This is a genomic window from Candidatus Zixiibacteriota bacterium, from assembly GCA_029860345.1.
Taxonomy (GTDB): domain Bacteria; phylum Zixibacteria; class MSB-5A5; order GN15; family FEB-12; genus JAJRTA01.
The window spans coordinates 288,356-346,026 of sequence record JAOUBJ010000003.1 but is presented as its reverse complement, the minus strand read 5'-3'; the positions used below and the strand labels follow the sequence as shown (position 1 = coordinate 346,026).

The window sequence follows — 57,671 nt, the reverse complement described above, 5'->3', positions numbered from 1 at the left end:
GTTTACCAGACTTTGCAGTTCGGCGGCAACAAACGGCGACTGTTTACCCAGTTCGCTCAAGCGGTTCTTCAAACCGTTGCAGGAACTCTTGACATCCTGCTGAAGCGCCGCCATCTCACGCAACATGATCGACTGCGAGTTGATCAGGGCGGCTTCGTTACGCAGGTGTTCCTGGTTTTGCGAGAGCTGGTTGGCGTCGTCAAGAGCCGCTTGCATGGCTTTCTCCATCTCGTCGTTGTCGTCCCCTTTCATTGAGGCCAGTTGCTGCTGCATGGTGTCGATCATCGACAGAAGTTTAGACAGAGCTTTCTTCCCCTGTTCGGACGCATCGTCTTTCTTTTGCGACTTCAAAGCCTCGGACATGTCCGACATGTTTTCGTCGGCATCGGTTTTTTCAACGGCTTCGCTGAATTTTTGAAACTCCTCTCGCATGTCTGCTTTGGCTTGCTTGGCCAGATTCTGCAACTCGGCCGCCTTCTTTTTCAGTTCGTTCAATGACTGAAGGTTGGCGTCCTCGTCTTTGGATACCTGAGGAAGTTGGTCCTTGTCGGACGATTCGGTTTTTTCGTTGGTTGCTTCCTGCTTCTTGGCCAGTTCTTCGGCCTGTCGCACCAGCGCCTCCATGGCCTGCTCCAATTGCAGTTTCTTCAGCAGAGCCAGGGTCCGCTCCAGACGCTCAAGCATCTCCTGCTGGGTCAGCTCGAATTCCTCGATGGCCTTTTGCATCTCCTCCGGGTCCATGTTCTGAAGCGCCTCCATCAGCTTTTGCTGAGCCGCTTTCATCTCGGGCGTGGCAACTTCCTCGAACAGTTTTTGAATCTGCGCCAGCTTTTCCATTATTTCACGACTGAGGAAACTGTTTTCGGCCATCTTGTCGACAGACTCTTCCATCTGTTCGGCCGACTTTTCAATTTCTTTCAAGAGCTGGGCGTTCTTGTCAGCTACGCTGGAGATTTCCTTCTGATGTTGCCAGTCGGTTTTGCGAACGTCCTTTTGTTGTGCCTGAAGTTTGCGAGCCACGTTTTTCATCCGCTCGGCAATCTCCTTGCCCGTTTTCAGAAGATCTTCGGTGCGGCTGATTCGTTCGATACCGGCTGTCTCCGTTTGCGCGATGATTTCTTCCAACGAAGGGAGCCGGGCGACATACTGACGTGTGCTGGTCACTTTGGGGCCGGTCACTCGGTCGTTGTCGGCCAGTTCAAGATGATAGAGCACATAATCGCCGGGGTAGAGACTAAACTGATCCATATCCCAGTTGAAAGAAACATCCCCTTCCGTTTTGATGCGGTCGGAGAAGTGCAGCACGGCCACGTGCTCTTCAGACATTTGACGTTGCGAAAAAATAGAGTACTTCAAAACCAGCGATGAAAACCCGAAATCGTCGAAGATGCGCACCTTCAACGGCAGTATCATTTCGTCGCCGAGATTCACGTCGAAGCCGGGACTGAGCACGTCGATTGAAGGATATTCATCGGGGATCGCCGTCACGTAGTACTCGATCGGATCGGGGTTTTCTTCGCCCAGATGATCGGTCAGGCGGACATAGTAGGCGCGCGAGCTGTCAACTTTCAGCGCCGTCTCGGCTGCCTTGCCGGTAATCTTCATGGGACTTTTGCTGGAATCTTCGAAAACCAACATAGCCGATTCCACCGGCAGGTTGGTTTCGATTTGCATGTTGACACGACTGCCGACCACGGCTGAGAACGAGCCGTTGTTTTCATCGATTACCGACGGCGGCATCTCGGTGTATTCGGGGTAGAAGATCGACAGCTTGATACCCTCGACCCGCGGACGGTCGACCACGTCGACTTTCTGGATTTCAGTTTTCAACCGACCCGCCTCGACAAAGTAATCAAACGACTTGTTGATCTGGCGCAGCTTTGTCGACACCACCATTGAGTCGGCCTCCCCCCAGCCGGCACTGTTTATCCGGGCCAGTTCAACCTCGGTTTGCTGCCAGCCGCCGCCGACCAGGCGATAGTGTATCACCGCATCTTCGGGAAAACGGTCGCCATAGAGAACGCCGCCTATTTCGATATCACGATACTTGACCCACTCGACCGATCCGGGGAAGGGCGTCAGTCGATAGCCCAGCGGCGGGGCAATCTCCTCGGTCGGGTTGGAATAGACCTCATACGAATAGGTGAACAGCCCCGGCGCCAACACCAACATCGCTATTGCGACTACTGAAGCCACGGCCAGTACCCGGGCCGTCTTCATCACCGGGTAAAGACTGACCGCTTCGTTGAAATTCAATTTGCCTGATCTATCCAGCGCCTGTCGTTCGGTCATGGCGATCAGGTCGGACGAGAAGCCTCTTTTGTCTTTCATGCGGGCAAACTGGATGGCGGCTATTAATCGTCCCTTGAGATTCGGGTGCTTTTCTTCCAGCCGCACGGCCATGCTGTCGATATCGCCGCGCCACAGTCTGGCCAGCCCGTACTTCACGAACAAGTATCCAACCACTGCGACCATCAGCGACAAAAGCGACACTTTTAGCCAGACCGGTAGAACCATCACTCCGGCCAACAGCGACAGCAGGATCGACCCGGCAATCAGCGCCACCAAGGTGGCCACCAGTCCGCCGGTCAAGCCGACCAGTCTTTGTTTTGTGAGTGTCCCCTTCAGCCTGCTGATAAGCGTCGAGCTAGTTTCTTTGTCGCGCATGGCAGTTACCTCGAATCTATGTTTATTCGGCCGCGAGTCGGCGACCAGTGTTACTCAAATCAGACGCACCAACGGGGGAGACCGTTTGAGAGCCTTTGGCTGTCAATACAACAGCGCATAAGTCACTATATTTACACCCATCCGAAAGGCTTCCTCGCGCTTTTCGGGCGGGTCGTTGTGAACCTGGGCATCTTCCCATCCATCCCCTATATCGGACTCGACCAGGAAATACAAAACCACCCGTCCGTTCAAAATGATAGCGTAGCCACGAGCCGGGTTTTCGTCGTGCTCGTGGATTTTGGGTGGACCGTTGGGGAAATCGTGGAAACAGTGGTACAGCGGATGATCGAATGGAATCTCGACCACTTCGCGCTCCGGGAACAGTTCGGCCATCTCCTTACGGAACGACTGGTCCATACCGTAGGAGTCATTGACAAACAGGAACCCACCGGCGGCCAGATACTGCCTCAGCCTCTCTTTTTCCTCGGTGGAGAAATCGATCACACCGTGGCCGGTGGCAAAGAGGAACGGATAGCGATACAGGTCGGCGTCCATGATGGTGACTTCGTGCTCAAGCGTATCGATCGGGAAGGCGGTGTTGTCGCGCAGATACTTCAGAAAGTTCGGCAAAGCCGAGTTACCCCAGTACCAGTCACCCCCGCCTGAGTAATGCAGCCGGGCCACGCGCAACGCCGACGGATCGGGATTGATCCCTCTGGATGCTTCGACCCGCGCCCGATTGGGCATACGCCGACCTCTGGCTTGCCCGAAAGTCGTGGCTGCCAAGAGGAGCAGGCAGACCATACCGCCTGCAATAGCTATGGATACGCGGTATTGCATCTATATAATATACAGCCCAAATCCGGTTTTGGGTGAAAATAATGTTGGGGTGGGTGGGTGGGATATCGACGCGCTTTCCAGTGGCACATTTGTAAAACGCCACTCTCGCCACCAAGATAGGTATCTTGGAGCACCAGAGCCATCGCATGCGGATGTGATGGCCTGGTCAAAATTCCTGAGAAATTGCTTGATTTGGTCTCCGACAGGTGGTTTAATTCCCATCTTATGCCGATAAATATATAAAAGAGACTTTTTGAAAAGGAGCACGAAATGTCATTCGGGAACAGATTATTCAACCTCCTGCGCCCCAGTCGTCAAAAGTCCAACACCGACAAGAGCGATTCCTCAGTTCTGACCAAACACGCTACAGCTAAAGAAAGTGGGACAGGCCAGGGAACTGGTAAAAGAGCCGCTAAGAGATAGCTGACCTATCATCTCGTATCTGATGGGGGGAACCCTTTTTTCATAAAAGAAGGGCATTCTTGTAACGTTTTTGGGCTTGGGCGACCCTACTCCAAAAAGAGAGGAAATTCTAATGAGTCTTGATAAAGGTGTCCAATTCAGTCTTAACAGGATTACGAGGCGGGCACTAAAGAGATGCTTCCGAGATGGCTCTCTTAGTTATCTATCAGATAATGAGTTGAAAATCATTTTGGGGTACATCCGGGACAGAGTACCAAAAGGGAATAAAGACATCTCCGACGACGTTGCCAATCAAGTACTTATGGAAATTGAGATCGAGTTGCAAAGGGGTTATATAAAGCGCTCGGGAGCAACAGACGTACAGGTCCTCGGTAGTTTCATCAAAAACCGAGTACCGCAGACCGTGCGGGAAATCCTTGATGCTTCCGGAAAAAAGTACCAAGGCGTATTAGGGATGATCTTGACCAAGAAGAGAAAAAACGATAACAACGATCGTCCGGTCATTATCATAAAAACCATTTTTCAAGGCAGCGAGGCAGACAGAGCAGGGCTTAAGATAAACGACCGTATCATCGGAGTGGGATCTGAATCAGCCATAACAAAACGCCAAATATGGGATTTTCTAAAATCGATAGCTCCTGGCTCTAGTTCTAAGCTGATCATAACCAGAGAGGGAGAGACCAAGACCCTTACCGTCGACCCTCGCAATGTCGCATTCGATGCACATACTGAGGAAACCGAATTACTCGACGAACACATTTGGGCTCAGGCTGTCATTCCTGATACGCGAGTGCGACAGATTTTTCTTGACGTTGTCCGGGAGGCACTTCGAAGTATTGACAACCCTCGTGCCCGGGTTGTTTTGATGCTCACGATTCTCACTGAAATGCAACCAAGTGAGATTTACAACATTAGCGATTCCGACAAAGAACAACTACTTTTGAGCCTTGAGGAACAGATTGAATTGGAAACAGATGAGCGCGATCTCATTGGTGATCTTGACCCCAGTATTCTCAAGAGTATCTCAAACGTCAAAACTATGTTGCATCGCGCTAAGAGAGAATTTGTGAAAGCCGTAGTCCGCATAGTAAATGAAGCCCTGGCTGGTAATCTTATAGATGAGGATAAGCAAACGTACCATACTCTAAGGCGTTATGCGATAAAGTGCCAAAAAGAGCACCACCCAGCGGATCTTCCGACCCAACCATAATCCCCTCATAAGTAATATCACAAATGCTGCGCAAGCAGTTCCATATCGAGCCAGGGGCTTTGTCATTAATCTTGGCTCGATGCTCTACCCTTCAGCACCGTTAAACCAACGTATTCATGTCGGAATTCCGTTGAGTAGTTCATCTTGCTCAGGCCGCACTGTCGTATTTTCGCGCAGGTGACTTTTGGGAACTTCTCGTTTGGACGATTTTCTTTTTCGGCCGTGACCCTGTCACTTTTCGCTCTGAAATTCTTGGAGCGAAATTCTGGAAGAGCATAGCGACAAAACCTAGAATAATAGGTAAGCATATTATCAGAGCCGCCCAGGTAATTGCATCAGCTAGATTCATTTTCTGATCTCCAAGGTATAGAGTTTCGATGTTTCCTAAAAGAATAGGGGAGAACAAATCCCCAAAGTTACACTTGAAGCGGACGGACAGATGTTTCCCATTTTTTTTCAGAAATGTTGTAACGATTTAGGCTTTGCAAACCCTAGATAGATCGAAACGAAAATTGAGAAAGGAGATATGTGATGTCGAATCAGAAGAAAGGAGCCGGTAAGCAACGGCGGCGTAAGGACTCTTCAAGAGAGTCTGCCGCTAATCTTCATGGCGCATGTAGAGACGGAGCGACAAGAAACGAAGCCCGAACCATCCGCGAAAACGGTGACGGGCAAGACGAAAGTAAACACTAACAGACTCTTAAACCTGATTAGGCCAGCTCTAATCAAGAAGGAGAAGACATGAATTACCATGTACCCCCAGACGTATTAGCAGTTCCGGTGCGTAAGGACCCTTTTAATGGCGCAATGTACGATGCGAAACATCCGCACATGTTTCACCCCGTTCACGCAGGTCGCACGACGCATGCCGGAGGCGAGGTACCAAAGAAACACCGACGCTTCATTCACGCCCATGACTTTGCGTCTTTGATGCAACACCCGCATTCAGGAATTGAAGTGCATCAGTAGTCAACCCCAATAAGAGATAAGGAGAAGCAATGTTAACTCTAAACTGGAAAAAACTGAAAGCAGGTAGATCGTTGACTATAGCCATTTGCGTCGGAGTATTGGTTTTTGCAATGTATTCTAGCCCACTGAACGCAAAGTGTCCCGAAGGAATGGTCATGTCGATGGAGCGGTTGAACTCAGCAGAAGAGTTCTCCTTAGCTCCAGAGGCCAATCGCGTTGAACTTGATGACGGCATGATGGACATGCAGCTCGCTGACAGCCCGATGTATGATGCGATGGACTTTCGGATGAGTTTTTCCTCCAGGAACAGCGGCATGAACATGCTGCCGTTCTTGATGAGTGTTATGGAATCAGCCAAGTCCAATACTCTCGAGAGTACGGTGATGGTCGACGAAGTCATGGTAGTGATGTCAGACATGAATCGACCCATGATGACCGGCGAACGCGTGCGCTCAGGTATGGCAGGATGTAGCATGCCAAATGAAACCCCACTGCTTGAGGGAGATGTGATGCCTTTCGCAGGTGGTAATCTTATGGCCGAAGCAGTCGAAGGTCTCCCGATGCCGACGATGCCAAGTTAGCACGGTTGGTGAGTCTAATACATAGCAACATGAGATGCTGAGGATTTGCGTCCTTGGCATCTCATGTGTACATTGTGCTACCATCCATCCTTCGTGTGGCCGTCTAATTCTCAGTTTGGGGCGAGTCCAGTGTCAGGACCGCCAAGGGGTCCTGACCTACAAAGACTACTGCCCTACATGAAGCTACTTACCGGTTTCGATAATCGGAGAACGGGCGGTGGCGCGGTTGACACCGGGTGTTTTGCCGGGAGCAATTCCCGCCGGTGGATCGGACATCTGCCAATTGCGCGGATCGGCCGGATCACCACTGACATAAGTCATCCGCCAGTAGTATTCAAACGGGTAGAAACCCGACCAGTCCGGGGTCCAGTAATCGATCCCGCCGTAGATGTCGAAAACACCCTCCGAAGGATAGGTTACCTCGTTGATATAGACCGACAGATAGAAAATCCAGCCGTCGTCGATACCCAATTCGGCATTGATAGCATCGATCACCAATGCGTCTGAATAATACTGCAACGCAGTGTAAGCCAGCAGGGCAATTGGTTGAGCCTGCCCACCCCCGACCGTGTCGACGGTATAGGTGGTGTCATGAATCTGCTGGATAACTATGACCGTGTCGTGGATAATCGTCGTGTCATACACCGGATCGGTCTGGTAGATAGTGTCAACGATTGTCGTGGTATCGTAGTGGTTGACTACCGTGACGATCGTATCAATAACCACCACCGTGTCGTATACCGGATCAGTCTGGTAAACGGTGTCGACAATGGTCTCGGTGTGGTAATGATGCTCGACCGTCAGGACTGTGTCGACGATAACCAGTGTGTCATAAACATTGTTGGTAAGGTATAAAGTATCAACCAGGATAGTAGTATCCCAGTATGGTTCAGTTAGGGTGACGGTATCGTAGAGGGTCGTCGTATCATACAGGTAGCTGATCTGAACCAGTGTATCGATTATTGCTACCGTGTCCCAGTGGTGTTCAACGGTGGCCGTCGTGTCGTGAATGATTACGGTATCGGGCGGACTTTGGATATACTCGGTCTCCTGGATGTATTCCGTTGTTTGAACGATTTTCTCTTTGTCACAACCGGCTATAACGAACAGGATCGATAGGACTAAAATCGAGGCGCCGACAACAAAAGCTGGTCTCATAGGATACTCCAATAGAGTTTATTCTTCATCTGGGCCTTCCAATGCAAACGCCGAGCCGAACCGGCCCCTATCCGTCGACCACACGTAAGTAACAACAGCCCAGAACCTTAGGCGTTGTTTGGGGGTTGTAATTCTTGAACTAAGGGAGGTTGAAACTGCCAGTAATGTGCAAAGTCGCCGCGTCTAAAAGCGGACAGCCAGCACAATTCCACTGGTATTGCTGCCTGGATTGTATGTTGGAAATATTCCAAGCTCGGCAGGTGCCTGGCCGTTGTTGTACTTCTTGACCGAAGAGTCAATAGTGGCAAAGTCATACACGGCGCTGGCTATGCAGGCCGCGATTGCCAATTTGTAGACCAAACTAGTAGATTTGTGCTCGTATCTGGTGCGGTTCGTCTCCCTCATGACTGCGATATAGGCAAAAAGTGAAGTTCGTATCGTCAATCCCGTAAGGAATCGTTGACGTTGGTTGGCGTACCGGTGACCCATGCCGGGGCCGATACCGACGCCCACCCAAACCAGACCGGCTCCGAGATTCTGATTGCTACGATCATCGGAGTCCAAGAGAAACCCACCGATTGCCGCGGGGATCGCGAAGCATCCCAGGGACAGTAGCTGCCCGGTTCGCGTCGATTTCTCTTCGCTCGACAAGTCGCCGTTATCACTATCATTGGCAGCAGACGCAAGAGCCGGTAAAACGGCAAGCAACAACAGACACATCAGACTTCTTGAGCACAGTTGCATGGTATTGTCTCCTCCGGCTCTGTCACCGTGCAAAGATGGACTTCGATGTAATCAATGTACGGAGAATTAGTCGGCGGCGCAAGTTGTCAGGACCGCAAGGGGTCCTGACCTACAGGAGTCGCCGGGCCTTTTGGGCTTTGTCGAGGTAGTCGCGAAGAACAGGTTCGTCTGAGTCGGTGATCTGCTGTTTGAGAGACTCCAGTTCGGCGATGAGTTCCTCGATCAGTTCGCGGTCGTGGATGCTGTTGGTCAAAAACATGTCGAGCATCAACTCCACCGATGAAGCGGTCACGCGAGTAGCACTTTTGAAACTGCCGCCAATTGTCTTGAATGAACGATCATCGTCTGCCTGGTATTTCAAAGCAAGGTTCATCAGGGCCACGCCCAAGATATGCGGCAGATGCGAAGCCATCCCGACCAGGCGGTCATGTTTGTCCGGAGTCAGCATCAGTGGGTTTCCACCAAGACCTCCGATGAGTTCCATGATCGATTCCAGCCAGCCCGTGCCAAGTTTGGATGACGGCGTTATGGCAAGAGACGCTCCTTCGAACAGTCCATGCACGGCCGACTCAAGACCGATCCCTTCACTGCCGGCCATCGGATGCACACCGACAAAGTTGATCGGCTGTTCAAGCGACTCTACCGTTTGAAGTATACCTGTACGGATACCGGCAACATCAGCAACGCAGTTGCCTTCACTCAATGACTCCGCCAACGAGTTGATAACCTCAATAGTTTTGCGGATTGGAACGGCGAGAATGATAAGATCAGCCGCCTCTGCTGCTGCAATGGGATCCTCCACCGTCCGATGAACAGCGCGGCGTTCAACTGCTGATTCCCGAGTGGAATTGTCGATGTCGAACCCGATAACTTCGGCCACCAGCGTTCGTTCAACAAGATCGAGACCTATCGAGCCGCCGATCTGTCCGAGGCCGACAATCAAGACCCTCCACTCGGAGACTGGTTTCACATCTTTCTCCCGGTCGCTTCGACGATTCTGCGCAGTTGATCCATGAGCTTGGCGAAGTCGGCCGGATACAAAGATTGCGCGCCGTCGCAGAGCGCCTCATCCGGGTCGGGATGCACTTCGATAATGAGTCCATCGGCGCCGGCGGCTATTGCCGCCTTGGCCATCGGTTCGATCAACGACCGTTGACCGGTAGCGTGGCTGGGATCGATTATCACCGGCAGGTGGCTGAGGCTTTTGATCACCGGCACGGCCGATATGTCCAGCGTGTTGCGGGTGGCTGTTTCAAACGTGCGGATACCTCGCTCGCACAGGATGACGTTGGGGTTGCCGTTGGACAATATATACTCCGCCGACATCAAAAGTTCTTCGATAGTCGACATCATCCCGCGCTTGAGCAACACCGGTTTGCCGGTTCGTCCGACCGCTTCAAGCAGCGCGAAGTTTTGCATATTGCGCGCACCGACCTGGAGCATGTCGGCATACGACGCCACCAGTTCGACAACTGTTGGCGTGGTGACTTCACTGACCACCGGCAGGCCGGTTTGTTGTTTGGCGGCGCTTAATATTTGCAGCCCTTCTTCGCCCAGACCCTGGAAACTGTAAGGTGAAGATCGTGGTTTGAAAGCGCCGCCGCGCAGGATTGTGGCGCCTGCTTCGGCCACCGCGTCGGCTGCTCTCAGTGTCTGCTCGCGGCTCTCGACGGCGCAGGGACCGGCCATCACTACGACGTTGTCGCCGCCGATTTTGACCGGGCCGACTTCGATAACCGTTGGTTCTTTCTTGAACTCCCGTCCGGCCAATTTGTACGGTTTCATGATCCGCACGACCGAGTCGACGCCTTCGAGCATGGTGAACTGTTCATGGTCGACCATCTTGCCGTTGCCGACCACGCCGACGATTGTCTTCTTTTCGCCCCGGGAGAGATGCGGCTTGAACCCAAGCTGCTCTATCTTATTCAGCACCACTTTCAGGTGGTCTTCGGTGGAGTCAGCTTTCATTACGACGATCATCTTTCTCTCCTTCAGCCAGGTCCGGCCTGAGCGTTTTGGTATCCCCGAGGTAGACGTGCTTGATCTCTTCGGGCGTTGAGCCGTTGTTGACATGGAACAGAATCCGAATGACCCGGGTCATGGCGCCGGGGACATTGATTTCCTGGGCGCACAACATCGGTACATGTTTCCATCCGAGTTCGCGGGTGGCGTAGGCGGGAAAGTCGGCGTTGAGATCGGGCGTGGCGGTGAAAAAGGCCGAAACAATGTCGGTGAGTTTGAGATCGTTGGCCTTCATCATTGCCTCGACCAGTTCTCGCGTGGCCGACTGCACCGACTCGCGGTTGTTTTCATCGGCCCGAATGGCGCCTCTGATACCTCGGACTGGTGTCATCGTGCGGTCCTTTCCTGGGGGATACCAACTGCTTTTGGTAATGTTATCGAGTGAGTTGTTCATAAGCTACATCTTTCTCACAAAAAAAGCCCGCTGCCTGAAGGTAGCGGGTTGGAGTCTTGTTCTATTGTTTGTCTAAGGAGTCATAGATTGACAATACCCGCTACCTGTAAAGGTGGTAAAGCCGAAATAGTATCGGTAATAAAAGCTTCTAAAGCTGTTTGCGGCGGGTATGTTTTTTGTGTTCGTCACTTATATGATTCCTTAGCGCCAAATATACAATGATAGTCCATTTTGTCAAGAAGGAAGTTGGGGGGGGCTATTGAATGAAGATCTCTTCGACCAGTAAAATCAGATCGGCTACATCGATCTGCCCATTGGCATCGAGGTCAGCCGAGTTACTTTCTGGCATGGGGCCACTGTGGAACATAAACTCTATCATTATAACCAGATCGGCGATATCGACTGTCCCATCCAGGTTTAGGTCTCCCGCCTTGTGTCCAATCAAACTGAACTCACCAGTGAATTCCCACGGTGAGCCGTCGGTAAAAGCGCCGGCTATGGAATAGGTTTGGACGGTAGTACCCCAGGCTGGACCGTATGATTCGGGCAAGTGATTGATGGTGAATTCAACTACTAGTACGTCCCCAATAAACTGCGGATGGCTGTCGATCACCGAACAGGATTGCGGAGTTATGGCGCCGTTGATGGCCACACTACTGATATCAATGTCCGAGACGGTCCCAGTCGATGGAATATTCCCAACATACGTTGTCCCGGGCTGGTTGAACAAAGCGTGGCTCCAATAGGTATAAACCGGGTTTGGGGTCAATATTGTAGGAGGTGGACAGCCAATATCCAAAGCCCCTATCAGTGTGCCACAGTCATTGTTCGTCGCAGCACAAGGTGAGGTGGCATGGATGTGAAAGTCCATGGAATCTGAGAGACAGAAGTTGGGATCGGCGCTGAAGTTGCCGTCTTCACCCTCTAGGCCCTCAAGGCATTCAATCCAATCGCCGTTGGCGTTGTTGAAGACATCACTGCATACTATCTGAACATCGCTCCGATAACAATCTAAAGCAGGTCTCAATCCAAAGGTGTAGTTATCCGCAATAATACACTTGGATACTAGTAAACTGCTTCTCGAAACGCTGATAGCTCCGCCGTTAGTAGCCTGATTCCCAATAATCGTGCAATTCGTGAGTTCCGCATTCGAGCGCCCAATATAGAGCCCCCCACCGTTATTTGTACTATTGCCCGTACCACATTTATTGTGAGCAATCAGGCATCGCTCCAGTTTCGCGGAAGAACGTAGTAGATGAACTCCGCCGCCAAAGCTGAAGCCGAAATGATAGTGGGTCGCATCGTTGTTTAAGAACCAACATTCCGAGAATCGCGGTGAGGAGTTCCAGCACCTAGCTCCCGCGCCTCTACCTCGACCGTTTCTCACTGTCAATCTGCTGATGGTAGCACTTGAGTCTTCTGCAAAGTGCAAGTCAAACCCCCGATCCTCTGACTCACAGTCGATCACCGTCATTTCCGGTCCGTCGAGTCCCGTCAAGGTAATCAGCTTGCCCCCCAGATCTAAACCTCGATTGCCCTCACCTGTGAAAACCCCGGGGTGAAGTAGAACCGTATCACCGTGGACGGCCGAGTCGATGGCCGCCTGAACGGTCGGAGCATCACCTCTTCCATCTGCTTCTACTTCCCACACTCGGTACTCGGGGTTGCAGCCCTCACCGAACGCTCCCACCAGCAGACCGCAATCGTGATTAGCGGCTAGACAGGGAGAAGTGCTGAGCAGATGATAGTCACCCCGCCCAAGATCGCAGTGCATAGGATTGTAGGCAGTATTCCCGTTCATATCAGACTGGCTTGTGCATCCCTCCCAGTCACCGTATGCATTTCCGTAGAAATTGCAGCAGGAAAAAAGAGGATCACTTTGCTCATCCGCGCAATAGACCGCCTTTCCAGAACGTGAAAAACCGAGAATGCAGGCCTGCGCGGTGGGTGCCGAAAGGGAACAGTAAACATGAGATCCATAGTAAGCGGAGTTGTCTGCCATTGTACAATTGATGAATGTGGGATCACTGTCAACGCAGGCGATTGCTCCACCTCCGCCTCGTGCATAATTGCCGGCGAAAACACTGTTTTCAAAAACCGGCGTGGAGCCACCGTAGCAACTGACAGCGCCACCGTAGGCCATGATCAAGCCCACCGAAGGTTCCGCTGTATTCTTTCGGATAATGCACGATCGAAAACGTGGCGACCCGTTTACGATGTGTACCGCCCCTCCAGCGTACTCCGCCCAATGACCTTCAAACACACAATTGATGTATACTGGAGAACTGTTTTCGCAGAGAACGGCTCCCCCCTTATCGATATTGTAATCACCATCACCGAACTCACCAGTAATCCTGAATCCTTTAACCACAGCACTACTGTCCTCGCCGTCGACAAAGCTGAAAGCCCGATGACGACTTTCGCAATACATTTGACATGAATCCGGCCCGCCTTCGCCAATCAACGTGACGCCCTTGCCCAGGAAACGGATGTAGCGATTTCCATCTCCTTGATAGAGACCCGGTGCCACCAATACCGTGTCGCCAGTCATCGCTGCGTCGATACCTGCCTGTATAGTCGGTTGGTCGACAGGGACATGGATGGTGGATGCTTCAACTACCGAAAAGATCGCAAGAATGAAGATGATCAGTTGCGTGCAAAAAACTAAGCTGTTCACCGGACGATAGTCCACACTTTGCCTCAACGATTGATACACAAGGTTCCCTCTTGCGTTGCCTTTAGATATCTCTATCAATATAGCCCAAACTGGCATTTCTGCAAGGGGGAAGCCGCGATTAACGTCGCCCCTCGACTCCGCTCGGGGTGACACCGACAAATCGGTTTTTTGCGCTTCGCGCGTCGTCGAAACCACAGGGGTTTCGACCTACAGAATCCTTCTTCAAAGTCCCCTCTTGAGAGTCGGTTTAGGGGTGTGTTGTTCGTTTTGTCCGCCAAGAACACACCCCGCCCTTCGGGCACCCCTCTCTAGAGGGGAAAAGAAAAAGAGAAGATGGATTCTGGCCTTCGCCAGAATGACACAAGCAAGCTTGTCTTGTGCGCTTCGCGCGCTACCTCATGGTGAGCGGAGTCGAACCATGAAGCACAAGAACCGTCACGCGGGGTCGCATGACGGCACCAAAACCTACACCCCCTCCAAATCCGCCAATGGCAGGTCGCGGTCGATCGGTTGGGCCAGGCAGATGAAAGACTCGGTCGACTGAATCTCAGGAATCGCCTGAAGCTTCCGAAGCAGAAACTGATAGAAAGCATCAGTCGTTCGTGTGCGCGCCTTAATGATCAGCGCATACGAACCGGTCGTGTAATAGACCTCGACAATTTCATCAAACGTTCGAAGCCTGTTCATCACCATCTCAAGGTCACGCGCACTTTTGAGATAGATGCCCATCAACGAAGTGACATCGTAGCCCAGTTTCGAGTAGTCGACGGTGATTTTCGAGCCGGTGATAATGCCGGCATCGGTCATTTTGTTGACGCGCTGATGAATCGTTCCGGCTGAAACGATCAGTTTCTGGGCAATTTCGGTGAAAGCCATACGGCCATCGCGCCTCAAATACTCCAAAATCTGCCGGTCAAGATTGTCGATTTCATAATCTGTAGTCATGTTTTACCTATAGAATTACAATATTCTCGCATATATCGTACATATACTATGAATAATGTAAAAATATCGGTATGTCAATAAAGATTTAGGATCATTTGCCCTTTGTTGTTATTATAAAGGCAATTGACAATGCTGGCCTGAAGACAGATAGGAAAAACAGCTATGTGCGGAATATTCGTTTACAGCGGGCGCAAAAAAGCCCTTCCAGACTTAGAGACTCATATTGAGAAGCTACGTCACCGAGGACCGGACAAACTCCAGGTGGATGAACATGAAGGTGGCTTGATGGCTTTCCACAGGCTGCGGATTATGGATCTGGGTCCGGCCGGGGATCAGCCATTTGTCGATGAACAAACCGGCAACAAAGTTGTCTGCAACGGCGAGATTTACAATCAGACAGAACTCAGACGACTGACCAACTACCCATACATCTCGGACTCCGATTGCGAAGTGTTGCTGCCGTTGTATGCCAAGTACGGCCTGAAGAAGACTGCTCAGATGCTTGACGCGGAATTTGCAATGGTATTATGGGATGCCCGACGACAGAAGCATGTAGCCGCCCGTGACCCTATAGGCATACGACCGCTCTTCTACGGATACTCACGCTCGGAAGGCGAGATCATCTTTGCCTCGGAAGCGAAAGCAGTCTCACCTTTCTGCGATCATGTCGAACCGTTTCCGCCCGGGCATGTTTATGACGGCGAAGAGTTCGTGCGGTATCTGGACATAAGCCGCGTTTGTCAGTACCACACGCACACCAAAGAGGAAGTGCTGAGCAATATCCATGACAAGCTGGTGGCGGCAACGCGCAAGCGATTGTGCGCCGATGCGCCGGTGGGGCTTTTGTTAAGTGGTGGACTGGATTCAAGTCTGGTCTGTGCTATTGCTCAGCGGTATTCGTCGCGACCGATCAAGACGTTCGCTGTTGGGATGCACACCGACGGGATCGATTTGAAATATGCCCGCGACGTTGCGAGGTTCATCGGTTCGGATCACACGGAGGTACTTATTACCGAGGAGGATGTTCTATCGTCGTTGAGAGAGGTGATTTGGAGTCTTGAGTCTTATGACATTACAACCATCCGCGCTTCGATTGGGATGTATTTGGTGTGCAAACATATCAGCGAGAACAGTGACGTGCGCGTTTTGCTGACCGGCGAGGTGTCCGACGAACTGTTCGGCTACAAGTACACCGACTTCGCCCCCAACCCGGTTGAGTTCCAGCGTGAGTGCCGCAAGAGGATTCGCGAGTTGTACATGTACGATGTATTACGGGCCGATAGATGCATCAGCGCGCACGCCCTTGAGGCGCGGGTCCCTTTTAGCGATAGCGATTTCGTGCAATATGTTATGGGCATTCATCCCAGGCACAAGATGAACAACAACGGCGTGGGAAAGTACCTGCTGCGAGCAGCCTTCGAAGGGGGCGGTTATCTTCCCGAACATATCTTGTGGCGAGAGAAAGCGGCTTTCTCTGATGCCGTCGGACACTCGCTGGCTGATACATTGCAAGCCGTAGCAGAAGAGTCCTACTCAGAGCAGGACCCGGAGACTATCGCCGAACAATACCCTTACGCCACGCCGATCTCCAAAGAGTCCCTTATGTACCGCGATCTGTTCGAACAGATGTACCCACGAATGGCACATCTGATCGCCTCACTCTGGATGCCCAACCCTCGCTGGGAAAACTGCCAGGTTGCAGATCCGAGTGCTCGGGCTCTGCCCAACTACGGCGCCAGCGGCGTTTAGCGCAGTTATTCAGCATAACTTAGCCGTGCGGCGGAACCAGTCTTTGGTCTCAACGTAAAAACTGTGTTGCCAATTGTGAGGTATTGGTTACTTTGGGGCGAGCGTGTAAGATGGCAGGTGCGGACATTTGCCGCACATGAAAGATGATGGATTCCCGCCTATGCGGGAATGACACAGGTAAACCTGTTTTTCGCGCTTCGCACGCCCATGAATAGGAAGACTGGATTCTGGCCTTCGCCAGAATGACTTTGAAGATGAGAACATTTGTTTTAATCACAATCGTCTTAGCCCTGGCCGTATCGGCGCAAGGTGCCGGATTGCTCATCCCGATGGATGAGACCCAGACCGATCATCTCAAAGCCTACGGTGTCTGCTATCGTGCCCTCGATGCCGGGTACAAGGCGGAATGGTTGCTGAATTTTCGCGGTGGGTCGTTCCTGATTGACCATTCGTCCGAGATCAGCAATGTCTGCCTGTTGATGGGCGTTTCTTATGAGCAGGTCACTCAGGGACAGGTAGCGGACATTTATCGCCAGATCGAAGTTGAGAACATGGAACGGGTCGAGCTTGAAAAGGCGCCGGTGATAGCTGTCTACTCACCGCCCACCAATGAACCCTGGGATGATGCCGTGACGTTGGCCTTAACCTATGCCGAGATTAAGTACGATGTCGTGTACGATGAAGAGCTACTCGGCGGCGGATTGGAAGAGTACGACTGGCTGCATCTTCATCACGAAGATTTCACCGGGCAGTATGGCAAGTTCTACGGCGCTTTTCGCAATCAACTGTGGTACCAGGCGCAGGTGCGAGCCAACGAAGAGTTGGCGGCCAAGCTGGGTTACAACAAAGTCAGCCAGTTGAAACTGGATGTGGCCAAGACAGTCTATGACTATGTGCGACGCGGTGGCTTCTTCTTTTCAATGTGTTCGGCACCTGAGACGATAGATATCGCCCTGGCCGCCGAGGGTCTGGATATAGTGCCGCGCGAGATCGATGGCGACGCGGTCGATCCGGGTGTACAGGCCCAGTTGGACTTCACGCGGACATTCGCCTTTGAGAACTTCGTGCTGGAGCTTGACCCTCTGGTCTACAGCCACTCGGACATAGATACCTATCCTGACCGGCTGGTGCGGTTTCTTGATGAAAGTCAGGATTATTTCTACCTGTTCGACTTCGCGGCCAAACTCGATCCGGTTCCCACTATGTTGAGTCAGTGCCACACCAGCACCGTGAACGGATACCTCGGTCAGTCGACCGGTTTTCGCAAATCATTATTGAAGAAATTCGTTACACCGCTTGGCCAACCGGATAATTTCGACGAGGTGCGCTATCTCCACGGCAACCTCGGCCGTGGAACTTTTACTTTTCTGTCCGGACACGATCCGGAGGATTATCGTCACATGGTGCACGATCCGCCGACCGAGTTGGTACTGCACAAACATTCCCCCGGCTACCGTCTGATCTTGAACAACGTTCTCTTCCCCGCCGCCAAGAAGAAAGAACGCAAGACTTAACGGATTCGCTGGAGCCGAGTCGAAACCGCGATTTCATCCCCCTATCTTTCCACTGGTGACACTGACTTCCACCCGAAGCTGAGACCCAACCTGGTCTCTCGGTTTGGGACTGGAAGATTGTGACTGATGGGTAAGGTCATGGGCGGCGCCGACACTGATCCCAACAATCTTCGGGCTTCGTTGCCCACATAACCGGTCTTTACGATTTTCTCGACTATATTGTCGTGAGTCGACGGTATTAGTATGTCTTCGGACCCCCCAACAACATGATACCCTAACCACCCCCACCCGTTTGGCTTTTCGGCAAGGTAGTTTGCGAACCAACCTTGGGGGCGCGTAATGGCGGTGGGATTGTAAGGATCCCTCTGGACCACGAACGGACGCGATGGATCGAAGGGGTCGAGTGTGATACGCGAGTCCATGTGAATATGCTGGAACTGTTGCGAGCTTTCACCCACGGTCACCAGGGCATGCCCACCCGCGCTGTGACCGACCAGAAGGACTTTGACATCTTTGCTCCCGTTCTCGGTGACTGAATTCAGCCAAGTCTCAACTTTTTCTATCTGACTATCACCGAAAATGCCGGCAGCCTCCGGGAAGAACTTGGTGATGACGCGCCCGTTATTGCCCTCTTTGACCTGCTTGATAAGATCCACCCATTCGCTGTCCATGCCGGAACCGCTGGCTGCTCCGCCTCGAAGCATGGCAACCGCAAGGTCGAACTCCCGTACGAGCCGACCTACAGTTTGACCTTCGACGTAGAACGATTGTCCATCCACGGTACCTCTCGCCTTCCCCGAACCGGAGAAGGCAAAGTCATAAGTGTCGTCCAGAGGAACTTCCAGAACGAAAGAATTCTCGCTAATTGTAATATCTTCCCCGTAAGGGATCACAAACGCTCCGCTCATTCGCAATACACCACCGGCAATCGTACCCTCCCTGACCGCCACTCCTCCCGGAACAGAAAAACTGACATCGCATTCATCTTGAGCAAGCAGAAGCTCCCCGCTTCCCTGCACATTGATCTGACCACTTTCGCTGCCAACGGTATAGTCGACCGAGAGCGTTTCAACGGCGAAGTATTTTCCCTGGAGGTCCAAGCACTGAATCTGACGAAGCACTCCGGCGATTGTAAACGGCCCGTTACAGTCGGAACCTTCCAGTCTCAGGTCGATCGAGTTATCATCTATGACATTGATTGTTCCTTGGTCGATGTCGCCCGGGCAGTAGCAATCAATGGAACCTGAGAAAACCGCGGAACGATCGGTTCTGGAGCCGTATATTGTGCCGACGGCTCCGTCGCTCTTGCGAAAAAGCGTTCCTGTCATCGGTTCGTCCTTGGAAAGGCTCAGATTTAACTCGTCCCACGAGACTCCCTCGCCCTGATTAATGGTGATTTCCCCGCTGAATGAAATGGTACCGAACGAAGAAGCCTCGTCTGATCGATCCACGTCGACATCAAAGATACCGCAACCGACTACGGTGACTAACAGCAACATGGCAAAGTAAACAGCTTTCATACAGTAAACCCGTTGTGTTTTGACCCTTTTACCAATTGAGGCCTATTCTAAACAAGACTTGTCCACGACGTTTTGGCACCCTGCTCGGTTGCCCTATCGCCTGCATGACTTCCTTGAAAGACTCAGGGTTTTCATTCGTCCATCGTAAAGACCTAAAGGTAAAACCGACCGTGATCCCGTATCGGTCTTTCAACAGAGGACCTGTTCTTGCTTCGACATTGAAGTCAGTCGTGCGAGCAAGCCGCAGTACGGATTCCTGTTTTTCCGACAGGTCACTCAGAATCCCCACAGATGAAACCAGGGTTGCGACAACTGTCAAGGTAGGGTGGAAGTTCTCAAGCTGAATCCGTCCGCCGACTCCCAACCCACTGGTCACACCCAATAGGTTGATATTAGGCTTGCCCGCGTGCGCCTCGCTATTCCTGATCGCCACCCGAAGGTAATCCACGTTGGAGCGAAGGGGGACAAACATGCCGAATGGCAATTGGGCCAAACTACTGAACAGATTGATGTTCTTCCCCATTCTGAACGAAACGTCCAACATCATCAAAGAGGGTTGACCAATGAGAGGAGTGGCTTGCTGGGTACCATACCCGATACTCAAGAAGAGCTTTTCGGTGGAGAGCACCAGTACTGGAGAATCAGACCCATAATCGTAGAAGAAAGTACCCTCCCCCCTCAGGTATCGAAAGTCACTCTGGCTGTAGCCGACGGTCATCGAAGTTGTCTTCAAAATCTCCCCCTGGGCAACCGAATGGAGCCAACTGAGGATAAAGATCATCGCAATGATGGCCGGGCGTCCCATACTAGTTCCTTCGAGAGCCGCCTGTGATACGCGACACCATTTTGTAACCTCCTGCCAATTCAGACCAGCCTTGAAATCACGAGATCAAGGCCGAACATCTATCGCACCGGTCCCTGGCGCCTTGAATTTCAATAAACAGGTATCTCTATAATTATACCCACCGCGTCGCTTCGACACAAGCGGAAAGTGGCCTGAGCACATCAACATGTGAGACCATGGCCGATCCTTTGTCGCCGCGCGGTAACCTTGTGTCAAATCCGACACCGCACTCCCGCCCCACATATCCCAGTCACGCTCAAATCTCCGCACCAAGCACACTTGAGAAAGTCGCGAGAAAACCGTCGATGTCGGCTGGGTCAATCGTCAGGCTGGGATCGATTCGCAACACACTCACACCGACCCTGCGTCCCACGATGTAACCTCGCTGCAAAAGCTGGCGATGCACTCGGATGGTCAGAGTACATTCGGGATCGTCGTTCAACTCAACGGCGGCCATCAGACCGCGCGAACGGATAGCTTTGACAAGTTCGCAACCTGCCGCGATCTCCGTCAAGCCATCAGCCAATTGCTTGCCGAGCGCTCTTGTGCGTTCGACCAATCCGTCGTCGTGGATTACACGAATCACTTCCTGCACGATTGCCGCCCCCAGCGGATCATTCTGGTGTGACTGTGCGTAGTTTAACGGCTGATCTCGTAAGGCTTTTGCAATTTCGGGTCCGAAGGCCGCCACGCTGACCGGATAGCCGTTGCCGATCCCTTTGCCCATCGCGATAACATCCGGCGAGATATCGTAGTGCTGAAAACCAAACCACTGTCCCGTGCGGCCAACGCCGGTTGTCACTTCGTTGACGAGGAGCAGACCGTTGTCTTCCTTTATGGTAGCAACGAGCGCCTGAATCAGTTTTTTCGGCGGGAATCGGACCAACCCTGAGGAACTACCCGGTTCGAACAAGAAACCACCAATACGCTCAAAGGGAATCTTGCCAAACTGTTCGCAGCGGCTGTCACAGGTATCCTTGTCGTCGCAACCGGCGCAGACTGTCCAATCAAAGCAGTACCATTGATCGCTCTCCCTGGCCGCCGCGGAACCATAGGCGCCGAAGTATGAGTCGGTCATGGTCATGAGCAACGGACGATCAGTAAAAGACTGTGCTACCCGAACACCGTATTCAACTGCCTCGCTACCGGAACAGAGAAAGACACATACACCATTTTCGATTTCCAACAAGGCCAGCACCTTTTTGGCAGCGTTTTCAACGATCGGTGATGAGTAGTTGAATCCGGTGTGGGAGATTTGTGCGGCTTGCTCAGTGAGAATACGAGTGATTCGCGGGTTGTTGTGGCCCAGAGGAGTGCACCAGACTCCGGATTCCAGATCGACATATTTCTTTCGGCTGGAGTCATACAGATAGCAGTTATCCGCCCTGACAATATCGGGTCGTAGTAGCTCATGGCCGGGATACCAAAGGATGTGAGAGATGGTGGTTTCCATAAGAGTCTCGCAATTACCAGTAATATAGGCACAGCCACGACGCGGTGTAAACCCAATATTACGCAAAGGGCGAGTGTTATTATGTTCCACTGCTGTCTGTCTAGCCATCGTTGATCGTAGCTCTTGTCTGGAAGCCCGGTTCAAGCGGATGGGCCACCCGTCGTCTCTATAGGGGACAGGAATCAACTGACATTCCGGTATTCATTGACCAACCGCTGTTGAAGTCGTAGATTCGTTGTCATGACAGCTTATGATCGAACCTTTCTGGCCATCGATTATGGTCGCCGTCGAATCGGCATGGCCAAAAGCGATCCGACCGGACTGATCGCTTCAGCTTTGACGACACTCGAAATCAAGTCGAATAGTCACGCGCTTAAGTTGATCGGTTCGCTTCTGGAAGAACACTCTCCGGACGGCCTGGTTGTGGGATACCCGCTGTTGGCTTCAGGTGATCCAAGCGACCTGTGCGTTGAGGTCGATCAGTTTGTCGAGAAACTGGCCCGGATATTTCCGGGACCGATACATAAAGTAGACGAACGGTATTCATCGGTCGAAGCGGCCGAGGTCATCCACGCTCACGGTAAGAAAGTCGGTCAGGATAAGAAACGGCTGGATCGGCTGGCGGCGGTGATTATTCTGCAACGGTTTCTGGATGAGCAGTCGCGATAAAGAGCCGGGGGAAGGTTGGTGGGAGTATCCATGGTTCGCATTGGTGACGTTGTTTCTGTTGGCTGTCGGCGTGCTGTTGTTCGTGGCCGGTGTTTTCAGTTGGGTGGTTAGAAAGATGTTTCGAGCGCGAGCATATCTGATTTTACTGGCGGTCCTGTGCGTTCTCATAGGGGCCTGGGTGGGATACTCATTTTATCACGATGTGGAACTGGGTGAGCGCACCGTGACTATCATAATCGAAGAGGGTGCCTCGTTTCAGTCGGTGGCCGATGAATTGATCGCCGCCGGTGTGATCGATTCCCGTCTGGTGTTCAAATATGCAGCGCGTTGGAAAAAAGTCGACCGCAAACTGACCCCGGGCCGGTATGACTTCACCGGTCGCAACTCATGCCGCTCGGTATTGACAAAACTGGGCGAGGCCGACGTGTTCCGGATCAAAGTGACCATTCCCGAGGGCGCACCCATCTGGAAAGTCGCAGCCATACTGGCCTCGGCGTTGGACATTGATTCCTCTCGGGTGGTGGATCTTGCATCCGACGATGACTTTATTCAAACTCTCGATCTGCCCTGTCTTGAGGGGTACCTTTTTCCGGAGACATATTTCTTTCCGTGGGGTACCAGAGCCGAAGCAGCCCTTACAGAAATGGTCACCATGCATGGCACGATGACGGAGTCCATCTGGCCGCAAAGCCTGCCGCTCGATTTGACCCGAGAGGAGATTATCAAGTTGGCCTCGATTGTCGAAGCAGAGACGTCAGTGGATTCAGAGCGCGTGATTGTCGCTTCGGTCTACAGCAACCGACTTCGTATAAAGATGAAACTTGATGCCGATCCCACCGTGATCTATGGGCTGGGTGGATTGGATAGACCGCTGTACATACGAGACCTCAAGAAGGATAGCCCTTACAACACATACCTGCACAAAGGGCTGCCGCCGACCCCGATCAATTCGCCGGGCCTGGCCGCGATCAAAGCAGCAATCAAGCCGGCCGAAACCGAGTATCTTTACTTTGTGGCCGACAACGCGGGCGGCCATCGTTTCAGCCGGACCAATGCCGAGCACAACCAAGCCCGGCGAGAGATCAAAGCGTCACAGTAGAAGAGGATACTAATCAACGTCGTGTGAGTGCTGTCAGGCGACTCGCCTGACGGCCGTGGGTTGGAAGGCGGGTGTCGGGCGGGGTCGCCCAACACCACCCGCGAAAGCTCGTTGTGCCCGCGTGTTCTTCAGATTGCGTGGGAAGCGTTTTCAGTTTCATGTGTCCAGCCGTTGCGCGGAGTCCTTCGCTGCCAGAAACAAGGTGAGACCCTGCGCCTGGGCAGCAGCAGGGTCTCACTCCGCCGTGGCGGACCAGGACCCTGCTGAACGTAGTAGGGCGGATCCGTCTTCGGCCCCGCCTTTGTTGGCAGTCCGTAGCGGCGGGCCACCCGGCAGGCCTATCCGCCAAAGTCGGAACGATCAATTATCGAACCGAGCTTTTTGCAAATGGCATCAAGGGCACCTTCCTCAAAGGTGACAAAAGCCATCGGTTGGCGCGAACTGTAGCCCAGTAATCCCAGCACACGACCCTCGCACTTGAGTGGCTGTAAAACAAACGAACGTGAGTCATCGTCCAGAAGCAGTTTGCGTTCAAAAAAATTGCCTGAGAATGACTCACAAAAGTCTTCGGTGTAGATATGGCCCTGCTCCGCCACCTTCTCGAACAAGGATGCTTCCACCGGCAAATTCAGTCGTAGACCGTCACGCATGGAACCGCGATGCCAGGTTGACACGGCAGCCAGTTGGCGACCGGCATCCGGACGCAGCACCAGCACGCCTTTGTCGATATTGTACTCTTTCTGCAATTTGTCGGTGAGGTCCTGGAATGCTTCGGCCAGCGGCGTGTCACGATGGGCCGGGGCTTGAGTAACACCGGCAATCGAGTCGTTGTCGGAGGGCGCCTGCCAGCGTTTGTCATTGTTGTCAATCATGGTCGTACTCGCTTGGATGTTAAGCTACGGTTTCGGTCTGCTCCCGCGTGAGTTGGTATTTTTTTACTTTGCGCCATAATGTCGTCCGTCCGATACCCAACTCCTGAGCCGTTTGCGTGAAATTCCAGTTGTTGTCGTCCAGGGCTCGTGCGATGATCGAACGCTGTGTATCATCCAGAAGCCCGCTTCTGCGTCGAGTATTCAGGATGCGAATCTCTCGGCGACCGGGGCTCTGTCCGATCCTGGTGGCGAAGGTGATGTCCTCCGGCTGGAGAAGATCGGTTCGGGAGAGAGCTGCAGCTCTGCTTAGGCAGGTTTCCAGTTCCCGCACATTCCCCGGCCAGTCGTGGGCTTGAAGTTTTTCGATGGCCTCGCGGCCTATGCCCCTCACGGCACGGTCGGTTTGGGTCGGCAATCGCCTGAGGAAGTACTCACAGAGCAGTTCAATGTCGTCGGGACGCTGGGACAAAGATGGTATGCTCAGGTTGATTTCACAGATCAGATTCCAGAGTTCATGGTCGAACAGGCCGTCTTCGGCCATCCCGGCAAGGTCCTGACTGGTGGCGGCCAACACCCTCAGGTCCAGTTTGCGGCCGGACTGAGCAGCATCGGTCGCGACCGTGAATTCGGTCAGGAAGCGAGCCAACTTAGGCTGCAAGTCCGGAGGTACAGACTCGACATTGTCCAGAAATAGGGTGCCGCCATCGGCTTGCTCAAGCAATGCGGCGCTTTTGGCTTGACCCTCAGTCTGAGCGCGGCGGTCACCAAACAGCTGTTCAGTTGCGGTTTGGGAGGTTTGTGCCGTGAAGTCGACAGCCACAAAGGGACCGCTACGGCGGCGTGAATGATGATGCATTACACGGGCCAGTAGCTCCTTACCAGAGCCTGAGGGACCACCGATGAGAACGGTTATGTCGGTCGGAGCCAGCTTGCGTGCTGTTTCTTTCAGCTTGATCATTGAGTCGGATGATCCGATCAGATTGTCAAAGCCGTGTGACATGGCCACGGTTTGACGCAGCATGGTGAGTTCATTCTTCATGCGCATCAACTGGAGAGTGCGGCGAATCGAAGCCAGAATCCGCACTTGTGATGACGACGTCACCAGATAGTCATGTGCTCCGGCTGTTAGCGCCTCGGCTCCTGCCTTCTCGCTGGACTCGGTCGTGACCACGATGATGGCGGTGTTGGGAAAACGACACTGAACTTGCCGGGTGAACTCCCCGGCCGGCCGGCCATCGATTGGGTCCGGCACTATTAGCAGGTCGCACTCATGTTCTAACCTCTCAAGCGCCGCAGGACCGCAATCGGCGGTGTCAACATGATAGTCCTCCATGGACAGAGCAGCTTTCAATTGGCTGTCAACTGTCGTCGTTTGATCGATGATCAGTATTCGGTCGTGGCTCGTGGCCGTCTGTGTCATTGTGTTTCCAGAGTCTTTTGGGGGTTACTTCTCGCTACCGTGCCGGTCGGATTGTCGGTGGTGTCATCAAACTGCAGCATCTGTTCGCCGATCAGGTCGTCCAGTTCGCGCGCTTCGCCTGCAATGATGTCGCTCAGTTCGACAGACTCGCTGTCCCCATGAACGGACAGTGAGCTTTTTAGCAGCTCAGCGGCCATGATGATTCCGGCCAGCTTCTGCTCTGACAGTTGCAGCAGAGAATCGGGCACAAAGGGTGCGGTCGGACGCGCCGACGCTTCTACTTCAGACAGAGTTACTATGGTAACTTCGATGTTGCCGAGCCTGACCTGTTTCATGGTCAGACTGCGATGTGGTGGAGACTCAGCGAGCATGGTCCGGAGCTGCTCAAAGGGAAGATCGACCAGCGCTGCACGGTTTTGTCCACATATTTCAGCCGCCGGTTTGTTCAGCCACAGCAACTGCCCGGTCAGGCGGTCTATAATCAGGGTAGGCACTTCTGTTTTTAGTTGGGCTTGCAATCGCCGGGCCAACGCCGCCGATTCTGTGTAAGCGCTCTGTAAATCGGTCACCAGTAGGCTGAACCGATGGTCCCAGCCTCCGTCGAGGGTGATTTTTTCGGGACCGAACCAGCCGAACATGAGCGAGTTCGGTTCACCGGGATTGAGCACGGCTGTTTGGATTGTACAGGCGTGCCCTTTCCGTTCGCCCTCGGGCCAGAAGCGATGGGAGAAAAACGCCTGGTCGCCGGAGCACCCGCTGATATGTTCCAACGGAAATGGATCGAACTCATCGGGATGCACAAAGCGACCATGATGGACCAGGAACACGCATCTGTCCGGTGGGGCCAGTTCGTCCAACAGGATTCGATCCTGCCGGTTTGGACACTCTCTGAGCTGCAGGCCCAACATGAGACCGGCCAGTTTGGCTGAGTTGGGATCTCCCAGACGATTCTGCTTTGTCTCGATCATAAGAGCCGATTGCTCTGTATCCGGTGAGCGGCCTGCTTCAATTTGAACCTTCGGTGTAGTCATCTTGCCTCGAGCGTTTCATTTTGAGACACCTAGTAAAAGTATCGGTCACAGTTCATCTTGCTTTAGCACTAATAGTCGGCGGTTTTGGTCCCTTTATGCGGATGTGGCTGGCCGACTCATGCCTGGTTTGGAGTGGGCTGGGTGCTGTCAGGCGAGTCGCCTGACAGCCATTGACTGCGTGGGCAGGCGTCGGGCGGGATTCCTGTTCGATTAACATTATCGTTGGCAATCAACCAGCGCAGACGTATCTTGGCGCCATGACGGACGAACTGGTCGAAATCATGCTTAATTGTCGTCGCTGTGCCGTCCTGACCGGGGCCGGTATCTCGGCCGAGTCGGGGGTGCCGACGTTTCGCGGCCAGGAAGGACTTTGGAAAAAGTTCAAGCCGGAAGAGTTGGCCACCATGGACGCCTTTATGGCCAATCCCAAACTGGTTTGGGAATGGTATAGCTGGCGACGCGAACTGATGCGCGAGGTAAAACCGAATCCCGGCCATGTTGCGCTCGGCAAATTGGAAGACTTCTTCGAGTCCTTCACTTTGATCACTCAGAATATCGATGGCTTGCATCATGAGGCGGGGTCTCAGTCGATACTGGAACTTCACGGCAACATCCACCGCAACAAGTGCGCCAAGTGCAACCGTCTGGTTTCGGTGGCGACAACAATCGATCCCGATGATATACCCGGCTGTGAACACTGTGGCGGGCGTATCAGACCGGATGTGGTCTGGTTCGGGGAGATGCTGGACAACGACGTGATCACCGACGCCTTTCGGGTATCGGAAGAGGCGGAGATATTTTTCTCGATAGGTACTTCAGCCATCGTCCACCCCGCTGCTTCATTGCCCATGATAGCCAAGCGGGCCGGAGCCACCCTGATAGAGATCAATCCGGAACGCACGCCATTGACAGAGGTTGCCGATTTCTATGTAGGCGCTCGTTCGGGTGAGTTCCTTTCCAAGCTGGTTGAGGCCTACCGGCTCCGTCGCGAGGGTATGGAGACTTGAAACCGTGACCCGGCAACAGAGTATAAAGGCCGAAACAAGACCAGGATGGGACAATACACTGTGAAATCTCCTATGAGGTTTTGGACCATAAGATTGATGCTTCTGCTGCTGGTGGCTACATTCGGCCTTAGCTGCGTTTACTATAACACTTTTTATAACGGCCGGAAGGCCTTCAACGAAGCCGAGAATTCCCGAAAGAAGATCAAGGGAAAAGGCCGCGGTAATGTTTCAGGCTACCGCAAAGCGATCGAGAAATCGCTGAAAGTAATCGAGGACTACCCCGACTCAAAGTATTACGACGACGCTCTGCATATTCTGATGGTGTCCTACTACCATACCGAGCAGTTTCCCAAAAGTGAGCGGCGGGCGCGAGAAATCCTGGCTGTCTATCCCGATGGTGAGTATGTCCGTGACGCCACTCTGTACCTGGCCAAAGCCAAGCTGATGCAAAAAGACGTGGCTGACGCCGTGGTGGTTTTCCAGGACATATTTGAAGGGGATTATGAAGCCTCGTTCAAGAGTGAAGCGGCCATGACACTGGGTACTTATCATAGGGATGACGAGGACCACAAACTGGCCGAGCCGTATTTTCTGGCCTTGCGTGATTCTCTGGGCAATGAGGACGAAAAGAGACTCGCCCAGACCTATCTGGCCGATGGGTATTACGATAGCTACCGTTTCGAGGACGCTCTGGGCGCTTACCTGCAACTTTTGGGAATGGAACCGGACAAGGATGAGAAGTACCACTCCCTGTATCAGGCAGCCGATTGTTCATACCGGCTCATGCGCATTGAGGACGGCCAGGACTATTTGACCACCCTGATGGACGAAGACATTTATTTCGACTCCCTGCCTTCCCTGAAGCTCAAGATGGGTGAGGGGTATGAACACTCTGAAGAGTTGGCTCTGGCCGAGGCGGTCTATCGGGATGTTATAAACGAGACGGAAAAAGGGTATGCCAGAGCCGAGGCTTTTTGGCGGCTGGGATTAATCTACCAGTACGATTACGATGATTTGATTGAAGCCAAACTCTATTATGATTCGACCACCAAACTGGACCGCGGTACCGGAATCGGTAAGGATGCTTTGCAGCAGTCGTCTGCTATAGGCTTGCTTGAGGAGTATTCACAGGCGATCGAGCTGGATTCCTCGGCTACCCAGGAGATGATAGATGAAGCCGCTTACATTCAATACCAATTGGCCGAGTTATATTGGTTGGATCTCAACAAACCGGATTCGGGCATCATCGCCATGCAAACGGTGGTGGATTCATTTCCCACCGCCTACGACAGCCCCAAAGCCTTGATCGCATTGTCTGAGATGATTCGCGACCGCCGGGGAGATTCCACGGCGGCCGATTCTATTCTCCACGAGGTCCTTGTCAGGTATCCAGCTTCGGATTTTGTGGTCGAAGCTCTGGATCGCCTGGGTTTGATCGGCTCAGAAGCCGACACAGGTTACGCCGGAATGTACTTTCAGCGTGCCGAGTACTTTCTGGTCGATGAGGCTGACCTGGACAGCGCCCGAGCGAATTATCAGATGGTAGTCGACCGTTTCGAGGATTCGCGGTATTTCGCGCAGGCGAGCTTTGCCCTCATTTGGTTGACCGAAATGTATGACAGCCCCGGCGATTCCTCGATCATCTGGGCCTACACGGAGTTTGCCGACTCTTTTTCAGGCTCCGGCTGGGCCAACGAAGCCCGCTCGCGGTTGCAGTTTACTCCCAAGCCCAGGAGCCGAGACGAGGTGGATCAACCGTTGGACAGCGCCATGTTCGCCGAAGTCGATGAAGGCGACAGCCTGGGTCCGGGCACCAAGTCGGGCGGCCAGGAGTACATCGACCCTCAGGTGGCGGCTGTGACGGATGAAGATGGGACCCAATTGCAGCAGTTGTTACTGGATCCAATTCGTATTGATATACCGTTCGAGTACCCACCTGACGCATACAATGAAAAGTGGGAGGGAGAGTTGATTTTTCAGTTAACACTCGATTTTTCCGGAGAAGTCGATTGGTATGAACTGAAAACCAGGTCACCCAATGAGGAAATCAATACGCGCGTTAAAGAAACTTTCGAGTCCTATGCTTTCGACCCGACCCGAATTCCGGTCGAGCTTCAGGGGCACAGATTGTATTACAAGTTTAAGGTACGTTTACCGGATCATCTGAGATGACTAAACCAAAGTGTGAAAGTACGCCTTTGATCAATCGTCGGGACTTGAAGAATGACTACTATTCGTTCACTTTTGCACCGTACAGTCAGGCGAGCGATTGCCGACCCGGCCAATTCGTCCATGTCAAACTGCCCACCGATGTGGTCTATTTCCGACGAGCTTTTTCGGTAGCTTCGGTGGATAGCCGAAAGCAGAGCCTTGAGTTGATCTTCAAGTCTCTTGGACGCGGCACCAAGGCGTTCGGTACCCTTGCAGACGGTGACGAAGTAAACATCCTCGGCCCCCTGGGTACATCGTTCAAACGACCGCGCAAGAACGAGACGGCGGTTATGATAGCCGGCGGTGTTGGTTTTCCGCCTTTGATGTTTTTTGCCCAGCGTCTTATCGAACAAGGCCATGACCCCCAGAAACTTCTGTTCTTCTACGGTGGACGCAGCAAGACTGATATTGTCGAACGAACGCGTCTTAAGAAAATGGGTGTCAATCTTACCGTCGTTACGGAGGACGGCTCGCTTGGCGAAAAAGGACTGGTTGTCGATCCGGTACAACGGTACCTGGACAAGCGTAGCGGGCGCGTGCAGGTTTACTCATGCGGTCCGCCGGGGATGCTGAAAGCGGTGAACGATCTCGGCTTGCAGGTCGGTATCGGCGGTCAGCTGTCTTTGGAAGCGCCGATGCCGTGCGGCTTCGGTGTTTGTCTGGGTTGTGTGGTGCCTCTGACGGCCGGCGGCCACGCCCGTGTCTGTCGCGAAGGGCCGGTATTTGAGATCGGTGAGGTAGCCTTGTGAGAGATGCCATGAAAACAACGCTCTCGGGGGTCGAGTTTGCAAATCCGATTATGACCGCCTCCGGTTGCTGCGGCTATGGTGAGGAATTGGCCGAGATTTTTCCATTGTCCAGGCTGGGTGCCCTGGTCACCAAGTCGATTACCCTGGAGCCACGGTTGGGTCATCCACCGCCGCGCACAGCCGAGACAGCGTCCGGGATGCTCAACGCCATAGGTCTGGCTAATGTCGGTGTCGATGCTTTCATTCGGGACAAGATGCCTTTTTTGAGCGAACAGAAGACAGGTGTTATCGTCAACGTCGCCGGAGCATCGGTCGATGAGTATGTTGAGGTGAGTCGCAGGTTGAACAACGTTGACGATCTGGACATGATCGAACTGAACATCAGCTGTCCCAATGTCGACCGGGGCGGCATGGAGTTTGGCAGCGATCCCTATCTCACGCAAAAAGTAGTGGCCGAAGTCAAAAAAGTTTTCGACCGTCCGATAATCGTCAAATTATCACCCAACGTCACGAACATCTGTGACATCGCTCGCGCCGCCGAGGCAGGTGGGGCTGATGCTCTGACGGTGATAAACTCGTTGGTGGGAACAGCCGTCGACATCGAGACCCGCCGCCCCCGGCTTACCAACAACAAAGGCGGTCTTACCGGCCCGGCAATAAAACCGATCGCCCTGGCCATGGTGGCGGCCGTCCACGAAAACTGTCGCCTGCCGATTGTCGGTGTGGGTGGTATCGCCACCTGGCAGGATGTCGTGGAATTCATGCTTTGCGGAGCTTCGGCTGTCCAGATCGGCACGGCGCTGTTTGTCGAGCCGGAAGCACCGCTGAAAATCGTAAGCGGTCTGAAGACCTACCTTCAGGCTCGAAATATTAAATCGATCAACGACCTCGTAGGGAGACTGGAGAAATACTGATGTTTGCTCTTAAGGAACTTCAAAGGATACAGGCGGATAATAAATCGATGATCTGTCTTGGTCTCGATCTGGATCCACGTCGAATGCCTTCGGAACATTCCAAAAGTGTCAAAGGGATGTTTGAGTTTGCAGTCGGCGTAATCGAGGCCACCAAAGACAGGGTCTGTGCCTACAAACCCAATCTGGCTTTCTACGAGAGTTTGGGTGCCGAGGGACTGTCATTGTTGAAACTGATCATCGAACGCATCGGTGACTCCGTGCCGGTTATCCTGGACGGCAAACGTGGTGACATCGGTAACACTGCAGGCCACTACGCCGATGCTATGTTCAAACAGTTGAAAGCATCCTGGGTTACCCTCAATCCATACATGGGCTATGACTCTCTTCGGCCCTTCATAGAGCACAAAGAACAAGGTGTTTTTATTCTATGCCTGACATCGAACCCCGGCTCCAAGGACTTTCAGATTCTGAATGTGGAGGGCCAACCGCTTTACCGAATTGTGGCCGAAAAAGTGGCCTACTGGAACAAAGATAACAACTGCGGTCTGGTGGTGGGCGCTACCAATCCGGAACAGTTGAAGGAACTGCGCCAGGTATCCGGCAACATGCCGCTCTTGATTCCCGGTGTTGGCGCTCAGGGTGGGTCGCTAGAGAAGGCGGCCGCTTTCGGCACCGACAATTTCACCAAGACGGCCCTTATTAATGTCTCCCGCTCTGTACTGTATGCGTCCAAGGGCTCAGACTTTGCCGATCGAGCGCGGGCCGAGTTGGGACGACTAAACCAAATCGTAGATTCCGTTCGGCAGAGCGGACTCAGTACCGGCGGCGACAGCCCGACGCCTCAACCTGCCACCACTGAAAGTACACCGGAGAGCGTTGCGCCGGTGCAGCAAAACACACCACCACCACCCATTAACAGCCAGCAACCCGGCGACGCCGGACAGCAGGGATCGTCCTAAGCAGCACGACCTATCTTGTAGGGCAGGTCTGTCTTCAAACCAACCATGTCAGGAGCACAAGGCTCCTGACCTACTGTGTCGGGCGCGGTCGCCCAACAGCACCCGGACTCCACGATTTTTGAAGATGGATTCCGGGTCAAAGCCCGGAATGATAGATTGTGGATTCATCCTTCGACTCTGCTGGTGCCTCGACTCCGCTCGTGCCTCGACTCTGCTGGTGCCTCGACTCCGCTCGTGCCTCGACTCCGCTCGGCATGACAGGGGACATGTGAGTAGCACGAAAGAGCCATTCATGGCCCATTTATGGCCGGTATGCCGCCCGGCTACCAGTCCATTTCGAATTGCAGAAGGGAGTAGATCAGTCCGTGATGGAATTCTCCCCGATAAAAATAGTGATCCCTTAAGGTAGCATCTTTCTTGAAGCCGAGCGACTCCATCAGGGCTATAGCTTGAGTATTGAACTGCGCTGTCTGTGCGTACACTTTGTTCAGACCTCGATATGGGAAGAGATACCTGACTAGAGTTTTCAGCGCATCAGCACCATACCCTTTTTGGCGCTCGTCGGGATCAACGACCAAGCCCAGTTCGGCCGAGCGGTTGAGCGTGTTCAAGTCAAAATAGGTCACTTTCGCCACCGGCGTTCTGTCGTCCTTACGTAAAACCATGAAGCGCTGTCGGGACATATCTTTTTCCGCCTTCTTCATTCGCTCGGCTATTTCGGAGGGTGTGCTGAAAACCCACGGGCGACAGGTCTGCGATTGTGGCTCACTCAGCAATGTCCAATGATAGGTGTTGGCTTCATCTTCCGGTGTAGTCGGCTTGAGAAAGACCTTATCGCCGACCAGCGAAGGTGATGTGGGGAGTGGTTTTTTGTCGGCCATGGGCAGGTATCCCTCAACGGTGACGGGTTGACGTTTTCTCTGAGTCCCAATGTGGCGGCGGTGCCATCGGCGATCAACAAATAAATTCGCGCACACAAACTACCCGTCGTTTTGTTTTGAGTGCGGTGTCGCCTCCGGACCTGCCATTTCAGGAGCACGGGACTCCTGACCTACTAACTATGCACCCCTCCTTGTCACCCTGAGCGGAGTCTAAGGGTGGGCTTCGACAATTCAGACTGCTCGGGCTCCGTCATGCCGGCGTAGGCCGCCATCAAGTCTTTGAACCACGAATGGATTCCCGCCTACGCGGGAATGACACCCACAAACGGGTCCTTTGCGCTTGGCGCATCTTTGGGCCATACCCCTTAACTCCGCTCACCCTGCGGCTCAGCTCATGCCTCGACTCCGCTCGGCATGACAGGGTCAAGCCCTGATTATCGCGCTTCGCGCATTTTGCGTGAAGCACTACTTGACGGTGTCGGGCGGCGTCGCCCAACACCACACTGTAACAGACCGTCAGGTCACACGCTCGCCTTCGGCGAACGCAAGACCTGACGGAACAAGAACTCCGCTCACTCTTCGACTCCGTTCAGGGTGAGGTTGGAAAGGCACCTGTTTAGGTCACAGGGCGCGCAAAGCGCATGAAACTCATTTATGGGCGGTTTATCGGTCAGGCCAGCCCTTTCTTTTTGAGTTCTTTCATATCTTGGTGATAACGGCGAACCCGCTGGCCAAATTCTCGCTCCATCTGACGGCGGGAGTGCACATCACGCCGTTTGGTCAGGTGTACTTGTTCCTTCAGCATCTTGAGATAACTCTGATACCGCTTGGGATCAAGGCTGCCGCTTTCAAGGGCTGCCCGAACGGCACAGCCCGGCTCGGTGTCATGCCCGCAATCGTTGAAGCGACATTGGTCCATCAGTGTTTCGATATCACCAAAGGTCCGGCTGAGACCGCCCTCGTCGTTGAACTGTTGAATCTCGCGCAGACCGGGTGTGTCTATCACCAGTCCACCTGATGGCAGTATAATCAGTTCTCGCTGCGTGGTGGTATGGCGGCCGCGGCCGTCACCTTTGCGCACACCGCCGGTGGCCAGCTTGCTTTCACCGAGCAGTTGGTTGATCAATGAAGACTTGCCCACGCCGGACGAACCCAGGAAGGCAAGGGTGTGCCCGGTTTTTAAGTAATCAGACAGGGTTTCAATACCCAGTCCGCTTACAGCACTGACTGAATGAACGGGAACGCCGGCTGCGACGGCCTCTACTTGGTCAACCGCTGCCTCCGGGTCATCGCACAGATCAGCCTTGTTGAGCACTATCACCGGTTGCGCGCCTGAGTCCCAGGCTATGGTGAGGTATCTCTCGATCCGGCGCACATTGAAGTCGTTGTCCAGTCCGGCCACCAGCAGAACCGAGTCGACATTGGCGGCCAAAACCTGTTCGTCGGTACGGCCCGCCCGGTATTTGGGTCCTCCGGCCAGCACCGCTTTGCGCGAAAAACTGGTGCGGCGAGGCACCAGGCCGTGAATGACTGAGTCGCTGGACAAGTCCCTATGGTCTATGGCCACCCAGTCGCCGACAGTCGGATAGTCGGCCAGCGTAGCTGCTTGATGCCGAAACCGTCCGGAGAGTTGGGCGGCAATCTCCCCTTTTTCGCTGAACAGTTGGTACCTTTCTCGATGTTCCTGGGTTACGCGGGCCGGTGTGTAACCTTGCTCGCGGAAGTCGAGAAAACGGCTTTCAAAAAAATCGTCAAAACCTAATGTATGCAAATCCATCGTTGGAATCCTTGTTACTATCGTTACAACTTGTCGGCGTCGCGGTTAATGAACCGTTGTTCCTGTGGCGCATCACCTTGGGCTATTGATTTCGCTGTGGTTGTGTTGGCTGTCTTCTGGGCCGGACATGAAAAAAGCCGCCCAACTTCAGTTGGTCGGCGAGGGGGGCGCTCAGAATTCGATTGAGCGTCGGCTCAGCAGCCTGACTGAAGGAGGTGCAACACACCACAGCTTTGGGATATTGCAGTAGCCATGTATGGTCCTCCTTTCAGGTCCTGGGTTCTAAGTCGCTTGCTGTTTCTACGGACAATTTAGCCTGGATGTTTCGTTTGTCAAGATAATTGTGGGTGCCGCCGCGCGGCCGAAAGGCCAGGACGCCCTAGCAGCGAGCATCCCGGCCAGTTTATGCAGAGAGATTGGTTGCGTCGTCTATTGGACGTTGGCCCCCTCCCGCCGTCGGTAGATTATGTAGATGGCGGACAGTAGGAGAATCAGGGTCAGGATTAGCAAGCCGAGGTTGGTGTGGGAGGGGACGCGTTGCCGATCAAGTGCCACCGCGTAGTTGACGTGGGTCACCCCGATTCCGGGGAGTATTATGTCCCACTGTCCCATGCCCCCAACCACACCGAAGAAGTAGGGCACCCACACAGCGGCCGGAGGGCCGCCATCATCGGAATCGGTAATCAATACGGTCCCGGCCGCCGGGTTGAACTCATAAATTGTGATAGCGTGATATCCATCAAGATCACCCTTCTTGTAGCCGCCCGGCGGGGTGCCGCGTTTGACGTCACCCCAGTACAGGGTGATTCCACAAGCGTGCCCCTCGTCGAATCTGGCCTGACACCAATCGATCGGGTTGATAGCCCACGATCTTGGAACGAACTCTAAGCCAGTGAATATCGGACCCTGGAACATCACGGGTACCGAAGCCAGAGCCCAGTGTTGCCAACCACCGTCGTCAAAGGTCATGGCCGCTCCGACATTGGCTGGAACAACTCCACCCCACGAACTCACATTCGGTGACGGCGGCACGCCACCGCCCAGCCAAGGTGGATCGTAGAGATTGGGTAGGCCTTCAAACACCATCAGGTTCGAAGCGCTGGCCATCCAACAACTCAGGTCGGAATTCCAGTCGTTTCCCCCGGCACCCGGAAAGATCGGCTCTCCAGGCGCGTGCATGCCGTCTAAAGGCATTCCATCTGTAAAATTAAGAATCCAGCCGTTTGCCGGATTGAAGTTATGTTTGTTTTGATCCGGCTGAGCCAGAACTGTGGCAGCCAGCAACGGAATGAGTGCAACAGCAAAAACCGCTGGTGCCACTTTATGGATCATGACTCCCTTAGTCATGAGTCTCCTCCTTTGAGATTGAGTGATTCGGGAACAGCCCACCGGCCGTAACCGCAGCAACTGGCCCAGCGATCTTTCACGAGGTACCGAAGGGCTATCCCCGGACATTATTGAGGCCGAGATTGATCGTTAGAGGTCCTCCCCGGCGGGGCGCGGACGTCGGGAAAGCAGTACCAGCGCTGCTCCCAAGGGAGGACCTGGAAGGAAGCATAAGACCGGTTGTTGTCTGGCCTGGAGCGGGTGTGGAGTGAACGTAACGCCTGCGCGATTTGCCCCACCGTGATCAGAATCAGCGCATTGACGATTACAAATACAAAAGATACCATCAGCAGCCCGAACAACGAGCCGAATCTGAAAAGCAGGCCGGATTCATCCGGCGTCATTACAAAAAGATTCCCCAGATTGACGTCGTGGCTCAGATAGTATTCAAGCGGCAGCCACAAAGCGGCTATGAAAATAGCATTGAAGCCGAGATGTTTCGTGATTCGGTTGACGATAAGGCCATAGATCGCAAACAGAAAGATCAGGCTGCCGAAAGCGAGCAGACAGGTGGCTATCGATGTCGATGAATCGACCCGAATGGCGACAAAGAGGTATGAGACCGCCAATAGTCCGCCAAGAACCAACGATTCTATTAAGCCTGCTCTTATCACGCGCCAAAGAAATGGAACGAGAGCGAACAGAGAAAAGAACCATAGGTCCCCGTAGAAATGCGCAGCCGAGATCAGTAGCGCTGAACTTCCCGCACAGAGGAAATTCTCCGCCCATCTCAGATCGAATGTCCTGGTCAAGTGAGTCCCCTGACCCTGCTCGACAGCCCGCCATACCTGCGTGATGCTACGCCCCCAAGGCGTAGTGAATGCTAATAGATAGTATGGTCCATGCTTTTTGTCAAGCGCATAGTCTGCGCCGCAAAGTTTGTCGGGTGACGTATCCGGTAGTCTTGGTGCCGGGAGGACCTATCTCCGGCAGGACTCCTGCCGACCGACAATTCACCCTTCGACTGCGCTCAGGGTGACAGTAGGGCGAATCCGACTTCGCCTGCGCGCCGAGGCGTGAACCCGCCGAAACCTGCTACTGAACCTCGGCGATACGTTTGTTGATGTGTTCCCAGACTTCCGTCCAGGAAGAGTCATAGCCCTCTGTCTTGTATTCGTCGCGGGCCCGTTTGAGCAGTTTCAACCCCTCGGCTTTGTTGCCCAGGCCAATGGCCGCTTCTCCTAAGTCCTCGCATGCCTGCCCGATGGCCGAGTGGTTTTCCAGCCGTTCGGCCCAGGCCAGCACCGGGCGCAACCATTGACCTGCTTCTTCGAAGTTACCCAGCAAGCGGTGCGTCATACCGACATGGTAGTCGGCGAACAGTTTTCCGGTTTCGCCGGAGAAGCGCCAGTGATACTCGCGCGCTTTAGTGTAACACTCAAGGGCCGAGTCGAATTGTTTCTGATCATAGTAGGTCCCGGCTAAGTTGTTCCACAATGGACCCAGCCAGCGTTCCTGGTCGCCTTCTTCGGCGGCTTCGATTCCCCGTCGTCCCCACTTGATCTGCTCTTCGGGAGTTTCAGCCACGATGGCGATCATGTGGGCGGCATCGACAGCCCGACCCCAAAGCGCATTGGCATCGCAGAACTCAAACATTTGATCAAAGGTCGCACGGGCTGCTTTAAGATCGCCCGCCTTCCACTCGAATCGTCCCTTGACACCGAGATAGCGTGACCAACCCATGGGATCGCTTTCCGAACTACGCTCTTTGGCCTGCTGCAAATACTCTTCGCCGGTTTCACGATTACCCAAAATAAGATTCATGCGCGCCACCTGCGAGAGTGCTTCGACCTCGACCGAGCGATTGAATTCTTTGCGGGCTGCTTCGGCAACTTCGAGGTACGACTCAAGGGCAGACCCGTAATCCCGCGACTGAAAAATGTCGTCGGCCTGCGACAACGTTTCATCGGCCGATTGGTCATTGGTGGACACTTTGGCTCCTTTTTGTTTTACTTCGATCGCGTTGGTCACAGAGAACATCAGTATCAGCGAGAGAACTGCTATTGCCGGTTTCATCATTCATCACTCCAGGCTGGGTCCACGATTTTCCTGCGTCATCCGGGTTTCAGTATATAACAATTGTACGCAGCGGTCACGGCAAATCTGCATATAAGGAGTATGATCGACAGGCTCGAATTGGATTGACCGGCTCAAGTGGTCGATATATATTCAACCACTTAAGCGGCAGCGGATGCCGGTCGAAAGACAAAAAAACGAACGGAAACGTTAACCGATCGGGGGATCGATAGAATATGCGCGCATTGATAACCGGAATCACCGGGCAAGACGGCTCCTATCTGGCCGAGTTCCTGCTGAAAAAAGGGTACGAAGTGATCGGTATGGTCCGAAGGGCCTCGACCGAATCGGCCGAACGCATAGATCATATTAAAGACAAGATCACTTTGGCCCAGGCCGATCTGTTGGATCAGCACTCGATACTCAGGGTCATCGATGACCACCGTCCCGACGAAGTTTATAATCTCGCCGCTCAGTCATTCGTGCCCACCAGTTGGACACAGCCGGTGCTGACCGGAGAGTTCGATGCATTGGGTGTTACCAAGATGCTTGAGGCGATTCGTCAGGTCGACAATAAGATCAAGTTCTACCAGGCATCGTCGTCGGAGATGTTCGGGCGGGTGCAGGCGGTGCCGCAGGTTGAAACGACACCTTTCTACCCGCGTTCACCCTACGGCGTGGCCAAGGTATACGGCCACTGGATAACGGTCAACTATCGTGAGAGTTACGGCATTCATGCCTGCAGTGGGATACTGTTCAACCATGAATCGCCGCGTCGCGGACTGGAGTTTGTCACACGCAAGATAACCAACGGCGCGGCGCGAATCAAACTGGGTCTGGCCGACAATCTGGCTTTGGGGAATCTGGATGCCAAACGGGACTGGGGTTTTGCCGGTGACTATGTGCAGGCGATGTGGAAGATGCTGCAGCATGAGACAGCCGACGATTTTGTGATCGCTTCGGGCCGGACACACTCGGTCGAAGAGTTCGTGGCGGCGGCCTTTTCGCACGTTGGTTTGGACTACAAGGAATACGTGACCACCGACCCACGCTTCGTGCGACCGGCTGAAGTCGATTTGCTGTTGGGGGATCCTGCCAAGGCCAGGGAGGACCTGGGCTGGGAACCGAGGGTGACCTTCGAGCAGTTGGTAACCATGATGGTTGATGCCGATTTGAAGCGACTGACTCCCCAGTGAACAAGCGAATTAGTTGGCGCTTTCTGAATCCAGGGATGGATATATGACCAAAAGGGCAACGTCCAAGGCTGTGTTCGTGACCGGTATTGCCGGGTTTGCCGGTTCGCATCTGGCCGAACAACTGCTTGAGGCGGGCTACCAAATCTATGGCGCCCTGCATCCGAAAGAGTCCACGGCTTATCTGAAAGGTATCAAGTCCAACCTGGAATTGATCAGGTTGGACATTACCAATGCCGTTCGGGTCGCCGCCGCAGTGCAGAAGATCAAACCACAGTTCGTCTGTCATCTGGCCGCGCTGGCTTCGGTGTGGCGGTCCTTTGCCGATATGCAAAAGGTGTTTCGGGTCAATTTCGAAGGGACCCTCAATCTGTTGGAAGCTGCCCACCAAACCGGTACAGTCAAGAAGCTGTTGTTCGTCGGGTCGGCAGAGTGTTACGGCACTTTCAGCCCGAAGAACAAGACACTGAGCGAAGACCAGCCGCTCAACCCGATATCGCCGTATGCCCTGTCCAAAGCGGTGGCCGAACAGGCCTGCATGTATTACCAGCGTCGACACCGATTGCCGGTGACAATCTCGCGCTCATTTGCGCACACCGGGTCGCGCCAGTCGGTTGATTTTGTGGTGCCGTCGTTTGCCCGGCAAATTGCAATGATTGAAAGCTCACGGAGAATACCGGTACTGAAAGTGGGCAACCTGTCGGCCAAGCGGGACTTTTCAGATGTCCGTGATATTGTGCGCGGCTACCGCTTGATGCTTGAAAAAGGCAGGCCCGGTAGGGTGTATCAGCTTTGTTCCGGTCGTGCCGTGGCCATACAGACGGTTTTGGACATGCTGTTGAAAATGTCCGCTCGTAAAATCGAGATTGAAATCGACCGGACCAGGCTGCGCAAGAGTGATATCCCTGTTCAACGGGGCAGTAATAGTCGGGCTGTTCAAGAGTTGGGATACGCCAGTCGATATAGTCTGAGAGAGACCCTTACAGAATGTTTGGAGTACTTTAGAGACCAGGTTCAAACCTGAACGTGCGTCCGATCTCAGGAGTGCAAAAGAGATGGCAACGAAAAAGAGCAAGAAGCCGGCCGCGTTGGCTGAGTTGATCGACAAAATCAAAGACCGCAGCGCACGAGTTGGTGTGATCGGGTTGGGCTATGTCGGTCTTCCGCTGTGTGTGGAATTGGCCCGGGTTGGATTCAAAGTTACCGGTTTCGATATTTCCAAATCGAAGATCAAGTTGTTGAACGCTGGTAAGTCCGATATCGACGATGTCCCCGACGATCATGTCAGGGAGATGGTCGACTCCGGTTATTTCCACGCCACCGATGATCCCAAAAAACTAGCCAAGATGGATACTATCTCCATCTGTGTGCCGACCCCCCTTTCCAAAACCAAGGACCCTGATGTCAGCTATATTCTGTCGGCCATGGAGTGGGTCAAGAACTATATCCGCAAGGGTACGCTGGTGGTGCTTGAATCGACCACCTATCCCGGCACTACCGAGGACTTGATCCTGCCGCTGTTGGAAGGTAGCGGCATGAAAGTGGGTACCGATCTTTTCCTGGCTTTCTCACCGGAACGAGTCGATCCAGGCAACCCGGTGTACACGACCAAAAACACGCCGCGCGTGGTCGGCGGAATCACGCCGGCCTGCACCCAGGCGGCCAAGGTGTTTTATGAACAAACGATTTCCGACATTCATGCCTTGTCGTCAACGCAGGCGGCCGAGATGGTCAAGCTGCTGGAGAACACTTTCCGCTCGGTCAATATCGGTCTGGTCAACGAGGTCGCCGTTATGTGTGATCGGTTGGGCATCGACGTCTGGGAGATTATCGATGCCGCCGCTACCAAACCGTTCGGCTTTATGCCATTCTATCCCGGTCCCGGTTTGGGTGGGCATTGTATCCCGATCGATCCGCACTATCTGTCGTGGAAACTGAAATCGTTGAACTACTACGCGCGCTTTATCGAACTGGCCGGCGAGATCAACAGCCAGATGCCTGAGTATGTCGTGCGTCGGATAACACAGTTCTTGAACAGTAGGTTCGCGCGCTCGATCAACAAGTCAACTATCTGTGTGCTTGGTGTGACCTACAAACGTGATATCAAAGATACGCGTGAGTCACCGGCGCTTGACGTTATCAAGCTCCTGGAAGATAATGGCGCCAAAGTTATGTTGAACGATCCGTTCGTGTCGGAGATTGAGTGGAACAACACCAAGCACAAGTCGCGCAAATTGAACGCCGACCTATTGAAGAAATCGCAACTGACCGTGATCTTGACCGACCATACGCAATACGATTATCAATGGATCGTCGATCATAGTAAAGCGGTTTTCGACACTCGCAACGCCACCAAAAAAGTCACCAAGAACCGCAGCCGGATAGAGTTGTTGTAAATCGCCACCCAATATCATTCCCGCGAAGGCGGGAATCCATCTTCATGACTCTCTTCATAGGGCGGCATCCCTGTGATGTCGCTGAGATTGGCAGGATCACAGTCCGCCGCGGCGGACTGCCCTACCGGATTTCCGGGTGGCTGAAGGTCCGCCGCGGGCGGGAACACCGCCGAATCTAGAGAAACACGGCTTGACCGTGTCGGGACCACAAGGGGTCCCCACCTACGACGACTGCTATATTCATCCTGAGTGCCCCCATACATTCTGAGCGCAGTCGAAGGGTGAACACTTGCCGGGGGACAACGGCGCGAAGCGCGATAACCACGGCTTGACCGTGTTACCCTGAGCGCAGTTGAAGGGTGATTCCACCGCGCATATCTCCGTCCCAAACAAGGTTTGAGACAGCCACCCAAGGATGATGCACCAACGCGAAACTTCCGAGTCTGTCAATCCCATTGAATAAGCCAGCTCAGCAGTGGTAATACTTGTGGAGGGGAGGATGCGCCCACTTCCGGCGCTAACAACGTCGGGAGTGGTGCAAAACAACGCTTGACTGTCGATGCCAATAAAGTTAGCATCTGAAAAACCTACAGTTGCAGGAAACTCCAATATGACGACTCTTCTAGTTATTCTCGGTATCGGCGCTCTGGTCCTGATTGTCGTGATCGCCATGTACAACCGGCTGGTCAAGCTGCGCAATACAGTGCGTTCGTCCTGGTCGGACATCGATGTGCAGTTGAAAAAACGATACAACCTGGTGCCAAACCTGGTGGAGACCGTTAAGGCCTACGCCAAACATGAGAAATCGGTATTCGAGAACGTTGCGCAAGCCCGCTCGGCGGCCATGCAGGCCGGCTCACCGGCGGAACAAGCCAAGTCCGACAACATCTTCAAGGATACCTTGAAAAGCCTGTTCGCCGTGGCCGAAGCCTACCCGGAGTTGAAAGCCAACAGCAATTTTATGCAGTTGCAAAAGCAGTTTCAGGATCTCGAAGAAGATATCGAATCGGCGCGTCGGTACTACAATGCGGTGGTGCGCGACTATAACACATTGACCGAGACTTTTCCATCGGTGCTGATAGCTTCAAATTGCGGTTTTCAACAAGAAGAGTTCTATCAAATGGATGCGCCGGACACTCAACGCCAGCCGCCGCGCGCCGACTTCTCATAGACGGCCGGTAGGGAGGAATATTCGCATGAGACAAAAACAGTTTGCCGTTGTCTGGATCGGTGTCATCTCACTGTTATGCACACTGCTGAGTGTACCGGTGGTACAGGCGCGGTATTTTGACATCAATGAATTCAATTCCGACATCGAAATCCACGCCGACGGTCACATCGAAGTAACCGAGACGATCCGGTTGAGTTTCAAACGACCGCGCCACGGTATCTTCCGGGACCTGCCCATTCGCTATAAGGACGACCTGGGTGGCACTGTGGAGACACCGTTGGAAGTCATTTCCGTGCTCGATGGGCGGGGTGAACCTCGTGAGTATCGGGCGGAGCGACAAGGGAACGTGATGCAGGTACGGATAGGTCATCCCGATAGGTTTGTCGACGGGTATCAAGATTACGTCATCAAGTATCGTGTAGACTATGTGCTTCTGTTTCTGGAGGATCACGACGAACTGTATTGGAACGTAACCGGGAACGACTGGCCGGCACCGATAGAGAAAACCTCAGTCCGGGTAGCCCTGCTTCCGGCCGATGGCGATGCGCACCTGAAAGCGGCTTGCTACACCGGTCAGTATGGCTCAAGCGAATCGGCATGCGGTTGGCAGACAGGGACGGACACAGCCGCATTCATCAGCGAACGAGTCCTGAAGCCTAAGGAGGGTCTGACCGTGGTTCTCGGATGGGACAAAGGGATCATCCCGCCGCCTACCGAATCGGAACTGTTTTGGCGCAAGGTGAATCTGCGTGACAACTGGGTCTTCGGTGTGCCGATCATTGCGCTGTTCACGATGTTATGGCTGTGGTTCCGGAAGGGTCGCGACCCCAAAGTTCGGGAGTCCCTCACCGTGCAGTATGAACCGCCCAAGGTTGGGAATCGATTCCTGAGCGCGGCCGAAGTGGGTACCCTGATCGACGAAAAACTCGACCATCGCGATCTTAGTGGCGCCGTGGTGGGTCTGGCCGTGCGGGGATACCTGAAGATTGAAGAGACAACGACCACTACTCTGAGGACCACTGCAAGTGACTACAAGCTCGTCAAGCTCAAAGAGCCGGACGACCAACTCGGACCCTTTGAACGCAGTCTGATGGACGTCGTATTTGTCGGTAAACTCAAACAAGCAATGGTCTCGGACCTGAAGAGCCGTTTTCACATGCATCTTCCGAAGCTCAACAGGAAATTGTATGGCGAACTGATCCGCAAAAAGTACTTTACCACCAACCCGGAGCATGTGCGCCGGCACTACTCGATGTTTGCCGGTTTGTTACTCGTTTTCGGCTTTATGGCTATGGGCTACATGCAACCGCCTTCTCCGGTCAAGGGGCTGGTATGTTTCTCTTTGGGGGGATTGATTGTTTATCTCTTTGCCAAGATCATGCCGGCCAGGACGAAGCTGGGCGCCCGGACGCGCTGGGAAATCCTCGGCTTTCAGGAATTCATGATGAGAGCCGACCGGGATCGGATCGAGCGCATGGGTGGTGAACTTTTCTACAAGTATTTGCCGTATGCCATAGCCTTGGATATTACCGAGCAGTGGGCGACGGCCTTCGAAGGACTGTGCGACGAATCTCCCACCTGGTTCGTCGGGACTGGTCGCTTTCCGAGATTCGGTCCCAGGATGTTTGTGTCCAGCCTCGGCCAGGCCACGTCGAAACTCAGCGACGCTGTTTTCAATGCGCCGCGCAGTAGTGGGCTGGGTGGCGGTGGCTTCTCAGGCGGTGGTGGTTTCTCGGGTGGTGGATCAGGCGGCGGCGGTGGCGGCAGTTGGTGAAGCACGACCTTACCAGCGTTGGTTAGGTACCCTGTCCCGCAGGAAAGCCGAAGGACGGTCTTGACAAATGTTGTGCCCGTGCGATCTTCAGATCACGCGGGGCTCACCATCCAGGTGGCCAAGAATCTACAATCCAACCGCCCTTAGCTAACTTTATGCTGCTCGGGCTCCCTTGGATGCATTGCATTCTGGGCATGCCACCTGACCATTTGCAACCACAGTACGTCCACCTTTAGACCAAGGAATCTTGTGGTCCGCTTCCCAAGCGTTCCATTCGCATTTCCGACCGTCACACTTCTTTGCAAGCTGGCAGATACCCTGGTCCCGTCGATATATGGCAAGTCGTTGTTCATGTGTGAACAAGCGTTGGTCATCCTTCAGTTCAATGTCTGAAAACTTCTCGAAGAGCTTGCGAATGAGTAATTCATGGCGCCATTTGATGGAATCTTGCGAGTCAGTGCTATGACTAATTTTCTCGTGATACGCGATCATCTCAGATTCAGCTTCATCTTCGGATAGGACCTTCTGTTCCCTACGGTATTTCTCAAACTCCACAAACCACATGGCAACATCGCCGTGCCGGTCACTGATAGCATATCGCTCCAAAAGTTGCGACACCAGGCAATATAGCGAAATCACATTGTACCTCTCCAGTTCAGGCGTCGTGTCTGGAAATGCGACCCTGAGAAAATCCAAGGTCCTGCGTATTCGTTTGGCTTTTGTACACTTGTCATCGAATGTCAACTGCGTTCGGTACATCTTGTTAAGGTCCGCGTTTTTCACATTGCAGGGGCCACCTTCAAGCTCAATCAAAGTCATCTGCGCTGCGACATGATCATGTGTATACCGTTTGTTCGCAAACGCGCAACTGCCAAAGATAGGGTGTGAGGCGAGGTTCCTCACAAAGTCACGCATCTTTCCAGGCATCGCATTTCTCTTCTCTTGAGCCTTGAGACTCGTTCCATTCTGCAAGCGCAGGAACATCTCGCGCACTTCATCCTCATCTGTCTCCGTGAGAATGACAACGTCCAAAGGATAGGTGTCGAAGTGAATGCGTAGTTCGTCAGGCAAACCTTCATACTTAAGCCCTGCTATCGGCGTACCCTCCACCGGTTCTGCATTCTTAGGAAGGGCGTAGGCTCCTGAACTGAACTCCCAAAGTGCCCGTAGCCGCTGCTGACCGTCAACGACATCGTACTTGTCCGGTTTCGCGCCTGTCTTGCGCCAGTAGAGTTTCGGTATGTCATATCCCCTGAGCACGGTGTCAATCAACATTTGTTTCTGTGATCTGCCCCAAACCGCTGGACGCTGGAAATCTGGATTTGTATCAATGCGCTCTTTGATCCCGAATACCGTCGTGATCGGCCACGGCTTCTTATTGCTGTCCATCGTGTTTCTCCTCCTCAACCGTATCTCAGCCCACTGGCTGTTGGTCCGAAGCTTTCCCCTGGATTTCCAGAGATGGTTAATTGCTCTTAACTCCACCCCAAATCTACCCCAACGCGTCCACGTTGTAAAGTAGAAACATTGTTGGGGAGACAAGACTCGCTACAACATGCTAGCTGAACTTCCTCCGTCCCCAATAACCCCACCAACTCCTACCAAAACACATCGCACAACTATTAATATAGGTAATATAGGATCATCCAATGAATACGTGCACAAAGCAGACCGCCGAACCTAATACCGCCAAACCGTGCCAGCTTCGTAATCACCATGATTTCTGTTATCCGAGAATTAAAAATACGCAAAACGAACCCATTTCCACATCACCGGGATCACACCACCTCACCCTGAGCGGAGTCGAAGGGTGAACCTCTGTTGCGATGCTCAAGGTGTCGGGCGGGGTCGCCCAACACCACCCGTGGAACAATCACCCGTGCGATCTTCAGATCACGCGGGCACAATCAGGGAGATGGATTCCCGCCTTCGCGGGAATGACAGAGGTGCGCGGGAAGAGCCAAGTACCCATTTATGGGCGGCTTGCCCGTGTCGGGACCACAACGGGTCCCAACCTACAAGGACTGGTGCATCCTTCGACTCCGCTCAGGATGAGGTTGGATAGGCGCGAAGAGCCAAGTACCCATTTATGGGCGGCTTGCCCGTGTCGGGACCACAACGGGTCCCAACCTACAAGGACTGGTGCATCCTTCGACTCCGCTCAGGATGAGGTTGGATAGGCGCGAAGAGCCAAGTACCCATTTATGGGCGGCTTGCCCGTGTCGGGACCACAACGGGTCCCAACCTACAAGGACTGGTTCATCCTTCGACTCCGCTCAGGATGAGGTTGGAGAGGCGCGAAGAGCCAAGTACCCATTTATGGGCGGCTTGCCACCAAATTCGTTGACACGAAAGCGTTGCGACTTTATCGTGCGGCATGAAACGAGCTGCGATACTATTAGCCGGGGTGGCCCTGCTGTACTTGTTGCCGTCCGTGGCCTTGAAAGCCGTTTATGGTCCATCGTACACTTTTCCGCCCAGTGAGGATTACTGGCAACCGGACGGCGCGGACGGTTGGAAAGCGCACGGCAGCCCTGTAGGTCCGCCGCCGTCGAGCCCCAGTGTGGAGGTGCCGATGGCCTGGCACTATCTGCCGATATTCCTGCCGGCAGTTTTGCTGGCCCTGTTCATGTTCGGTCCCTTGTCAAAGAAGATGCATGAGCCGTTGCCGTCTGAAGACGAAAGCAAAACAGACGCCGGCGACGACGATCAAAAGGCCGATGGTTGAAATCGGTATGGATTATTCGCAGATCACCAGTTTGCCGAACTTGATAAGCCTGTCGCGCGTGGCCATGATCCCGCTGGTCGGGTACTATCTCAGTCGTGACGACACCACTTCCATGCTGATCAGTGCGCTGTTTGTAATACTGGCCGGTGTGAGCGATGGGCTCGATGGATACTTGGCGCGCCGTTTGGGCAAGATCAGCCGGTTGGGCGTCATGCTCGATCCGCTGGCCGATAAACTGTTCGCGGCCGGATTGATCATCCTGTTGGTCTTCTATCGCAACTTGCCAATCTGGCTGGCGGCGACAATTGTCGGTCGCGACCTGTTAATAATCGGCCTCGGTGCGGTGTTGATGCGGGGTCGTGAGATCGATCTGCCTTCGAACTTGATCGGCAAGTATGCCTTTGCATCGATTGCAATGTTGATCGGCTGCTATGTAATCCGGTTCGACTTCGGTGCTGAACTGTTCACCTGGCTCACCTTGGTTCTTCTGATTGCTTCCAGTGTTGGTTATGCTCAGGTGATGTTGGCTGTTCGTGGTGGCGGGACACCCTGGCGGATTGTGGACCGACCGTTGTATCGCAACTTGCGTATCATCGGATGCGTGGCGATTTGGATCGCGCTGATTTACAAGTTGTATTTCCTCATATTGACGTGGTGACAGGCAAACCTGTTCTTTGCGCTTCGAGGCGATGAATCGATTTCCAGGTTCTGCTGTCTTTCATTGGCGGAACCACAAAGAGGGTCCCGCCCTACCAGAGCTGTCAATCACCACAGAGTGAGGTTCGGGGTGGTGTCGGTCGACCTCGCCCGACACCCGTCTTTGGGTCCCCGGCTGTCAGGCGAGTCGCCTGACAGCACCTATCAGCGTGTTGTCAGGACCACAAGGGTCCTGATCTACTTCCTGACAGCGACAGAAACTTGTGGTAGCCGAATCTTCAGACACGGCTGCAGCGGTTCACGCGATCTGAAGATCGCGCGGGCACAAAGTTGACGGCGTTTAGGGTGTGGCGTGGCGGGCGATACCCTGGAAGAACCTGTCGTCCGGCGACTGATTTTTATCGTAGGCCGACCAGCCCATGACGTGAGACAACATAACCATCGCTCGGTAGAATCTATAGCGAGCTTCAATGGCCGCCAGGTTGGTTCTCAGGCTGTTGTGTTCGGCATCCAAAACATCGATTAACGACAGCCGTCCCGATTCGTACTCTGAGATAACCGCTTCCAGTTGGCTAAGCGATAGATCCCCGGCGCGCGCATAGCCCGGCATGTCGGCCGCCAATGTCATGAGTTCATCAAATCGGGTGAGGACGTCGCGCATGACTTCCAGGCTGGCATCATCGCGAAGGTATTCCTGTCGGCTGAGCAACGCTTTTCGTTTACCGGCTTCACGAAATCTGTCGGCGCCGAGAAAGAGCGGCAGTTTCACTTCGGCGCGGGCATACCAGCCATCGAAGTAGTACGGCGTGGCGAATGGCGGCTCAAAGTCACGGTCCACGTAATTGTATGACGCTTTTACGCCTACACTGGGGAGGAATCGGGCGCGATTGGCCGCGAGCAGTTTCTCCTGCAGGTCTATCCGTACTCTGTGACCGGCCAGGACCGGACTGGTGAGCAAGGCTTCATCTACCAGCGCGTCGGCCACTGCCGATCGAACCGCCTTGGATGCAAAACGAGGAAACAACCGCCTATAATCCCGGACCATATTCACTCTGGAAAAAGAACCTGAGTCCAGAGTTAGCTCACTGTGTCCGGGGAAATTCAACAAAGAGTTCAAAAGCACAGTGGCGGCCGACACATCGTTTTCACTTTGTGATGCCCTGATGGCCGCTTCGTAGCGTTCTTGATCCCAGCGGGTGACATCGCGATCCGGTCCATCTTCGGTTTCGCGTCGTGTATAGGCCAGTTCCAAAAACCGGCTGACCCGATTGCGATCTTCGGTATACAAGGCGGCCGATTCCATTGACCGGCGATGGTTGAGGAAGGCCAGAGTTACAGCCAGTTCCAAATCGAGCTGTGACTGTTTGAGATCGATCTGCGAGATGTCCCGGCGAATATTCGCAGCCTTGGACTTGCGGATAGTCTCCAACGAAAAAAGTGTCTGATACAGACTCACCGTCGACACGTAATCGTCAGTTGTATTGGTTCTATCGCCATCGGCATGGGTAGCCGAGAATTGCGCATACAGATGTGGCAGCCACGCCCCCCGGCTTTGTTTTGCCGCTTCGGTCGCCGCTGCCAGCGCATCCTGTTGGGCCAGGTGCGAAGGGCTTGCGTCCAGTGCGCGCTGCAACGCTTCTACGATCGTGAAGTATCGGCTCTCTTCGGTTGGCTCCGCCCTGACCAGTTGCGCCTCCCGCCTCAGCGTGGCAGGAATGTCGACACCGGTTAGGTCGGCGGTGGATTCGTTTATCGTGAGTCCGGATGGGACGTCGAATGTCACCGGCAGATCGGCCGGGGTGGCGCCATCGATAATTTGCAGTAGTTTGGTCGCGGCAAAGCGTGCTTCCGGGATGACCGAGTAGCCGCTGTTGGATGCCAAGGCGCCGCGTTGAACCAGGTAAGCTCCTTCCCACACGAAGGTGGGCACCTTGTCCCGCTTGGTCATATTGAAGAATTCGCGAATCTTGACGCCGTCCATGGCCCACATTGGGAAAATATAGACGGCATCGACTTTCCTGGATAACTCCAAGTATGATTTGAAAAAGGCGAAAGCCCCGCCGGCGTCGACACCTTCAGCCGAGAGAACTTCAAAACGGTACTTATGTCCGAGGGCGGTCAACTGCGACATTATCGTTTCCCGTTCATCTCCGGATGGGAAATAGAGCACACCCAGCCGCTGCACCTGGATCAATCCGGTCAGAGCATCGATGTCGCGGGCAATCTGTGTTGGTCGCAGCTGCACGGTTAGGTTCTCGACGATCGGTCGGCCCCTTGCGTCCAGCAGTCCCTCGGCATAGGGATCAACGCGGTGCAGGGCCAGTATCGGTTTGGAGTAACCGGCCGTCAGCAAGTCTTCCACCACCCAGGGGCCCATAGCTACCAATATGTCGACCGATTCCAGCCGGACCAAGTCATGGGCCAGGATTCGGCAACTGTCGCGTTTCCAGCCAGCCGACATGTAGCCCTGCGGAACCGGTACAACCTGGATGTCGGCGGGCGCCATCTGCTCCAGTTGATGGGAGAATTCATCGCGCAGTATGTCATGGGCAAGGCAGCGACCACCCTCGAAGAAACCCAGATTAATCCGTCTTTTCTGTTGTGCCTGGGCGACGCCGAATATCAGCGTCATCGTCCAGACCAGGGTAAGCAGTTTTGCTATTCTCGAATCAAACATCGTATTCCATCCTGATCGATTTCAAACCACAGGTGGGATAATAGGCAATTCGGGCCGTCTGTTAAAGCACTATTTGTCTGATTGAGAAAAACGGGCTGGTGCAATACGGCGGGTTTGTCTCCGCCTGCGCGCCGCGGCGTGGACCCGCCATGGGACAGACGAGGACGTCGGCCGCCTACGAGCCTCATCCAGTGCGGCAGCGTCGGGTGGGGACCTAAGTATTCACATAAGGAACCCACCTGTCGCAAGGCTTTAGGTGGGGTACCGAAGAATCAACGTTCATGCTTCGACTTCGCTCAGTATGAATTTGTGTCGGGAGCACAGAGCTCCTGACCTACGGAAGACTGGCAGGGTGAAACCCTATTTTGACACAGCCTGTGCGCTCAGAGTGAGGTTGACAGGCGTGAAGCGCTATGAATCCATGTATAGCTTATTCATCACCGCGAAGCGCGAGGAATTGACTTGTCGCCCAGTCAATTATTGAGGTTTGTGTGCGGATTCTTTGGACAGGATTTCCTTCACCAGACTGGACAGCTGGTCGGCGCGATACGGTTTTTGCAGAAAGTGCAGGCCACCCATGAGTTCGTCGGGTATGTGATCTTGATCGGTAAGTTGGCCGCTTGAGATAATGCACGGCAATCCTGGTGTGATCTTCCGTGCGCGACGCAGGGTCTCAAGCCCGGATATGCCGGGCATGGTCAGGTCCAGAAGCAGCAGGTCGATTTGGTCGGTCTGCTGGGCGTAGAGTTTTAGACCTTCATCTCCGGAGTAAGCCGTTACTACTTCATAACCTTGTCGCGTGAGAATCTTGGTGGCGAGGGACAGAATCATATCCTCGTCATCAACAACCAGTACCTTCATAGCACATCCTCTCCCAGATAAGCGCCACACGTTCGATGCCTTCTTTGATTACATCGAAGACTATCCATTAATATCGGAAAATCCATCCAGATTGTGAACAATTGTTTTGTGCTGAACCCAGGGTCAGCCCCCATGGGCCGGTCCGTCTTCGCCTGCGCGCCGCGGCGTGAAACCGCATCTGTCGGGAGCAGGTACCCCACCCAGAGCGCTTCGCGCCGGGTGGGGACCTAAGTGTTCACATAGGAACCCACCTGTCGCAAGGCTTTAGGTGGGGTACTGAAGTTCATCCTTCGACTCCGCTCAGGATGAGGTTGTGTCAGGAACACAAGGCTCCTGACCTACTGACCTACGGAAGACTGGATTCTGGCCTTCGCCAGAATGACGGGGTTGGACCACCCTGACGATCAGAGACCCACCCGCACAAGACTGGATGCCGGATCAAGTCTTGCAAGACAGAATTGAGGTGCGTGTTCGCCCAACACGACTTGAAACACGAGACCGGTGGGCCGGCTTTTGAGCGGTAATTCAGGCCACCAAAGGACCCTCAAAAGTGAAGCTTTTCACATATAGGACAAAAACAAGTTGACTTTGATCGTCCGCCAAATATATTGGCGAGTCAAAATTATGAGGGTAAACAGTATGACCCTCCTGGATTCTCGGCCGGATAAGAAGCCGAGCAACTTTTTGAGGCAGACCGGATTGCTGGGAACTATTCCGGCGATCATGTTGGTAGCGCCGTTGATAGGTTTCTTCGGAGGCCGCTGGGCTGACGAGAAGCTGGGAACTGAGCCGTACCTGATGATACTTGGGATCTTGCTCGGTGTCGGATCGGCCGGCGTTGAAACCTACAACCTGATCAAGAAAGCTTCTGCCCTCGAGAATGAGGATGATGCAGACAAGTAACCTGGGTCTTGATTTTTTGAATCGCACTCTGCGCACGGCCGGGATAGTGCTCTTGATCTTCTTTCCTTTCGGATTTTACTATCTGGGATTCTATCCGGCTTTGGCTGTGTTTTCGGGCGGCGTTTGGGGTATGGTAAATTTCATTTTCCTGTCGGCGTTCATTCGTACCGTAGCCGTGATCGGTGAGGTGGACAAGATGCGCACGGCGGTGCTGGCTTTGATCAAGTTCCCGCTGTTGTATCTGGCCGGCTATGGATTGTTGCTGGTCCCACAGTTCGGCATGTATCATCTGGTCGCTGGTTTTTCGATTTTATTGGCGGTCATGATGCTCAAGGCGGCATCGAGAGTCCTGTTGAACCTGGATGGACACGACGCCAACGGCAACCATGCGCAGGAGAGCGTCTGATGTTGCTCTATTATGCTCACACCGTCGGCCTGGCCTTGGTCAAGTTTACTCCCATGCTGGTGGCCGTTGTCGGCGGTGAGCACGACACTACGTCTGGCGACACCGCAGCCGCCCATGATGAACACGGCGGCGGTTACCACCTGCCCTCTTTGGTCTACTATCTCGAACACTATCTGCACACCGGCTGGCTTGAAGCCTGGGTCAACGTTCTGTTTGCGTTCAGCATCGCCTTACTTTATGTGATCATAGCTCAGGTGGTGTACAAACGGCGAGAACTGATACCCGGACCGTTGCAGAACGGTGTTGAGATGGTGGTCGAGGGGCTGTACAATTTCATCTATTCGATACTCGGCAAGGAGGCCAAGCGTTACACGCCGTTTTTGGGAACTCTGTTTGTGTACGTTTTGGCCATGAACTGGTATGGTATGGTTCCCCTGGGACATTCGCCGTCGACAGGTATAGAGATTACCGGCTCGTTGGCGATTTTGGTTTTCCTGTACGCGCAATGGACAGGAATCTCAAGACTCGGTTTTGTGGGCTATGTCGATCATCTGGCCGGACAACCGCGCGACGGTATCGGCTGGGGGATGGTCATTCTAATGTTCCCTTTGCACATTATCGGAGAAATCGCCAAGCCGGTCAGTCTGGCTCTGAGGCTTTTTGGAAATATCACCGGCGAAGATACCTTGATTGCTGTCTTTGTCGGGATAGGTATCGCGATAACACCGTTTATCGGTGACCTGGTCGGCCTGCCCATCCAGACCCCGTTTTACTTCCTGGGGTTGCTTTTGTCATCGGTGCAGGCGCTGGTGTTCACCCTTTTATCGACGATTTATATACTGCTCATGCTGCCCCACGAGGAGCATGCGCATTGAGTTGGTTTGAGATAAGAAGATAAAGTTAATTGACAACGTTAGAGATTCTCTTAGGAGGACAAAATGGAATTCTATGGTTCAATGTTGGCTCTCGCGGCGCCTCTCGGTCTTGGTTTGGCCGCAGCCGGTTCGGCCCTTGGTATCGGTCGGGCTGTCGGCTCGGCGATGGAAGCTATGGGTCGCCAGCCGGAAGCTGCCGGCAAGATTCAGATTGCGATGATTATCGGCGCTGCCTTTATCGAAGCGCTGACGATTTATGTCTTCATCGCTTTCTTCACAGCCATGGGAAAGCTCGGTTAAGTACGATCTGATCGGGAGCCCCCGGCTTCCTTTCGGGTCAGACTTGACTATGTGTCATGGACATTCAGATAATCCCGGAACTGCCGCAGCTACTTACTCATGCGGCCGGTTTTCTGATCACCTTCTGGGTGCTCAAAAAGTATGCGTGGGGTCCTCTGTTGAAACTGATGGAGGACAGGCGCAACAAAATTGAGCAGGAGTTCAAAGATATTGAACTGGAACAAGAGAAGGTGGCACAACTGGCGGCTGAGTATGAAACCAAGCTGAAAGAAATCGACTCAATTAGTCGGGACGCGCTGGTCGAGGCGGTTGACGAGGGTAAGAAGATGGCCAAGGAGATCGAGGCTGAGGCGCGCGTGGAAGCTCTGGCAATGAGCGAAAAGGCCCAGGTCGACCTCGAACGCGATGTGGCTAAAGCCAAAGTGCAACTCAAAAATGATATGGTCAATATGACCATCACGGCGGCCGAGAAAATCATCAATGTTAAACTCGATGACGCCAAGCATCGTGAGTTGATCGGCGGTTTCCTTGATAATGTGGAGAAAGTGTAAAGCCAGGTGTTAGCCCAGGAAGTTGCCAAAAAGTATGCCGGTGGTCTGTTCCTCTCAGTGACCGAGAAGAACCTGATCGAGCAATCCCACGATCAGCTCAGGGAGCTGGGAGAGTTCCTGAGAGATGATTCTACATTGCTCGATTTTCTGGTAGCGCCGCATGTCCTGGATGAACACAAATTGGCTTTGGTGCGCGATGTCTTTACCGATCGGTTGGACCGGCTCCTGGTGGAGTTTCTGGTCGTGCTGGTCAACAAGCATCGCATCCAACACTTGCACGACATTATCGGTGAGTTTATCCGGCTGGTGAAAGCCGCACGGGGTATTGCTCTGGTGACGGTGATGACGGCTGTGGCTATCAATGACACAGAACGTCAGAAACTCATAGAGAAACTCGCCGCGCGCACCGGCATGACTATTGAGTTAGAATTGAAAATCGATCCGGGTATTATCGCCGGCATGGTGATAATCCTGCACAATGAAATCATCGACGGTTCGGTCCGACGCGGGCTGGATGTTCTCGAAGGACAATTGGCCAAAGTGCGCGTGCATTGAGTACGGCGAAAGAACGGTTTATTGCGAAAGATATAGCTGAGTAACGATAGGAGTTCGATGATGGGTCTCAACCCTGAAGAAGTATCATCGGTTATAAAAAAAGAGCTTGAGAAGTACGAAACCAAGTTGGAGATGGAGTCGGTCGGCACCGTGCTTCAAGTTGGCGACGGTATCGCCCGAATCTGGGGTCTTGAGGATGTGCAGATGTCCGAATTGATCGAGTTCCCCGGCGACATTATTGGTTTGGTGCTCAACCTCGAAGCGGACAATGTCGGCGCGGCCATTTTTGGTTCCGACACACATATTCACGAGGGCGACACGGTCAGGCGCACCGGCAAGGTGGCCAGTGTGCCGGTGGGTGAAGCGCTTTTGGGTCGGGTGGTCAATCCGCTCGGTGAGCCGCTGGACGGCAAGGGTCCGATTGTGACCGACAAGTTCCGCGTGATCGAAGGACGCGCCCCCGGCGTTATCGAACGTCAACCGGTGAAAGAACCGCTGCAGACCGGACTGAAGGCGATCGATTCGATGATCCCGATCGGCCGCGGTCAGCGTGAGTTGATAATCGGCGACCGTCAGACCGGCAAAACGGCTCTGGCTATCGACACTATTATCAACCAGAAGAACACCGATGTGTATTGCATCTATGTGGCCGTGGGTCAGAAATCATCCACGGTCGCCCAGGTGGTGCAGACGCTGGAGAAGTATGGCGCCATGGAATACACTACCGTGGTGATGGCCAGTGCGACCGACCCGGCGCCGCTACAGTACATCGCTCCCTACGCCGGTTGCGCCATGGGCGAGGAGTTCATGTACAACGGCAAACACTCGTTGTGTATCTATGACGATCTGTCCAAGCAGGCGCAGGCGTATCGACAATTGTCGTTGTTGTTACGTCGTCCGCCGGGCCGTGAAGCCTATCCCGGTGATATTTTTTATTGTCACTCACGCCTGTTGGAGCGGGCCTCGAAACTCTCCGACGAATTGGGCGGCGGGTCCCTGACCGCCCTGCCGATTATTGAAACGCAGGCCGGTGACGTATCGGCCTACATTCCCACTAACGTGATTTCGATCACCGATGGACAGATATTCCTCGAAGGTGAATTGTTTTTCGCCGGTATCCGTCCGGCTATTAACGTCGGTATCTCAGTCTCCCGTGTCGGTGGTAATGCTCAGACCAAGATGATGAAACAGGTAGCGGGATCGCTCAAGCTGGACCTGGCTCAGTATCGTGAGTTGGCTGCTTTTACGCAGTTCGGGTCCGATCTGGATGAAGCCACGCTCAAGCAGCTCAACCGTGGCGAGAAGATGGTAGAGCTACTCAAGCAGGGTCAGTACGAGCCGATTCCGGTGAGTCGACAAGTGATGTTGATCTGGGCAGGCACCAACGGCTATCTTGATAATATCGAAACCGCAGCGCTGTTGCGTTTCGGTGATGAATTCCTGGCCTTCTGCGAAAAGAAGTACCCGGATATCGAACATACACTCGACAAGGAGATGAAAATCTCCGATGCGATGAGCGACAAACTTAAAGCGGCCGTCGAAGAGTTCAAGCCGCAGTTTAAGGCGTAGCGAGACCGAAGTCGCGACGGCCAAAGGACCTGGCTACGTCGGTTGAAACAAAGCGCAGAGAGGTTTGTGCAAGGAGAAAAGTTATGAACCTGTTGGCAAGACTGATGGTATTGTCGCTGGTGGCGGCACTGGTGCTGACCGTTCCGGCGGTAGCACAAGTCGGGTTCGGTGTCAAGGGCGGATTGAACGTATCTAATCTGACCGGCGCCGACTCTGAAGGGTTTGATTCGAGAGTCGGTCTGGTTGCCGGCGGATTTGTGAAGCTCAACATTGCGCCCAATCTGGCCATACAGCCCGAAGCGCTCTTTGCTCAAAAAGGGAGCAAGGGAGACTTAGGTGGTGTGACGGCCAAGT

Annotated in this window: 49 protein-coding genes (2 of these 49 running past the window's edge); 26 read left to right on the top strand and 23 right to left on the bottom strand. The window is 53.6% G+C overall.

From position 1 onward, the window contains the following. Positions 1 to 2,667: the 5' portion of a hypothetical protein gene (locus OEV49_05090; GenBank protein MDH3890438.1), read on the bottom strand. 762 nt of this gene lie to the left of the window's left edge; 2,667 of the gene's 3,429 nt are visible here — the first part of the coding sequence; it begins with the start codon at positions 2,665 to 2,667; its stop codon lies beyond the left edge, outside the window. A 102-nt stretch (positions 2,668 to 2,769) separates the two neighbouring features. After that, the gene (locus tag OEV49_05085) at positions 2,770 to 3,507 is read right to left on the bottom strand and encodes a DUF4159 domain-containing protein (GenBank protein ID MDH3890437.1); all 738 of its coding nucleotides are present in this window, start codon (positions 3,505 to 3,507) and stop codon (positions 2,770 to 2,772) included. A gap of 535 nt (positions 3,508 to 4,042) precedes the next feature. On the opposite strand from OEV49_05085, the gene OEV49_05080 reads away from it, so the two are divergent. Both OEV49_05080 and OEV49_05075 read left to right on the top strand, forming a co-directional pair. Next, on the top strand, positions 4,043 to 5,140 hold the full coding sequence (locus OEV49_05080; protein ID MDH3890436.1) for a PDZ domain-containing protein: 1,098 nt from the start codon (positions 4,043 to 4,045) through the stop codon (positions 5,138 to 5,140). A gap of 998 nt (positions 5,141 to 6,138) precedes the next feature. Further along, entirely contained in the window at positions 6,139 to 6,690 is a 552-nt protein-coding gene (locus tag OEV49_05075; GenBank protein ID MDH3890435.1) for a hypothetical protein, read from the top strand. Between the two features lie 183 nt (positions 6,691 to 6,873). Here OEV49_05075 and OEV49_05070 read toward each other — a convergent pair whose 3' ends face one another. The 7 genes from OEV49_05070 to OEV49_05040 form a co-directional block, all read right to left on the bottom strand. Then, entirely contained in the window at positions 6,874 to 7,848 is a 975-nt protein-coding gene (locus OEV49_05070; GenBank protein MDH3890434.1) for a hypothetical protein, read from the bottom strand. Between the two features lie 183 nt (positions 7,849 to 8,031). Next, positions 8,032 to 8,592, bottom strand: a complete 561-nt coding sequence (locus tag OEV49_05065) for a hypothetical protein (protein ID MDH3890433.1) — start codon at positions 8,590 to 8,592, stop codon at positions 8,032 to 8,034. 109 nt (positions 8,593 to 8,701) lie between these two features. Next, positions 8,702 to 9,562 (bottom strand): prephenate dehydrogenase, encoded by an 861-nt coding sequence (locus tag OEV49_05060; protein ID MDH3890432.1) that lies wholly within the window; start codon positions 9,560 to 9,562, stop codon positions 8,702 to 8,704. Next, positions 9,559 to 10,572 carry a 3-deoxy-7-phosphoheptulonate synthase gene (gene aroF / locus OEV49_05055; protein ID MDH3890431.1) on the bottom strand — a complete coding sequence of 338 codons (1,014 nt, stop codon included), beginning with the start codon at positions 10,570 to 10,572 and terminating at the stop codon, positions 9,559 to 9,561. Before aroF ends, OEV49_05060 begins: the two co-directional genes overlap by 4 nt. Beyond that, a complete protein-coding gene (gene aroH / locus OEV49_05050; protein MDH3890430.1) occupies positions 10,550 to 10,945 on the bottom strand; it encodes a chorismate mutase in 396 nt (131 codons plus the stop codon). Before aroH ends, aroF begins: the two co-directional genes overlap by 23 nt. Positions 10,946 to 11,264: 319 nt before the next feature. After that, the gene (locus OEV49_05045; GenBank protein ID MDH3890429.1) at positions 11,265 to 13,685 is read right to left on the bottom strand and encodes a dockerin type I repeat-containing protein; all 2,421 of its coding nucleotides are present in this window, start codon (positions 13,683 to 13,685) and stop codon (positions 11,265 to 11,267) included. A gap of 465 nt (positions 13,686 to 14,150) precedes the next feature. Continuing rightward, the gene (locus tag OEV49_05040) at positions 14,151 to 14,630 is read right to left on the bottom strand and encodes an Lrp/AsnC ligand binding domain-containing protein (protein MDH3890428.1); all 480 of its coding nucleotides are present in this window, start codon (positions 14,628 to 14,630) and stop codon (positions 14,151 to 14,153) included. A 162-nt stretch (positions 14,631 to 14,792) separates the two neighbouring features. Between OEV49_05040 and asnB the strand changes: the two genes are divergently transcribed. Further along, on the top strand, positions 14,793 to 16,379 hold the full coding sequence (gene asnB / locus OEV49_05035) for an asparagine synthase B (protein MDH3890427.1): 1,587 nt from the start codon (positions 14,793 to 14,795) through the stop codon (positions 16,377 to 16,379). 254 nt (positions 16,380 to 16,633) lie between these two features. Beyond that, a complete protein-coding gene (locus OEV49_05030; protein ID MDH3890426.1) occupies positions 16,634 to 17,893 on the top strand; it encodes an asparagine synthetase B in 1,260 nt (419 codons plus the stop codon). A gap of 41 nt (positions 17,894 to 17,934) precedes the next feature. On the opposite strand, the gene OEV49_05025 is transcribed toward OEV49_05030, so the two are convergent. From OEV49_05025 to OEV49_05015, 3 genes are all read right to left on the bottom strand, one after another. Beyond that, positions 17,935 to 19,413: a hypothetical protein gene (locus OEV49_05025; GenBank protein MDH3890425.1), complete on the bottom strand. Its 1,479-nt coding sequence runs from the start codon at positions 19,411 to 19,413 to the stop codon at positions 17,935 to 17,937. A 28-nt stretch (positions 19,414 to 19,441) separates the two neighbouring features. Further along, the gene (locus tag OEV49_05020; GenBank protein ID MDH3890424.1) at positions 19,442 to 20,218 is read right to left on the bottom strand and encodes a hypothetical protein; all 777 of its coding nucleotides are present in this window, start codon (positions 20,216 to 20,218) and stop codon (positions 19,442 to 19,444) included. A gap of 295 nt (positions 20,219 to 20,513) precedes the next feature. Further along, positions 20,514 to 21,710, bottom strand: coding sequence for an aspartate aminotransferase family protein (locus OEV49_05015; protein MDH3890423.1), 1,197 nt, complete (start codon positions 21,708 to 21,710; stop codon positions 20,514 to 20,516). Positions 21,711 to 21,950: 240 nt separating this feature from the next. Here OEV49_05015 and ruvX point away from each other — a divergent pair, with 240 nt between their 5' ends. Both ruvX and mltG read left to right on the top strand, forming a co-directional pair. Next, positions 21,951 to 22,379 (top strand): Holliday junction resolvase RuvX, encoded by a 429-nt coding sequence (ruvX, locus tag OEV49_05010; GenBank protein MDH3890422.1) that lies wholly within the window; start codon positions 21,951 to 21,953, stop codon positions 22,377 to 22,379. After that, the gene (mltG, locus tag OEV49_05005; protein ID MDH3890421.1) at positions 22,363 to 23,478 is read left to right on the top strand and encodes an endolytic transglycosylase MltG; all 1,116 of its coding nucleotides are present in this window, start codon (positions 22,363 to 22,365) and stop codon (positions 23,476 to 23,478) included. The genes ruvX and mltG overlap by 17 nt, the downstream gene beginning before the upstream one ends. 338 nt (positions 23,479 to 23,816) lie before the next feature. Here the strand turns inward: mltG and OEV49_05000 are convergent, their stop codons facing one another. Genes OEV49_05000 through OEV49_04990 form a run of 3 tightly spaced genes read right to left on the bottom strand, consistent with a single transcriptional unit; the run spans position 23,817 to position 26,801 of the window. Continuing rightward, on the bottom strand, positions 23,817 to 24,350 hold the full coding sequence (locus tag OEV49_05000; GenBank protein MDH3890420.1) for a GAF domain-containing protein: 534 nt from the start codon (positions 24,348 to 24,350) through the stop codon (positions 23,817 to 23,819). A gap of 19 nt (positions 24,351 to 24,369) precedes the next feature. Continuing rightward, a complete protein-coding gene (locus OEV49_04995; protein ID MDH3890419.1) occupies positions 24,370 to 25,770 on the bottom strand; it encodes a sigma-54 dependent transcriptional regulator in 1,401 nt (466 codons plus the stop codon). After that, positions 25,767 to 26,801, bottom strand: a complete 1,035-nt coding sequence (locus OEV49_04990) for a hypothetical protein (GenBank protein ID MDH3890418.1) — start codon at positions 26,799 to 26,801, stop codon at positions 25,767 to 25,769. The genes OEV49_04995 and OEV49_04990 overlap by 4 nt, the downstream gene beginning before the upstream one ends. A 257-nt stretch (positions 26,802 to 27,058) precedes the next feature. Here OEV49_04990 and OEV49_04985 point away from each other — a divergent pair, with 257 nt between their 5' ends. The 5 genes from OEV49_04985 to pyrF all read left to right on the top strand — a co-directional run bounded on the left by OEV49_04985 (position 27,059) and on the right by pyrF (position 32,641). Then, the gene (locus OEV49_04985; protein MDH3890417.1) at positions 27,059 to 27,808 is read left to right on the top strand and encodes an NAD-dependent deacylase; all 750 of its coding nucleotides are present in this window, start codon (positions 27,059 to 27,061) and stop codon (positions 27,806 to 27,808) included. A 72-nt stretch (positions 27,809 to 27,880) separates the two neighbouring features. Further along, positions 27,881 to 29,980, top strand: coding sequence for a hypothetical protein (locus tag OEV49_04980; GenBank protein MDH3890416.1), 2,100 nt, complete (start codon positions 27,881 to 27,883; stop codon positions 29,978 to 29,980). After that, positions 29,977 to 30,768 (top strand): dihydroorotate dehydrogenase electron transfer subunit, encoded by a 792-nt coding sequence (locus OEV49_04975; protein ID MDH3890415.1) that lies wholly within the window; start codon positions 29,977 to 29,979, stop codon positions 30,766 to 30,768. Before OEV49_04980 ends, OEV49_04975 begins: the two co-directional genes overlap by 4 nt. An 8-nt stretch (positions 30,769 to 30,776) precedes the next feature. Further along, positions 30,777 to 31,682 (top strand): dihydroorotate dehydrogenase, encoded by a 906-nt coding sequence (locus tag OEV49_04970; protein MDH3890414.1) that lies wholly within the window; start codon positions 30,777 to 30,779, stop codon positions 31,680 to 31,682. Next, complete coding sequence (gene pyrF / locus OEV49_04965) at positions 31,682 to 32,641, top strand: orotidine-5'-phosphate decarboxylase (GenBank protein MDH3890413.1); 960 nt, start codon at positions 31,682 to 31,684, stop codon at positions 32,639 to 32,641. Before OEV49_04970 ends, pyrF begins: the two co-directional genes overlap by 1 nt. 323 nt (positions 32,642 to 32,964) lie before the next feature. On the opposite strand, the gene OEV49_04960 is transcribed toward pyrF, so the two are convergent. The 5 genes from OEV49_04960 to OEV49_04940 all read right to left on the bottom strand — a co-directional run bounded on the left by OEV49_04960 (position 32,965) and on the right by OEV49_04940 (position 38,704). Continuing rightward, a complete protein-coding gene (locus OEV49_04960; GenBank protein MDH3890412.1) occupies positions 32,965 to 33,522 on the bottom strand; it encodes a GNAT family N-acetyltransferase in 558 nt (185 codons plus the stop codon). Positions 33,523 to 34,192: 670 nt separating this feature from the next. After that, entirely contained in the window at positions 34,193 to 35,299 is a 1,107-nt protein-coding gene (rsgA, locus tag OEV49_04955) for a ribosome small subunit-dependent GTPase A (GenBank protein ID MDH3890411.1), read from the bottom strand. A 429-nt stretch (positions 35,300 to 35,728) separates the two neighbouring features. Beyond that, positions 35,729 to 36,646: a hypothetical protein gene (locus OEV49_04950; GenBank protein MDH3890410.1), complete on the bottom strand. Its 918-nt coding sequence runs from the start codon at positions 36,644 to 36,646 to the stop codon at positions 35,729 to 35,731. Positions 36,647 to 36,753: 107 nt separating this feature from the next. Beyond that, a complete protein-coding gene (locus tag OEV49_04945) occupies positions 36,754 to 37,437 on the bottom strand; it encodes a hypothetical protein (GenBank protein MDH3890409.1) in 684 nt (227 codons plus the stop codon). A 283-nt stretch (positions 37,438 to 37,720) separates the two neighbouring features. Further along, positions 37,721 to 38,704, bottom strand: coding sequence for a tetratricopeptide repeat protein (locus tag OEV49_04940; protein ID MDH3890408.1), 984 nt, complete (start codon positions 38,702 to 38,704; stop codon positions 37,721 to 37,723). Between the two features lie 233 nt (positions 38,705 to 38,937). Here OEV49_04940 and gmd point away from each other — a divergent pair, with 233 nt between their 5' ends. The 5 genes from gmd to OEV49_04915 all read left to right on the top strand — a co-directional run bounded on the left by gmd (position 38,938) and on the right by OEV49_04915 (position 45,235). Further along, entirely contained in the window at positions 38,938 to 39,897 is a 960-nt protein-coding gene (gene gmd / locus OEV49_04935; GenBank protein MDH3890407.1) for a GDP-mannose 4,6-dehydratase, read from the top strand. A 43-nt stretch (positions 39,898 to 39,940) separates the two neighbouring features. After that, the gene (locus OEV49_04930) at positions 39,941 to 40,918 is read left to right on the top strand and encodes a GDP-mannose 4,6-dehydratase (protein MDH3890406.1); all 978 of its coding nucleotides are present in this window, start codon (positions 39,941 to 39,943) and stop codon (positions 40,916 to 40,918) included. A gap of 31 nt (positions 40,919 to 40,949) precedes the next feature. Beyond that, on the top strand, positions 40,950 to 42,290 hold the full coding sequence (locus OEV49_04925) for a nucleotide sugar dehydrogenase (GenBank protein ID MDH3890405.1): 1,341 nt from the start codon (positions 40,950 to 40,952) through the stop codon (positions 42,288 to 42,290). A gap of 610 nt (positions 42,291 to 42,900) precedes the next feature. After that, positions 42,901 to 43,461, top strand: coding sequence for a LemA family protein (locus OEV49_04920; protein ID MDH3890404.1), 561 nt, complete (start codon positions 42,901 to 42,903; stop codon positions 43,459 to 43,461). Between the two features lie 25 nt (positions 43,462 to 43,486). Next, a complete protein-coding gene (locus OEV49_04915; GenBank protein MDH3890403.1) occupies positions 43,487 to 45,235 on the top strand; it encodes a DUF2207 domain-containing protein in 1,749 nt (582 codons plus the stop codon). 153 nt (positions 45,236 to 45,388) lie between these two features. On the opposite strand, the gene OEV49_04910 is transcribed toward OEV49_04915, so the two are convergent. Continuing rightward, positions 45,389 to 46,624: a DUF262 domain-containing protein gene (locus OEV49_04910; protein ID MDH3890402.1), complete on the bottom strand. Its 1,236-nt coding sequence runs from the start codon at positions 46,622 to 46,624 to the stop codon at positions 45,389 to 45,391. A 988-nt stretch (positions 46,625 to 47,612) separates the two neighbouring features. Between OEV49_04910 and OEV49_04905 the strand changes: the two genes are divergently transcribed. Then, on the top strand, positions 47,613 to 47,963 hold the full coding sequence (locus tag OEV49_04905; GenBank protein ID MDH3890401.1) for a hypothetical protein: 351 nt from the start codon (positions 47,613 to 47,615) through the stop codon (positions 47,961 to 47,963). After that, a complete protein-coding gene (locus tag OEV49_04900; protein MDH3890400.1) occupies positions 47,956 to 48,621 on the top strand; it encodes a CDP-alcohol phosphatidyltransferase family protein in 666 nt (221 codons plus the stop codon). The genes OEV49_04905 and OEV49_04900 overlap by 8 nt, the downstream gene beginning before the upstream one ends. A gap of 339 nt (positions 48,622 to 48,960) precedes the next feature. Here the strand turns inward: OEV49_04900 and OEV49_04895 are convergent, their stop codons facing one another. Both OEV49_04895 and OEV49_04890 read right to left on the bottom strand, forming a co-directional pair. Continuing rightward, entirely contained in the window at positions 48,961 to 51,297 is a 2,337-nt protein-coding gene (locus OEV49_04895) for a TolC family protein (protein MDH3890399.1), read from the bottom strand. A 477-nt stretch (positions 51,298 to 51,774) separates the two neighbouring features. Beyond that, positions 51,775 to 52,158 carry a response regulator gene (locus OEV49_04890; GenBank protein MDH3890398.1) on the bottom strand — a complete coding sequence of 128 codons (384 nt, stop codon included), beginning with the start codon at positions 52,156 to 52,158 and terminating at the stop codon, positions 51,775 to 51,777. Between the two features lie 624 nt (positions 52,159 to 52,782). Between OEV49_04890 and OEV49_04885 the strand changes: the two genes are divergently transcribed. The 8 genes from OEV49_04885 to OEV49_04850 all read left to right on the top strand — a co-directional run. Then, complete coding sequence (locus tag OEV49_04885; GenBank protein MDH3890397.1) at positions 52,783 to 53,061, top strand: AtpZ/AtpI family protein; 279 nt, start codon at positions 52,783 to 52,785, stop codon at positions 53,059 to 53,061. Next, on the top strand, positions 53,045 to 53,467 hold the full coding sequence (locus tag OEV49_04880) for a hypothetical protein (GenBank protein MDH3890396.1): 423 nt from the start codon (positions 53,045 to 53,047) through the stop codon (positions 53,465 to 53,467). The genes OEV49_04885 and OEV49_04880 overlap by 17 nt, the downstream gene beginning before the upstream one ends. Beyond that, the gene (gene atpB, locus OEV49_04875; GenBank protein ID MDH3890395.1) at positions 53,467 to 54,342 is read left to right on the top strand and encodes a F0F1 ATP synthase subunit A; all 876 of its coding nucleotides are present in this window, start codon (positions 53,467 to 53,469) and stop codon (positions 54,340 to 54,342) included. The genes OEV49_04880 and atpB overlap by 1 nt, the downstream gene beginning before the upstream one ends. Positions 54,343 to 54,405: 63 nt before the next feature. Beyond that, on the top strand, positions 54,406 to 54,642 hold the full coding sequence (locus tag OEV49_04870) for an ATP synthase F0 subunit C (GenBank protein ID MDH3890394.1): 237 nt from the start codon (positions 54,406 to 54,408) through the stop codon (positions 54,640 to 54,642). Positions 54,643 to 54,698: 56 nt separating this feature from the next. After that, positions 54,699 to 55,193, top strand: a complete 495-nt coding sequence (gene atpF, locus OEV49_04865) for a F0F1 ATP synthase subunit B (GenBank protein ID MDH3890393.1) — start codon at positions 54,699 to 54,701, stop codon at positions 55,191 to 55,193. Between the two features lie 6 nt (positions 55,194 to 55,199). Next, positions 55,200 to 55,748 (top strand): ATP synthase F1 subunit delta, encoded by a 549-nt coding sequence (gene atpH, locus OEV49_04860; GenBank protein MDH3890392.1) that lies wholly within the window; start codon positions 55,200 to 55,202, stop codon positions 55,746 to 55,748. Positions 55,749 to 55,808: 60 nt separating this feature from the next. Further along, positions 55,809 to 57,317, top strand: coding sequence for a F0F1 ATP synthase subunit alpha (atpA, locus tag OEV49_04855; protein MDH3890391.1), 1,509 nt, complete (start codon positions 55,809 to 55,811; stop codon positions 57,315 to 57,317). Positions 57,318 to 57,400: 83 nt separating this feature from the next. Next, positions 57,401 to 57,671 carry the 5' end (the start) of a PorT family protein gene (locus OEV49_04850; protein ID MDH3890390.1) on the top strand. It continues 407 nt past the right edge of the window, so only the first 271 of its 678 coding nucleotides appear in the window; it begins with the start codon at positions 57,401 to 57,403; the stop codon falls past the right edge of the window.

Bases quoted from the DNA above. Each gene is read 5' to 3' on its own strand.
- OEV49_04980 (MDH3890416.1), top strand. From the start codon at position 27,881: ATGAGGTTTTGGACCATAAGATTGATGCTTCTGCTGCTGGTGGCTACA.
- aroF (MDH3890431.1), bottom strand. From the start codon at position 10,572: ATGATCGTCGTAATGAAAGCTGACTCCACCGAAGACCACCTGAAAGTG.
- OEV49_05015 (MDH3890423.1), bottom strand. From the start codon at position 21,710: ATGGAAACCACCATCTCTCACATCCTTTGGTATCCCGGCCATGAGCTA.
- OEV49_04940 (MDH3890408.1), bottom strand. From the start codon at position 38,704: ATGATGAAACCGGCAATAGCAGTTCTCTCGCTGATACTGATGTTCTCT.
- OEV49_04910 (MDH3890402.1), bottom strand. From the start codon at position 46,624: ATGGACAGCAATAAGAAGCCGTGGCCGATCACGACGGTATTCGGGATC.
- OEV49_04990 (MDH3890418.1), bottom strand. From the start codon at position 26,801: ATGACTACACCGAAGGTTCAAATTGAAGCAGGCCGCTCACCGGATACA.
- OEV49_04975 (MDH3890415.1), top strand. From the start codon at position 29,977: ATGACTAAACCAAAGTGTGAAAGTACGCCTTTGATCAATCGTCGGGAC.
- mltG (MDH3890421.1), top strand. From the start codon at position 22,363: ATGAGCAGTCGCGATAAAGAGCCGGGGGAAGGTTGGTGGGAGTATCCA.
- OEV49_05030 (MDH3890426.1), top strand. From the start codon at position 16,634: ATGAGAACATTTGTTTTAATCACAATCGTCTTAGCCCTGGCCGTATCG.
- OEV49_04900 (MDH3890400.1), top strand. From the start codon at position 47,956: ATGGTTGAAATCGGTATGGATTATTCGCAGATCACCAGTTTGCCGAAC.
- OEV49_05040 (MDH3890428.1), bottom strand. From the start codon at position 14,630: ATGACTACAGATTATGAAATCGACAATCTTGACCGGCAGATTTTGGAG.
- OEV49_04920 (MDH3890404.1), top strand. From the start codon at position 42,901: ATGACGACTCTTCTAGTTATTCTCGGTATCGGCGCTCTGGTCCTGATT.
- OEV49_04895 (MDH3890399.1), bottom strand. From the start codon at position 51,297: ATGTTTGATTCGAGAATAGCAAAACTGCTTACCCTGGTCTGGACGATG.
- atpA (MDH3890391.1), top strand. From the start codon at position 55,809: ATGGGTCTCAACCCTGAAGAAGTATCATCGGTTATAAAAAAAGAGCTT.
- OEV49_04880 (MDH3890396.1), top strand. From the start codon at position 53,045: ATGATGCAGACAAGTAACCTGGGTCTTGATTTTTTGAATCGCACTCTG.
- OEV49_05025 (MDH3890425.1), bottom strand. From the start codon at position 19,413: ATGAAAGCTGTTTACTTTGCCATGTTGCTGTTAGTCACCGTAGTCGGT.
- OEV49_04995 (MDH3890419.1), bottom strand. From the start codon at position 25,770: ATGACACAGACGGCCACGAGCCACGACCGAATACTGATCATCGATCAA.
- OEV49_04970 (MDH3890414.1), top strand. From the start codon at position 30,777: ATGAAAACAACGCTCTCGGGGGTCGAGTTTGCAAATCCGATTATGACC.
- pyrF (MDH3890413.1), top strand. From the start codon at position 31,682: ATGTTTGCTCTTAAGGAACTTCAAAGGATACAGGCGGATAATAAATCG.
- OEV49_04985 (MDH3890417.1), top strand. From the start codon at position 27,059: ATGACGGACGAACTGGTCGAAATCATGCTTAATTGTCGTCGCTGTGCC.
- OEV49_04885 (MDH3890397.1), top strand. From the start codon at position 52,783: ATGAGGGTAAACAGTATGACCCTCCTGGATTCTCGGCCGGATAAGAAG.
- atpF (MDH3890393.1), top strand. From the start codon at position 54,699: ATGGACATTCAGATAATCCCGGAACTGCCGCAGCTACTTACTCATGCG.
- OEV49_04960 (MDH3890412.1), bottom strand. From the start codon at position 33,522: ATGGCCGACAAAAAACCACTCCCCACATCACCTTCGCTGGTCGGCGAT.
- OEV49_04950 (MDH3890410.1), bottom strand. From the start codon at position 36,646: ATGACTAAGGGAGTCATGATCCATAAAGTGGCACCAGCGGTTTTTGCT.
- OEV49_04915 (MDH3890403.1), top strand. From the start codon at position 43,487: ATGAGACAAAAACAGTTTGCCGTTGTCTGGATCGGTGTCATCTCACTG.
- OEV49_05020 (MDH3890424.1), bottom strand. From the start codon at position 20,218: ATGGGACGCCCGGCCATCATTGCGATGATCTTTATCCTCAGTTGGCTC.
- atpB (MDH3890395.1), top strand. From the start codon at position 53,467: ATGTTGCTCTATTATGCTCACACCGTCGGCCTGGCCTTGGTCAAGTTT.
- gmd (MDH3890407.1), top strand. From the start codon at position 38,938: ATGCGCGCATTGATAACCGGAATCACCGGGCAAGACGGCTCCTATCTG.
- OEV49_05065 (MDH3890433.1), bottom strand. From the start codon at position 8,592: ATGCAACTGTGCTCAAGAAGTCTGATGTGTCTGTTGTTGCTTGCCGTT.
- asnB (MDH3890427.1), top strand. From the start codon at position 14,793: ATGTGCGGAATATTCGTTTACAGCGGGCGCAAAAAAGCCCTTCCAGAC.
- OEV49_04930 (MDH3890406.1), top strand. From the start codon at position 39,941: ATGACCAAAAGGGCAACGTCCAAGGCTGTGTTCGTGACCGGTATTGCC.
- OEV49_05075 (MDH3890435.1), top strand. From the start codon at position 6,139: ATGTTAACTCTAAACTGGAAAAAACTGAAAGCAGGTAGATCGTTGACT.
- OEV49_04890 (MDH3890398.1), bottom strand. From the start codon at position 52,158: ATGAAGGTACTGGTTGTTGATGACGAGGATATGATTCTGTCCCTCGCC.
- aroH (MDH3890430.1), bottom strand. From the start codon at position 10,945: ATGACACCAGTCCGAGGTATCAGAGGCGCCATTCGGGCCGATGAAAAC.
- rsgA (MDH3890411.1), bottom strand. From the start codon at position 35,299: ATGGATTTGCATACATTAGGTTTTGACGATTTTTTTGAAAGCCGTTTT.
- OEV49_05070 (MDH3890434.1), bottom strand. From the start codon at position 7,848: ATGAGACCAGCTTTTGTTGTCGGCGCCTCGATTTTAGTCCTATCGATC.
- OEV49_05085 (MDH3890437.1), bottom strand. From the start codon at position 3,507: ATGCAATACCGCGTATCCATAGCTATTGCAGGCGGTATGGTCTGCCTG.
- OEV49_04870 (MDH3890394.1), top strand. From the start codon at position 54,406: ATGGAATTCTATGGTTCAATGTTGGCTCTCGCGGCGCCTCTCGGTCTT.
- ruvX (MDH3890422.1), top strand. From the start codon at position 21,951: ATGACAGCTTATGATCGAACCTTTCTGGCCATCGATTATGGTCGCCGT.
- OEV49_04905 (MDH3890401.1), top strand. From the start codon at position 47,613: ATGAAACGAGCTGCGATACTATTAGCCGGGGTGGCCCTGCTGTACTTG.
- OEV49_04925 (MDH3890405.1), top strand. From the start codon at position 40,950: ATGGCAACGAAAAAGAGCAAGAAGCCGGCCGCGTTGGCTGAGTTGATC.
- OEV49_05000 (MDH3890420.1), bottom strand. From the start codon at position 24,350: ATGATTGACAACAATGACAAACGCTGGCAGGCGCCCTCCGACAACGAC.
- OEV49_05080 (MDH3890436.1), top strand. From the start codon at position 4,043: ATGAGTCTTGATAAAGGTGTCCAATTCAGTCTTAACAGGATTACGAGG.